Raw genomic sequence first — 57,671 nt, 5'->3', positions numbered from 1 at the left:
ACCTCCGCCTGGCCGGTGCCGAACTTACGGGCGCCGAGCTGCTCGCTCATGCCGTACTCGGTCACCATGCGGCGGGCGACGGCCGTGGCCTTCTCGATGTCGTTGGAGGCGCCGGTGGTGGGCTCGTGGAAGACGAGCTCCTCCGCCGCGCGGCCGCCCAGCAGCATCGCGAGCTGGTCCATCATCTCCGACCTGGTGGCCAGGAACTTGTCCTCCATCGGCAGCGTCATCGTGTAACCGAGCGCCCGGCCGCGGGACAGGATCGTGATCTTGTGCACCGGGTCGGAGTTGGGCAGCGCGTGCGCCACCAGCGCGTGACCGCCCTCGTGGTAGGCGATCATCTTCTTTTCCTTGTCGGACATGACCCGGCTCTTACGCTCGGGCCCTGCCATGACGCGGTCGATCGACTCCTCGAGGACGTCCATCGTGATCAGCTTCTGGTCGGCCCGTGCGGTGAGCAGGGCCGCCTCGTTGATCACGTTGGCCAGGTCGGCGCCGGTGAACCCGGGCGTGCGGCGCGCGATGACGTCGAGGTCGACGTCGGGCGCGAACGGCTTGCCGCGGCCGTGGACCTTGAGGATGCCCTTGCGGCCCTCCAGGTCGGGGCGGTCGACCGTGACCTGCCGGTCGAAACGGCCGGGACGCAGCAGCGCGGGGTCGAGGATGTCGGGCCTGTTGGTCGCGGCGATGAGGATCACGCCGCCCTTGACGTCGAAGCCGTCCATCTCGACGAGGAGCTGGTTGAGCGTCTGCTCGCGCTCGTCGTGACCGCCGCCCAGGCCGGCGCCGCGGTGGCGGCCGACGGCGTCGATCTCGTCGATGAAGATGATCGCGGGGGCGTTGGCCTTCGCCTGCTCGAACAGGTCGCGCACGCGGGAGGCGCCGACACCGACGAACATCTCGACGAAGTCGGAACCCGAGATCGAGTAGAACGGCACCCCGGCCTCACCGGCGACCGCGCGGGCCAGCAGGGTCTTACCGGTGCCGGGCGGGCCGTAGAGCAGCACGCCCTTGGGGATCTTGGCGCCGATCGCCTGGAACTTCGCCGGGGCCTGCAGGAACTCCTTGATCTCCTGCAGCTCCTCGATGGCCTCATCCGCACCCGCGACATCGGCGAACGTGGTCTTGGGGGTGTCTTTCGTGATGAGCTTCGCCTTCGACTTGCCGAAGTTCATCACCCGCGAGCCGCCGCCCTGCATCTGGTTCATGATGAACAGGAAGATCAGCACGATGATGACGATCGGCAGGAAGCTGACCAGCAGGCTCAGCAGGACGTTCTCCTGCGGCACCTCGGTCGTGAAGCTCTTGGTCTTGCCGGCGTCGACCTGGGCCTGCAGCTCGTCGGTCAGCTTGCTGCCGTAGCCGGTGACCCAGTCGGACTGGATGAGGTTGGTCGGAGTGCCGCCCGGCTCAACCGCGACCGGGTTGATGAGCTTCACCTCGATCCGGTTGTCCTTGTCGACGATCTTGGCGTTGCTGACGTTTCCGGCGCGAATCTGCTGAAGAACCAAGGACGTGTCGGCCGACTTGTAATTTCCACCGCCACTCCAGAGCTGGGTGACGAGGAGGAGCAGCACGACGATGCCCAGGATCCACAGCAGTGGCCCACGTGTAAATCGCTTGAGATCCATCCGATGCGGAACCCCTTGCGGGCCCGTCCCTTCCTGACCATGGCCTGGAACCCCGGGCACGCCCGGGGCCGCGGCATCCGACACCGCGACTTCTGACTACCCGAAGGGGACACGGGGTCACCCTCCCGGAGTCTGAAGGTACACCGGCGAAGCGCACGGAGGGACCCCGCCCGCTACACCGGCCTTGCCCTATCAACGTACGTCAGGTTGCGCCATGTTCCCGGCCATTGCCGGAACGGAGGGCCCTATCCGTTATCGATATACGTGCGGAGCGAGGGTGCCGATGAACGGCAGGTTGCGGTATCGCTCCGCGTAGTCGAGCCCATAACCGATGACGAACTCGCTGGGAATGTCGAAGCCGACGTATTTGACGTCGATCGGCACCTTGACCGCGTCGGGTTTCCGCAGCGCGGCGCAGATCTCCAGCGACGCCGGATTGCGCGACTTCAGGTTTTCCAGCAGCCAGTGCAGGGTCAGGCCCGAGTCGATGATGTCCTCGACGATCAGCACATGGCGGTTCATGATGTCAGTGTCAAGGTCTTTCAGCACGCGTACGACGCCGGACGACTTGGTGCCCGCCCCGTACGACGACACCGCCATCCAGTCCATCTGCACCGGCACGTGCAACGCTCTGGCCAGGTCGGCCATGACCATGACCGCGCCCTTGAGCACGCCAACGAGCAGCACTTCCTTGCCCGCGTAATCCTCATCTATGCGGGCCGCGAGTTCTTTGATCTTCGCCTGGAGCTCGTCCTCGGGAATGAGTACCTTTTCCAGGTCATTGCCCATGTCGGCAGCGTCCACCTGTGGTTCCTTACGGGATGGGACTGATGGCGAATATCAGGGTGCCATACCGCCGCACGGCCGACAGACCCCCGGGCAGGTCCACCGCTTTCTGCCCGCGCCAGTGCGTGATGAGCCGGTCCACGGCCAGCACGTGGGTGGCCGAAAGCGCGCCGGACGGCGCTCCCGCCGCGATCGCCGCCCTGCGCACCACCCGCCGCCTGACGGCGTCGGGCAGCTTCTCCAGCTCCGCCACCTCCAGCCGTACCGACCCGCCGATATCGCTAAGAGCGCAATTTCCGTACGCCGTGTCCGCCCACGCGTCGAGCGCGTCCGCGTCCTCCCGGGCCAGCGCGGCCGTCCGCGCGAGCGCCTCCGCCACCCCCGGGCCCAGCTCCTCCTCCAGGACCGGCAGCACCCTCCTGCGGACCCGCACCCTCGTGAACCTGGGATCCTCGTTGTGCGGGTCGTCCCAGGGGGTCAGGCCGAGCGCCTCGCAGGCAGCTCTCGTCGTTTTCCGCGGGATGCCCAGGAACGGGCGGCGGTAGCGTCCCGTCACGGCCGCCATCCCCGACAGGCTGCGCGTACCGCTGCCCCTGGCCAGGCCCAGCAGCACCGTCTCCGCCTGGTCGTCGCGGGTGTGGCCGAGCAGCACCGCCTCCGCCGCCAGCCGGTCGGCCGCCTCCGCCAGCGCCGCGTACCTCGCCTCCCTGGCCGCCGCCTCCGGGCCGCCGTTCGTACCGACCGTCACGGCGATCGCCTCCGCCGGCTCCAGCCCCAGCTTCGCGCCGAGCGCCACCACCTCCGCGGCCCGCTCTCCCGAGCCTTCCTGGAGCTGATGATCAACGGTCACCAGCCCGGCTCTCAGCTTCATGCGCGGCGCCACGAACCCCGTCGCCGCCGCCAGCGCCAGCGAGTCGGCCCCGCCGCTACAGGCCACGAGAACCAGCGCGCCGTGCGGCACATCGGCCAACGCCTCCCGCACGGCCCTGCGAACGTCGGCAACAGCCGGATGCGGACCCACGCCCCCATTCTCCCGCCCCGCGCACGGCGCTCGGATGGGTCAGCCCTGACGGAGCAGAGCGAGCCCAAAGCGTGCGTGCCCGACGGCGACTCAGCTGCCGAAGCCGTCGCCGCTCCAGCCCGAAGGCGTCACCTCGGAAGCCCGCGTACCGCCTCCCCTGTGCGGGTCACCGCCCGCAAGCCGCAGGCGTTTTCCTCCACTGAGGCGGGCGAGCCCCGGGTCAGGCGGGAAGGGCCGGAGTGTCGGTGCCTATCACGCGGTTGATCCAGGCCGTGGGGTCGGCGATCTCCGGGGTGGTCGGAAGGGTTTCGGGGGACGTCCAGACCTTGTTGAAGCCGTCCATCCCCACCCGGTCCACCACAGTACGGACGAAGGCGGAGCCCTCCGCGTACTGCTTCATTTTGACCTCGATCCCCAGCAGCCGCCGGACCGTGCGGTCGAGGCGGGAGCCGCCCTCGCGGCGCTGCGCGAACTTCGAGCGGATCTCGGCCACCGACGGCACCACGGACGGCCCGACCGCGTCCATGACGTAGTCGCCGTGCCCCTCCACGAGGGTCATCACGGCCGTGAGCCGGTCGAGGATCTCCTTCTGCCCCGGCGACTGGATGGCGTCGATGAGGTTGCCCTCGCCGCCGCGTACGACGTCGGCCACGGTGTCGGCGGCGTTGCGGAGGCGTTCGAGCAGCGTGGGCAGGTCGAGGTCGGAGGCGAGCAGGAACTCCGTCATCTGCGAGCGCACGTATTCGCGCAACCAGGGCACGCCGGTGAACTGCACGCGGTGGGTCTCTTCGTGCAGGCACACCCACAGGCGGAAGTCGTGGGGGTTGACGCCCATCTCGCGCTCGGCGTGGACGATGTTGGGCGCGACGAGCGTGAGCCGCCCCGCGGGCTCCTGCCCGGTGGGGTCGGGCGGCAGGAACAGCTCGTACTGCCCGAGCACGCGGGAGGCGAGGAAGGCGAGGACCGCCCCGACCTCGACGCCCGTGATGCGGGAGCCGACGGCGCTGACGATGGCCGGCGGCTGGTTCTCGGAGTTGCCCATGCGCTGGGTCAGCGGCTCGAGCACCACACGGAAGCCTTCGACGTTGGCCCTGATCCAGCCGGGCCGGTCGACGATGGTCGCCGGTCGTGGCGCGGTCTCCGTGTGGATCTTGGTGAACTGCCGGACGTGGCCTTCGGCCTCGCGCGACAGGGTGCGGAGCTCGGTGACGGCCTGCCTGGCCTCCTCCCGGCTCACTTGAGGGCCGGGGCGCACGAGGCGCGTGCCGGTCGTGACGGCCAGATCCCAGTCGATCACCTGCATAACGTCCACGGTACGTGTTTCTCGTCCGCCCCGCGAAGGACCGGCTCAGGAACGTGCGACGATGGCCGCCAGCCGGTCGAGCACGGGCTCGGCGTTGACCGGCACCTGGTCGGCCATGAAGGCGTAGGTGACCAGCCGCCCGTCCTTGGTGGTGGCGAGCCCGGCCAGGGTGTTGACGTGGTTGAGCGTGCCGGTCTTGGCGCGTACGAGCCCGACCTGGTCCTTGCTGCGGCTGTCGACGAAGCGCCGGCCGTTGCCGAGCGTGCCGGAGAAGCCGGCGATGGGCATGCCGGTGGTGACGGCGCGCAGCTCGGGGTGCTGGGCGAGCCGGCCAGGGCGATGGCCTTGGCGAGGGCGTTGGGGCTGATGCGGTTGCGGATGGACAGGCCGCTGCCGTCGGAGAGCGAGACGTTCTGGGCGATCCCGAGGCGCTGGAGCACGGCGAGCACGGCCTTGGCGCCGCCGGCGAACGACGCCTCCTGGCCCTCCTTGATGGCGACGTGCCGCATGAGGGCCTCTGCGAGGTCGTTGTCGCTGCGGGTGAGCGTGTGCTCGACGAGCGCGTAGAGGGGCGCGGAGTCGACGCGGCCCAGCTCGGCGGCGCCCGCGGGGGCTTTCGCCGGGCGTACGGACTTGGCGACCGAGATGCCGTGCCTGGCGAGGAGCCCGCGGAAGGCGTCGGCGGCGTACTGGGGCGGGTTCTGTACCCGGGGGGCGCGCATGCCCGGGTTCTGGCGGCCCTCGTCGATCATGAGGGCGTGTACGGGGGCGACCTCGCCGTCGGGGATGTAGTTGGGCTTCCAGCCGGGCGCCTTGGGGGTGCCGGTGAACAGGGTGCTGTCGTAGAAGAGCGTGACCTTGCGCACACCCTGCGCCTTGAGCGTGGCGGCGGTACGGGCGGCGAGGGTGTTCAGGCTGGCCTGCTTGGGGTAGCCGGATTGCTTGGCGCGGGGACCGGCAAGCAGGGGGTCGCCGCCGCCGACCAGGACGATGGCGCCGGGCTTCGACCCCTGGACGACGCGGGTGGACAGCCGGGCGTCGGGCCCGAGTGAGGCCAGGGCCGCCGTAGTGGTGATGACCTTGGTGGTGGACGCGGGGGTGATGGGAGTGTCGGCGCCGGAGGCGAAAAGCTGCTCGCCCGTGGCGGTGTCGATGACGGCCGCACCCACGCGTTCGCCGAGCGCATCGTCACCCAGCGCGCTGGCCAACTGCTTCGTCAAAGTACCCTTAGTCGGGAGAGGTCCGTCTCCTGACTTCGCCGAAAGCTGGGCCAGCACAGGCCCCGCGGTGACCACGGGGACGGGTGGAGAGCCTTCCGCCGGCGACGCCGTCGGATCGGTCGAAGCGGACCCGCTCGTCAGCGCGCTCAGGTTGAAGTCGGTCGCTATCGCGTAGACGCCGATGACGATCGTCAGGACCTGGAGCACGGCGAGGGTGGTCAGCATCACCAACCGGTCACGCCGCGCCACGTCGCCTGCCCTCTCTCCTGTGTTCGCTTACGAGACATTAACGCCCAGCCGGGGGTGCCCGGGGGCCTGAGCGGAGGAACCGCGGTGGAGTTCGACGTTGTCGTTGAGATTCCCAAGGGACAACGGAACAAGTACGAAGTGGACCACGAGACCGGCAAGATCAGGCTTGACCGGCTGCTGTTCACCTCCACGCAGTACCCCGCCGACTACGGCTTCATCGAGAACACCCTCGGCGAGGACGGCGACCCGCTCGACGCGCTGGTGCTGCTCCAGGAGCCGACGTTCCCGGGGTGCTACATCACGTGCCGGGCGGTGGGGATGTTCCGGATGACCGACGAGAAGGGCGGTGACGACAAGGTGCTGTGCGTGCCGTCCACCGACCCCCGCATGCATCACATCCAGGACATCCACCACGTCTCGGAGTTCGACCGGCTGGAGATCCAGCACTTCTTCGAGGTCTATAAGGACCTGGAGCCGGGCAAGTCGGTCGAAGGCGCCAACTGGGTGGGCCGCATCGAGGCCGAGGCCGAGATCGAGCGCTCGTTCCGCCGGGCCAAGGAGCAAGGCCACCACTGACCCTCATCAGCGGGGCCTGGTGGCGCCCACCAGGTCCCCGCGCCAGATCGAGGCCACCCGCACGACGTCGCCGGTCTGCGGCGCGTGCACCATCTGGCCGCGGCCGACGTAGATGCCGACGTGGTGGATGGTCGAGGGGTCGCCGCTGACGTGGGCGAAGAACAGCAGGTCGCCGCGGCGCAGCTGGTCGAGCGGCACGTGCGGGCCCGAGGTCCACTGGGTGCCCGTCCAGTGGTCGAGCCGCACGCCCGCCTTCTCCCAGGCCCGCATCGTCAGCCCCGAGCAGTCATAGGTGTCGGGGCCCGCGGCGGCCCACACGTACGGTTTGCCGAGCTGGGTGAGCGCCCAGTTCGCGGCCACGTCCCCCAGCCTCGAACCACCTCTGACGAGCCCTGACAGCGCCGCGTTCCGCCGCCTGGCCAGCAGCCGGGCGCGGGCGCGGGCGGCGTTCACCTTGCGCTGCAGGGTCGTCTTGCGGGCCATCAGCTCTTTGGTCTCGCGCCGTTGCCGCGCCACCGCCTTCTCGGCGGCGATCTTCGCTTTCCGTACGCTCTCCGCCGCCGCCAGCCGCTCGGCGTGGGCGCGGGCGGCCTGCGTCCTGAGGATCGTGGCCACCTCCTGGGCGTCGCGCAGCCGCCGCATGACGGCCGCCTGCTCCTCCTCCAGGTAGCCGAGGACGCTCGCCCGGTGCAGGAACCCCTCCGTGCCGCCCCGGTCGGCCAGCATGGCCATGTACGGCTTGACCGTCCCCAGACCGCCGTAGCTCTCGGCGGCGAGCAGCGCGACGTCCTGGCGGGCCCGCTCCACCTCCGCGTCAGCGGCCGCCAGCCGGGCCGTGGCCTGCTGGTGCGCCTGCTCGGCCCGGTGCAGCCGGACCATCTCCCCGTTGTACGCCTCCACCAGGCGCTCCACCTCCGCCGCCAGCCGGTCCAGCCGCGACTGGGCGGTGACCAGGGCCGCCGTGGTCTTGCTGAGCTGGTGTGAGCGGTGGCGTACGAGCTGGCGGGCCTTCTTGACGTCCCGGGCGGACGGCCCTCTGGGTTCGGCCACGGCCGGCGGGCACGGCGGACAGGTGGCGAGCAGGCAGGCAACGAGGAGCCCGGCCCGGAATGCGCGCATAGGTCCCCCTGAAACCGTTGGTTACTCTATGCGCACGATTCCCCTGGGTTAACACACGTAACGTGACTCTACCGAGCCTCACCTGCCCCTTTCCGAACCACTGGCCAAACGGTGATCTGCCGGCGCGGGCCCGGGGTCGGCGAGAGGGGTCAAGCCGCCCCCGGACGCGCCGGCCGAGCTTCTTCGTGAGAGTGCGGACCTGCGGACGGCACGGGGCCGGCGTCGGCAGCGAAAGGGGTGGGCAGGCGAACCGCCACTCGGCCGCGCGCGACCGAGGTCCTTCGCGAAGGCGCGGGTCGTACGGGGCTGAGGTCCTTCGCGCGAAGGCGCGGGTCGTACGGAGCTGAGGTCGGAGAGGAGCGAACGGGCTCAGGCCGGTCGGGGAAACGCCAAGCGCCGAGCGACGCCCCGGGAGGCGACTGCGAAGCCTTCGAGGGGCGAGGCCGCACGGGCGGCGGGTGCACAGGCGCAGGCGCAGGGTCAGCTGCGGTTATCCGGTGTGGCGGTGATGGCCGGGGCCTCGGTGGGGGTGGTCGGAGGGGGTGTGGGGGTTTGCGTGGGCGTCTCCGTGACGGTCGCTGTGGGAGTCGGGGTGGGAGTACGGGTGTGAGGTGGCCATGGGTGAGGGCGGGGTGGGTGCTTGGTGTGCGGGCGTTCGGTGTGGGGGTGCTGCGTGTGGGGGTGCTGCGTGTGGGGGTGCTTTGTCCGGGGGTGCTGCGTGTGGGGGTGTCTCGTCGGCTGGTTCTGCGAAGGCTGCGTGGACGGAGAGCCCGCGGGTGGGGTGAGGTGGGTCGGTGGCTGGGGCGGGAGCGTTACGGGAGGTGAGGCGGGGCTGGTCGGCTGTGGGACCGGATGCTCCGACGGCGGTGCGGGCTCGCCATGGGGGGATGACGGCACCGGGTGCGTGGTCGGGGTGGTGGTCATCGGAACGGCGGGGGGCGGTTGGATGGGCGAGCCGGTGACGCCGAGGGGGTGCGTGGCGGTGCCGTCGAGGATGGGCATGACGGCCAGCGGTACGTCCTCGGGGTCGGCCTGCCAGGGCAGGCGGATGCCGGGCGGCTCGCCGGTGGCGGGGAAGGCGGCCGTGGCGACGCCGGTCACGCCGCCGTTCTCGCGTCCGATGTGCTGGAAGATGACCGCTATCGCCACCACGGTCGCGACCGACGCCAGCGCGCCCGCCACCGCCTGAGGCCACCGCCGAACGTGGTGCGCGGCGGGAAGGGGAAACCCGGCGGCGCCGAGCACGGCGGTGCGGCGGGCGACGTAGCGGCGGTAGGGCAGCAGTTCGGGGTCGGCGAAGCAGCTCATCACCCGAACGCGCAATGTCTCGGGCAGCGCGGGCTCGGGCAGCAGCTCGTAGACCTTGGCGACGGAGACCTCGCGGCCCCGGTGCGGCGAGCAGACCTCGCAGCGCGGCAGGTGGCGGACCAGGTGCTCGCGCATTTCGGCGGTCAGTTCGCCGGAGAAGCCGGACAGGATGCGGGCCCGGCGGGGGCAGTCGTAGGGCCCCTTCCTCGCCAGCACCTCGGCGGTGATCGCGTCGCCCAGGCTCTCGCGGGCCCGCTCGTGCAGCAGCTCGACCTGGCGTATGGGCAGCGAGAGCACCTGCGCGAGCTCGGGCCCGGGCAGCCGATGGCGGTGGACGAGCTCCAGCACCTCGCGTTCGGGCGCGGGCAGGCCGCGTACGGCGTGCCACGCCATGACGCGCAGGTCGGCGTCGGCGGGGTCGTCGAGCTGCGGCGCCTCGGCGAGGCTCTCGCCGGCGTCGGGCGATTCGGCGGCCCTGCGGCGCAGGCACTCGGCCCTGGCCAGCGCGAGCAGCCAGGTACGGAGCCTGTCGGGGTCGGCCAGGGCGCCGGCGTGCGCCTCGGCGGCGATCAGCGTGTCGCGGAGAGCCACCTGAGCGCTCTCGGCGCTCAGCAGCAGGGACCAGCAGTAGCGGTAGACGCTCTCCGCGTACGCGTCGTAGAGCGCGGCGATCGCCCCTGGATCGCGGGCGCGGAGTGCTTCCACCAGGACGCGGTCAGTCATGTGACCGAAGGTAATGGATCCGTAACTAGTAGTTCCACCACTTCCGGGCTTATCGCCGGTTCTTGTCGGAGAGCGGGCGGAATCCCGTACGGAAATTTCCCGCTGTAAGCCATTTCCGCCCGAAATTTGCGGAAATCACTGCTTGAGTTCGGACACGACCGCAGTGCTCCTGTCCACCGCGAACGGCTCGGTCGTCGGCTTGACGGTGTGCATCGGCCGCGCCCCGGCCAGCGCCAGCTCCTCGTACGGACGCCCGGTGGACCCCCAGGTCCTGGCGGTGACCTCGGTCGTGGCGACCTTGGCGTTCTTGGGCAGCCCGAGCACCGACAGCACGAAACGCGGCGGGCTGCCCGGTTTCACGTCGTCCACGAACGTGTCACCGCCGCCGAGCAGCTTGCCGGATTTGTCGCGCAACATCGCGGTCACCACCAGGCTGCTCACCGGCATTTGATATGGATTATCGACATATCCGGTAATGAGGTAAGAGCCGTCTTTTTGCGGCAATGTCTGCACCCGGCTGATCGGGAAGCGCTGGAACGCCGAAGGAATCCGCGCCGCCTGCCGCCACTGCGCCGGGCGGTACTGGATCGTCACCTTCGCCGGCTTCACCGAGGTGGGCGCCTGCCCGGTGAACGCCAGCGAGCCGCCCGGCGGCACCGCGTCGAGCGGCTGGTCCAGCTTCAGCACCTCGGCGCCCTTGGCGTCGTGGCCGACGATGGTGGCCACCACGTGCTCGCCGAAGTGCCACGGGTTGGCGTTGGTCAGCACGCCCGCCCAGTTGACGGCGTAGCCGTCGGCGGACTTGACGATGTTCGAGACCTGCTCTTTGAGCGCGAGCGGCTTGAGCTGCGGCTTGACGGTACGTTCCTCGCTCGCGCACCCGGCGAGGCAGATCGCCCCGAGTGCGAGGAGGCTGACGGTTCGGCTACGCGGGATCACTTTGCCGTGATAACCCGGTCATGGGCACGCCCGTCACCGGACACGCGCCAGCCGTACCAACTCTTTGCCGCCCCCTGGTCCAGCGCGGTCAGCGCGGGCGCACCACCCTGGTCTCGTCCCAGACCGGCTCGGGCGACTCGTAGACCGTGCCGTCGGAGCCGAAGACGAGGTAGCGGTCGAAGTCGGCGGCGAACCAGCGGTCGTGGGTGACCGCGAGCACCGTGCCCTCGAACGCGTCGAGTCCCGCCTGCAGCGCCTCGGCGCTGGCCAGGTCGAGATTGTCGGTCGGCTCGTCGAGCAGCAGCAGCGTGGCGCCCGACAGCTCCAGGAGCAGGATCTGCAGCCGGGCCTGCTGGCCGCCCGACAGCGTCTCGAAGCGCTGCTCGGCGACGCGGCCTGCCAGCTCGTAGCGGGCCAGCGCCTTCATCGCCTCGTTCTTGAGCTTGCCGTGCTCGGTCATGACGATCTCGACCGGCGTACGGCCGAGCAGGTCAGGACGGGCGTGGGTCTGGGCGAAGTGGCCGGGCACCACGCGCGCGCCCAGCCTGGCCACGCCCTTGTGCGCGACCGGCTCGCCGGCCAGCAGGCGCAGGAAGTGGGACTTGCCGGAGCCGTTGGAGCCGAGCACGGCGACCCGCTCGGAGTACCAGACCTCCAGGTCGAACGGGCGCATCAGGCCGGTCAGCTCGAGCTGCTCGCAGATCACCGCGCGCTTGCCGGTACGCCCGCCGCGCAGCCGCATCGAGATGCGCTGCTCGCTCGGCGCGACCTCGGGCGGCCCCGCCTCCTCGAACTTGCGCAGCCTGGTCTGGGCGGCGTGGTACGCGGGCGCCATGCCGTCGTTGTAGCGCGCCTTGTTCTTGAGCATGTTGACCAGGGCCTTGAGCTTGGCGTGCTCTTCGTCCCAGCGCCTGCGCAGCTCGTCGAGGCGCTCGTTGCGGGCCTTGCGCGCCTCGGCGTACGTGGCGAAGCCGCCGCCGTGGATCCAGATGTTGCCCGACTCGACGGTGATGATGCGCTCGGCCGCGTTGGCGAGGAGCTGCCGGTCGTGGCTGACCAGCAGGACGGTCTTGGGCGTCTCCTTGAGCTGCCGCTCCAGCCACTCCTTGCCGGGCACGTCGAGGTAGTTGTCGGGCTCGTCGAGCAGCAGGGTCTGGTCGGGGCCGCGCAGCAGCGCCTCCAGGACCAGGCGCTTTTGCTCGCCGCCCGACAGCGTGGCCACGTCGCGGTATTTGACCCGCTCGTACGGCAGGCCGAGCGCGGCGACCGTGCAGGTGTCCCAGAGCACCTCGATGTCGTAGCCGCCCGCGTCGGTGTAGTCGCCGATGGCCTGGGCGTAGCGGAGCTGGGTCTTCTCGTCGTCGCGCTCCATCATGGCCAGCTCGGCCTCGTCGAGCCGCTCCGCCGCCTCCCGCACGGCCGGCGGCGCGACGCCGAGCAGCAGGTCGCGTACGGTGCTGCCGTCGCGCACGCTGCCGATGAACTGCCGCATCACGCCCAGGCCACCGGAGCTCGCCACGCCGCCCTCGACCGGCTGCAGGTCGCCGGCGATGAGGCGCATGAGCGTGGTCTTGCCGGCGCCGTTGGGGCCGACGAGCGCCGCCTTGACGCCCTCGCCGATGCGGAAGGAGACGTCGTTGAGCAGCGGCCGCCCGTCCGGCAGCACGTACGTCAGATGCGCTACTTCCACGTGACCCACCCGGGCAGGGTAGCGGCCGGGCAGCCAGGCGGTCATTCGGTTTTCCGGCCCGCAAACCCGCATGAAACCGCAAGAGCAGGCCGCCCGAAGACCTCACTTCACCCCTGGACACCAAGTGATCTAATGACTAGAACTGTAGGGAGCTCCCCTCCCCCTAGGACCGGTCATGACGCGATTCCGCTCAGCCCTCGCCCCCCTCGCCATCGCGTTGCTCGGCTTCACCGCCGTACCCCAGCCCGCCTGGGCCGCCCCGCCGAAACCCGTACCCACCGCACAGCAGCAGGCCCCCGCACAGACCGCGAAGGCGAGCGCCGCCTGCGCGCCCACGGTCGCGGGCGCCACCCCCAACCTCCGCCTGACCAGCCTGTTCACCAAGTACGGCAACGACAACAACCGCCTGGACGACTGGACGGGCGCCGACGGCACCTACTCGCTGAAGCTGCCCGGCGGCCGCGAGCTGTGGATCTTCTCCGACACGTTCCTCGGCAAGGTCAACCCGGACGGCACCCGGCCGCCGGTGGTCGAGGAGGGCGGCACGACCGTGTTCCTCAACAACACGTTCGCCGTCGAGCGCGACGGCCGCCTGTCCACCATCCACGGCGGCACGCCGGACGCGCCCAAGGCCGTGATGCCGCCGCGCGACGAGGACCACTGGTACTGGGCCGGCGACGCGACGCTGGCCGGCGGCGTCGTGGAGGTCACCTACCAGGAGTACGAGCGCTTCGGCCCCGGCGCCTGGGACTGGCGCTGGCACCGCAACGTGGTCGCGCGCTTCTCCCCTGGGCGGCTCGATCGCCCGCTGAGCGTGCACGACCTGCCCAGCGGCAACGGCGTGTCCTGGGCGTCGGGCATCCTCAGGGACGGCGGCTACACCTACGTCTACGGGGTCGAGGACCACGGCTCGCCTAAGTACATGCACATCGCCAGGGTCAAGGGGAACAGCCTGCTCGGGCCGTGGGAGTACCGCACGGCCGACGGCGGCTGGTCGCCCGACGAGGCCGACTCCGCGCGGATCATGGAGGGTGTGGCGAACGAGTACAGCGTCAGCAAGGTCGGATCGGGATATGTCCTGATCACGCATGACACGACCGAGCCGCTCAACCCCACCATCGTCGCGTACTCCGCCTGCTCCCCCGCCGGTCCCTTCACCGGCAAGCAGCACGTCTACACGACCCCCGAGACCGGCGGGAACATCTTCACCTACAACGCCCACGCCCACCCGGAGATCGACGGGCCAGGGCTCGTGGTGTCGTACAACGTCAACAGCTTCGTCAACACCGACCACTACGACGACGTCTCCATCTACCGCCCCCGATTCCTGGATGTGACGTTCACGTGAGGCGCAACTGGGCGGCCCGCCTGCGACAGGGCACGATCGAGGGAATGCGCGCGGTCACGCTGGAGAACGAGCGGCTGCGCGTGACCGTGCTGCCCGACAAGGGCGGCGACGTCATCGAGTTCCTGCACAAGCCCACCGACACCGACCTCGTCTGGCTCACCCCGCGCGGCCTGCGCGACCCGCGCGAGCACTTTCAGGGCGCGCCCGACGACGTCGCGCCGTTCGCCGACTACTACGAGGGCGGCTGGCAGGACGTCTTCCCCAACGGCGGCGCGCCCAGCGAGTACCGGGGCGCGCGGCTGGCCCAGCACGGCGAGGTGTTCGCGCTGCCCTGGGAGTGCGAGGTGGTCGCCGACTCCCCCGAGGAGGTCGCGGTACGGCTCGGCGTGCGGACGCGGCGGCTGCCGTACCGGATGGAGAAGGTGCTGCGGCTGCGGTACGGCGCGGCCGCGCTGGAGATCGAGGCGTCCGCCACCAACGAGTCGGGGCAGCGGTTGCACGCCATGTGGGGCCAGCACATCGTGTTCGGCCGGCCGTTCCTGCACCCGGGAGCGCGGATCCGGCTGCCCGACGGCGTCACCGTGATCCCGCACGACGTCCCGATCGCGCCCGGCGGCCGGCGGGTCAAGCCCGGCGGGCCGTGGCAGTGGCCGGTCGTGCCCGCCGAGGGCGGCGGCGACCTGGACCTGAGCGTGGTGCCCGAGCCCGGCACGCCGAGCGACATCGTCTACCTGACCGGCTTCTCCGAAGGCTGGTACGAGATCACCGGTGAGATCGGCTTCCGGGTGGAGTGGGACGCCGCGCTCCTGCCGTACTTGTGGATGTGGCAGGAGTTCGGGGCCACCACCGGGTACCCCTGGTGGGGTGAGGCGTACACGGTCGGCCTCGAGCCGTTCGCCGGCATGCCAACCAACGGCCTGGCCACCGCCGTGGAGAACGGCACGGCCCTGGTGCTGGAGCCGTACGAGACGAAGGTGCTGAGGTTGCGCGCGGAGGTCGTGGCATGAGCGAGTTCGACGGCAAGGTGGCGCTGGTCACCGGCGGTTCGATGGGCATCGGGCGGGCGGTGGTCGAGCGGCTCGCGGCCGGCGGCGCGTCGGTGGTGTACTGCGGCGTGGACAAGGAGGCCGAGCGGGACGGCGAGCGCGTCACCGGCCGGGTCGCCGACGTGCGCAGCGCCGATGACATGCGCGGCCTGGTGGACCTCGCGGTCTCCAGGTACGGCGGTCTCGACATCGTGGTCACCTGCGCGGGCGTGCAGCGCTACGGCACGGTCGAGGACACCCCAGAGGAGGTCTGGGACGAGGTCCTCGACATCAACCTCAAGGGCGTCTACCTGACCTGCAAGGCCGCGATGCCGCAGCTCCGCGCGAGGGGCGGCGGGTCGATCGTGGTGGTGTCGTCGGTGCAGGCGTTCGCCTCGCAGGCGCAGGTGGCGGCGTACACGGCGAGCAAGGCCGCGCTGAACGGGCTGGTCAAGGCCATGGCGCTGGACCACGCCCGCGACGGCGTCCGGGTGAACGCGGTCTGCCCCGGCTCGGTGGACACGCCGATGCTGCGCTGGGCGGCCGACCTGTGGCGGGGCGAGCTGTCGCAGGAGGAGCAGGTCGCGCAGTGGGGCAAGAGCCACCCGCTGGGCCGGGTGGGCCGTCCTGAGGAGGTGGCCGAGGTGGTGGCGTTCCTGGCGGGGCCGCGCTCGTCGTTCGTGACCGGCGCGGAGCACCGGGTGGACGGCGGGCTGCTCGCGCAGAACCCGGCAGCGCTCCCCGAGTAGCCGGCCTCCCCGAGTAGCCGGCCCGAGTAGCCTCCCCGAGTAGCCGGCCCGAGTAGCCGACGCTTCCCGAATAGGTCGAGCGCAGGCCACGGGTTCCTCCACGAGGGCCAAGTCTTCTGCCAACGCCGTGAAAGCGTTGTGCGGGGCCTTGATAGCAGTGAGTGCGGCGGGCCGGGCCCGCGACCCTGCACGGGCGCGGAGCCTTCAAGCGATCGCGCGGGGGTCAACGCGGCTCGCGGGCGATTCGCCGCCTGTCGGGTTCCAGGCCGAAAACGACTCACTGATCGGAGAGAAACCTGTGAGGCTCACCAAGAAGGCCGCCGGTCTCATCGCCGCGGCCACGCTGTTCACCGTGGTCGCCCCGGCCGCCGCGGCGGCGGCCAGCCCCCGCTCGACCTGCTACGGCGGTCGCGTCTGCCTGTACGCGGGCTACGACTACAACCGCGGCCAGGTCGACCACTGGCGGGACTTCGTCTCTGACGACTCCAACTTCGCCGACAACAACTGGCTCAACTGGGACTTCAGCAACTCCTGGACGAGCATGGACAACGACACCAGCTCGATTCGCAACCGCATCGGCTGCAGCGCCACGCTGTGGCAGCACCCCGGCTACACCGGCGCGCACAGCACGTTCACCCACAACTCGAACGACGGTTACCTGGCGAACAACGCCATCGGCAACGACCGCGCCAGCGCGATCGACATCTGGTGCCGCTGAGTAAGACAGGGAGTGCCGGTTTCCGGGCTTGGCCCTCGGAAACCGGCTGCCGCGGACTCCTCGCGAGCACGCTGGTGCTGGCGACGGCCGCCGCGGCCTGCGGCGTCGAGAAGCCGGCGGCACCGCCCGCGCCCGCCAAGGGCGTCACCTCGGTGTCGCACCTGGTGCTCCCGTTCGACGCGTACAAGACCACTCCCGAGCAGCGGGCCACGCTGGGCAACGCCCACAACCGTCTCGTCGTCAGGTGCATGCGCAAGCAGGGCATCACCATCGACCCACCCGCCGAGAGCGCGGCGCAGATCGCCGCGATCGATCCCGGCAACTCCCGCCGCTACGGCGTCGCCGACCCGGACGCGGCCAAGACGCACGGCTATCACCTGGCCAGGCCGCCGTCTCCCGACACGACCGGCGCCTGGGCCGGCAAGCTGCCCAAACGCGCCCGGCACCGCCTGTACGGCACCGCGGCCGACCGCGGCTGCCTCGACCGCGCCACGCTCGCCCTGGAGGAGGGCGCGCGCAAGGCGGACTGGCCGTGGCTCGCGCTGCAGGACTCGCTCACGCTCGAACAGGCCGCCAAGCACCCGTCGGTGACGGCGGCGGTCAAGCGCTGGCAGTCGTGCATGAAGCAGGCAGGCCACTCCTATCCGTCGCCCGAGGCGGCCATCGGCGACAGCCGCTGGAACCTCGACGAGCCCACGGCGGTGACGGACGAGGAGCGCCGCACCGCGACCGCCGACACCCGGTGCAAGTGGGCGTCGGGCCTGGTCGCGGCCTGGTACGCGGCCGATGCCGAGCTGCAGCGGGCCCTCATCCGCGACAACCCCGACAGGTTCGCCGCCCTCCGCCAGAACCTGGAGCAGCGCCTGGCGAAGGCCTCACGCCTGCTCGCCGAGGACGAACGCCGCGAGGTCGGCTGACTGGGCGAGCCTGCTGGGCTCGTGCACGTACATCATGTGGCCGGCCTCGTAGTACTTGAACTCGATGTTGCCGGTCAGCTCGGGCGGCACGGGCAGGTGGGCGAAGGTGTGCTCGGCGGCGTAGTACGGGGTGGCGCCGTCGTGGTAGCCGCAGGCCACGTGGACGCGCAGGTGCGGGTTGGCCCGCATGGCCGCCCCGAGCCGGGAGACCACCTGCACGTGCGCGTTTTCGAACTCCTTGTACGACCACGGCCGCACCCGCGAGGTGAGCACCTCGTACGGCAGGTCGCTGGCGTAGCCCAGCTCGGTGCGCAGGTAGTGGTTGAGCGCCGCGCTGTAAGGACCCATGATCGCGTCCATGCTGGGGTCGGCGGCGAAGTGCTCGCGGCCGGCGTCGGGGTCCCAGCCGGTGAAGCGGCCGTCGAGCCTGCCGACGACCTGCCGCCGGTGGCGCAGCACCTCGGTGAAGAACCTGATGTGCTCGATGCGCAGGTTCACCCGGTCGACGTAGTCCTCGCTCAGCCCGGTCAGCCGGGCGATCTTGGCGACCGCGGCGGCGCGCTCCTCCGGGGTGAGCCGGTTGCCGCGGGCCAGCACCCACAGGTAGTCGCGGTCGGCGTACTCCTCGGCCTCGCGCAGCACGTCGGCGAGCGGCCGGTCGCCGTGCAGGCCGTGGTAGTGGGCGATGGCCGCGTACGTCGGCAGGTAGAGCGCGTAGGCCAGGTCGTTGCCGTCGTTGAACTCGCCGGTGATGAAGTCGAGCACCGAGGAGATCAGGATGACGCCGTTGAGGTACATGCCGTAGCGCGACTGCAGGTGCTCGGCGAGACCGGCGGCCCGCACGGTGCCGTACGACTCGCCGGCCAGGAACTTCGGCGACATCCACCGCGCGTTCCTGGTGGTCCAGAGCCTGATCACCTCGCCGACCGACTCCAGGTCTCCGGTGAAGCCGTGGTACGGCTCCGCCTTCTCCCCCTGGGCGGCCCGCGAGTAGCCGGTGGAGACCGGGTCGATGAAGACCAGGTCGCTCACCCGCAGCAGGCTCTCCTCGTTGTCCACCAGCCCGTACGGGGGCGGCAGCAGCGCACCGGCGTCGCCCATGACGACCCTGCGCGGCCCGAGCACGCCCAGGTGCAGCCACACGCTGGACGAGCCGGGCCCGCCGTTGAAGGCGAAGGTCACCGGCCTGCTGCCGGGGTCGGCGCCGTCGAGGGTGTAGGCGGTGACGAACACCTCGGCCTTGGGGCGCAGGCCCTCGAACGTGCCGTCGGTGGTCACCTCCTCGCGCAGCACCAGCGTGCCGGCGGTGGCGGTGTACGACTCGCCGGTCGGCAGCGTGTGGGAGGAGGTGACGAGGTTGTCGGCGGGGGCGGCAGGCTTCGACTCTTCAGACATATCGCCCCATTATGGTGCGATTTCCACCGTCGGGTCCGCGAACCTCTCGTTGGGGACCGTGGCGTACCAGCCGGGACGCCCGGGGTCGCGGTCGTAGGGGTAGCCGCCCAGCTCGCGGTAGAGCTCGGCGTACCGCTCCACCTTGTCGCGGTCGAGCCGCACCCCCAGACCCGGGCCGTCCGGCACGGCGATGGCGCCCTCCGAGTACGCCATCCTCCCACCCTCGATCACGTCGTCCCTGAGCTGGTGGTAGTGGGCGTCGGCCGCGTACGTGAGGTTCGGCAGCACCGCGCCCAGGTGCAGCATCGTCGCGAGCTGGATGCCCAGCTCACCCGAGGAGTGCACGGCCACCCCGATCTGGAACGTCTCGCACACCCCCGCCGCCTTCACGCACGGCCTGATGCCGCCCCAGAACGTCGTGTCCAGCAGCACCACGTCGGCGCTCCTGCGCAGCACGTTGGAGGCGAGCTGCTCGAAGTTCACCACGACCGTGTTCGTCGCCAGCGGCACGCTCACCCGCTCGCGCACGGCCCGCAGCCCTTCGAGCCCCCAGACCGGGTCCTCCAGGTAGTCGTTGTTCAGGCCCTCGATGGCCTTGCCGAAGCGCAGGCCCTCGGCCACCGACAGCACCGCGTTGGGGTCGTACCTGAGCCGGTCGCCGGGGAAGGTCTCGGCCAGCGCGCGGTAGCACTCCAGCTCGTAGTCCGGCGGGAACACGCCGCCCTTGAGCTTGTGCACGGTGAACCCGTGCCGCTCCTTCAGCCGCCTCGTGTGCTCCACGAGCTGGTCAGGGGTGCGGATCTCGGCGTGGGCGTCGGAGGCGTACCGGAAGAACAGGTACGACGCGAACGGCACCCGGTCTCTGATACGCCCGCCGAGCAGGTCGCAGACCGGCACCCCGAGCCGCTGCCCGACCAGGTCGAGGCAGGCGAACTCGATCGCGGCGAGGAGCTGCGTGCGGTTGTTGTAGAGCGAGGCCGTCGGGTTTGCGACCTTGAAGCGCAGCGCTTCGAGCTGGAACGGGTCGTGCCCCTTCAGGTACGGCACCAGCGCGCGGAACGCCGACTCCGCGCTCTCCCCGCCGCCGCCCATCTCGCCCAGCCCGACCAGCCCGTTGTCGGCCTCGACCTCGACGATCGTCCGGACGAAGCGCCCCCAGTGCGCGCCGTTGCTGTGCCGCAGCGGCGCCTCCAGAGGCACGGCCACCGTCGTGGCCCGGATGTCGACGATCTTCACTGACGCGTCCCCCTGACCACGGCCACCCCGCAGGCGGGCAGCCGCACCTCGACCGGCTCCTGTCCCGGCATCGTCACCTTCGTCTCGACCGGCTCGGCGGCCAGCGACTGCAGCCGCACGCCGTCCCAGCCCACCGACGTGACCAGCACGTCGGGATGGTCAACTGTCACGTACGTCTCCGACGCCCGCGGGCCGCCGGTGATCAGCGCGCCCACGAAGGGCTCGCACAGGCCCGCGGCCGCCGCCGCGCCGAGCCGCCGCCCGTTCGCGCCGCTCTCGGACGTGACCGCGTACCGGAACGTCGTCTCGCCCTGCTGCTGCGCGGGGAAGTTGGTGTCCCAGATGTTGTTGAGCGCCCACGAGTAGACCGTGCCGTCCTCCTGCTCCAGCGTCGGCGGGAACGGCGCGTACGGCATGTGGATGGTGCCGAGCTGCACCAGCGGCGCCTCCAGCGTGGCCCAGGCGATGGTCAGCCCGGGGTCTTCGAAGGCGATCCAGTGCCTGATCGGCAGCATGTACTCGGCCGAGCCCGGCACCCGCGGCACGTCGGGGCCGCCGACGCCGCCGGTCAGCTCCCAGGCCGTGGCCTTGCCCGCGGCGAACGGGAACGCGAGGAACACCGCCTCCTTGGCCGCGGTGCCCTGCTTGGCGAGCTGATAGGTCAGATCCAGCCTGGGCACGCCGTTGTGCAGCTCGATCGTGGTGCGGATCCAGTCCACGCCCTTGCCGCGCAGCTCCACGACCAGCCGCTCGCCCACCGCCGTGCGCTTCGCCTCGGTGATCCGCGCGTGCTCGCCGATCGACCGGTTGCCGAGCAGCGTGCGGTCGTGCGCGCCGACGTGGCCCGACAGGTGGTTGAAGTGCGGTGCGGTGGCGTACTGGTCGTAGACGTACTGGCCGAAGCCGGCCGCCGCGTCGCCGTTGACCAGCTCGCGGCCGGCCCGCTTGTCGAAGATCGAGCCGATGTAGCCCTCGCGCACGTCGTACGCCACGCGGTAGAACTCGTTCTCGATCACGCCGCTCTCGTCCAGCTCGACCGGCTCGGGGGCCTGCGTCTCGCCGGGGACGACGTCGAGCCGTACGTAGCCGTAGCCCGGCACGTCCTTCACCACCGCGTGCACGTGCCGCCCGATCGGCCGGGTCGGCCAGTCCGCCGGGTCCACCGGCTCCTCGTGGTGCGGCAGCCGCTCACCCGTCCTGGCGTCCACGATCGCGATCGGCACCTCCGTGCCCACCACGTCCCTCGGCAGGAACGCGCGCACGACGTCGGTCCGCGCCCACGTGGCCGGGTTGAAGACGGCGAACGAGGCCAGCGCGCCGCGTGTGTCATCCACCGCGCCCGCGTCCGAGAGCGCCGCGCCGAACCGCCTGGTCGCCGCGTGCAGCAGGTCGGAGGCGTCGTCCTGGGCGTCGTACGCGCCGGACGACTTGCGCGTCCACTGCAGGCCGCCCGAGTCGCCGCCCTCCTCGGCGTCCTCCCACGGGTTCGCCGCGCCCCAGGTGTGCTCGTTGAACAGCGCGACCTTGTCGTACGCCGCGTCGATGCGCTCCGTCGCGTCCACCCCGGCCAGCGTGTGCAGCGTCTCGGCCACCCGCAGCGCCGACTGCGCCCTGCGCACGTAGCCCAGCGGGCGCGCCCCCGAGCCGAGCCCGTCGGCCCACCAGTCGGTCCAGTCGCCCTCGTGCACCGCCAGCCGGTCGTGGTAGCGCTCCTCGACGAACTCGAAGAAGTCGCTGTTGACCGCGCTGCGCAGCCGCGGGTAGGCCCACTGCTCGTTCCACCGCCGCGCGATCGTGGCCGGCACGATCGACGGGCCCGCGTTGTCGGCGTGCGCGCCCTGCACCCGCAGGTGCAGCACGTCCAGCTCGTACGGCTCCTTCGGCGCGTCGGGCCCCTGCCAGCCGAACGTGCCGGGCCCGTACGGGTAGCCGCGCGTCGCCAGCGCCGACAGGTAGCGCGGCAGCAGGTCGTCGGCCAGCTCGTAGGAGTCGGTCAGCCCGACCGTGTTGCCCTCCATGTACGCCATGCCGTGCGGCGTGTCGGTGAACCACACGAGGATCTCGTTGCCGCTCGGCGCCCGCCAGCGGAACGGCCTGGTCAGCTTGTCACCGCCGTGCAGGTACGGCACCGACCGCCCGGCCCAGTTGTGCGCGGCGGCGAGGTAGCGCACCCCGGCCTGGCTGAGCGCGTCCACCAGGCCCACGACCGCGCCCGGCACGTCGGTGTGCATGGCCGACTTCGTGGCGAAGCCGTAGCGGCGCTCCAACTGGGCGGTGAAGCGGAGCTGCCGGTGCAGCTCCTCGGTCGAGCACGCCTCGGTGTGCAGCTGGAACGGCAGCGCCGTCACCTCGATCTGCCCCGACCTGGCCAGCTCGGCGAAGGCGTCCACCATCTCCTTCGGCCTGGCCTCCAGCCAGCGCAGCGCCGGCATCGACGACTCGACCGTCCAGCGGAAGCGCGCGTCGTCCGGCCAGGACGCGCTCTCCTGCGCCAGCCGTACGGCCGCGTCCAGGTAGTCGAGGTGGTGGCGCAGCACCGTGCCCTGCGGGTCGGTGTAGCCGATGTCGAGGTGCGAGTGATGCACCACGAACACGTTCCACTTGCGCTGCGGCGTCACCGTGATCCGCGCGCTGCCCACGACGCCCGCGTCGTCGCGGCACTCCAGCGTGAACTCGCGCGGCGCGTCCACCTCCGGCACCAGCAGCGTCACATCGCGGCCCGTCGCGCTGTCCACGCCCACCAGCACGTGGGTCAGCGGCTCGGTGCTGGAGACCCGGACCGCCTGGCGTCCGTCGTGGGTGAACAGCGGCAGCACCGCGACCCGGACCTCCAGCCCGCGCACGCTGATCACGGGCGTCGAGGTGTCGTCTCGCAGCGCCTGCCTGATCCCGTCGTAGTCGGGACTCCCCAGGCTGCGCTGGAGCAACCGGCTGGTCATTGCACACTCCCTAGAGACAGGCCCCTGGCGAAGAGGCGCTGGGTTGCCAGGAACAACACCACGGTCGGCAGCGAGACCACGAGCCCGGCGGCCAGGCCGACCGGGACCGGGGTGCCGGCGTACACGTCGGTCATGAGACCCGCGATGGCGGTCATGACCGGCCTGACCTCTTCGGTCTGGGTCAGGGTCAGGCCGAAGATGAGGTCGTTCCAGATGAAGGTGAATTCGAGGATGAACACCGCCGTCAGCGCCGTGAACGAGATCGGCAGGTAGATGCGCCAGAAGATGCGCCACGTCGAGGCGCCGTCCATGCGGGCCGCCTCGAAGATCGAGAACGCCACCCCGCTGTAGAAGTTGCGCAGCACGAACGCGGCCAGCGGCACGTTGATCGCGGTGTAGATGAGGAGCATGCCGAGGCGGCTGTCGTACAGGCCGGCGTCGCTGTAGCCGACGAAGAGCGGCACCAGCAGCATCTGCGAGGGGAACACGGTGCCGCCGAAGATCAGCAGGAACCACCAGAACCCGTGCCGCAGCCGCAGCACCACGATCGTGTAGCCCGCCAGCGCGCCGATCAGCACGCCGAGCAGCGGCGAGAGCACGCTGTAGAGCGCGGTGCTGGCCAGGCTCGGCGTCAGGTTCGCGCTCTCCAGCGCCGTCGCGACGTTGTCGAACAGGGCGAAGTCGCCCGAGGGCAGCCACGCGCCGGCCGGGTCGTACGCATCGGACGGCCGCGCGGCGTTGACGAGCAGCAGGTACGTCGGCCCGAGCCAGATCAGCCCGAGCGCGACGAGCACGGCACGGCGGATCACGTGGCCGTCACCTGCCTGCGCAGATACAGGTAGGAGGCCAGCCCCGTCACGACGGTCAGCATCACCGCCACCGCCGAGCCGTAGCCGTAGTCGCTGGCCACGAACGTCTCCTTGTACATGGTCACCGCGAGCGTCTCGGAGTTGCGTCCAGGACCGCCCTGCGTCAGCACCCAGACGATGTCGAACGTCTTCAGGCTCGCCACCAGCGCGAGACCCACCACGACCGCCGTCAGCGGCCGCATGAGCGGCCAGATCACGTGCCGGAACAGCCGCCAGCCGGACGCGCCGTCCAGCCGCGCCGCCTCGATCGGCTCCTTCGGGATCGACTGCAGGCCCACGACGAACAGCAGCGTGTTCACGCCGAGCTGCTGCCAGGTCCAGACCGCGAGCATCGCGAGCGTGTTCACCGGCGCGTCCTGCAAAAACGCCGTGTCCACGCCGAGCAGCACGTTCGCGATGCCGCCGTGGGACAGGATCGGGCTCCACACCATGGCCAGGCCGGCGCCGCTGAGCGCGTACGGCAGCATGAACGGCGCCCGGAACCACGCGCCGCCCTTGATGTCGTACGACAGCACCGCGACCAGCAGCCCGAGCCCGACCGGCAGCACCATCGTGCCGATCACCCAGATCAGCGTGTTGCGGGTCGAGGTCAGCAGCGCGGTGTCCGCGAAGAGCTTGCCGAAGTTGGCCAGGCCGGTCCAGGCGGGCGGCTCAAGGCCGTCGTAGCGGGTCAGGCTCAGGTACGCGGTCCACAGGAACGGCGCGTACAGCAGCACCGCGACCAGGAGGGCGGCGGGCGCCACGTACCCATGCCTGAACCGGCCGAGCAGCGGGGCTTTCACCTGAGTTGGGGCCGCACTCACTGGTGCGTGCTCCAGTACTCGTCGGCGGCCTTCTGGATGGTCTGCAGGACCTCCATGTACGAGTCCGGCTCGGTGACGAACTTGCCGAACCCGTCGAGCGCGGCGTTCAGAATGGGCGGCGGCGTCGCCTCGAAGTAGCGGTTGACCAGGCGGTACTTGCCGCTGCCCGCGTCCTTGGTGACCGTGCCGAGCGCCTTGTCGTCGATCGTCACCTTCGGGTTGGCGCTGACGTCACCGCGGCTCTTGGCCCATTTCTCCTGCGCCTCGGCGGTGGTCCACCACTTGAGGTACTTCATGCTGGCCTCGGGGTCGGCCGCCTTGGCGAGCGAGCACAGCGGGCCGCTCTCGAAGATCATCGACGTCTTCGGCAGCGACGGGTTGACGTTCGGGATGACGAAGAAGTCGTAGTCCGTGCCGGCCTTCATGTCGCGGCTGGTCATGCTGGTGTTGAACCAGGTGCCGAACGTGACCATCGCGGCCTTGCCGTTCTTCAGGACGTCGCCCGGGTCCGTCTTATCCCCCGGATTAATGAAATATCCGGCGTCGATGAGCTGCTTCCACCGCTCCATCACCTGCACCACGCCCGGGTCGGTGTACTTCGCCTTGCCGGTGGAGAGCCGGTCGTACAGGTCGGGGTCGGTGCCGGCCAGGAGCTGCTCGAACCAGACGAACGAGAACAGCACGCTGGTGTGGTAGAACGCCTTGACCCCGTTCTTCTTCAAGGTCTCGGCGATCTGGACCAGCTCGTCCCACGTCTGCGGCGGCTTCAGGTCGTACTTGTCGAAGATCTTCTTGTTGTAGAACATCCCCCAGTAGGCGACGTTCATCGGCACGCAGTACTGCTTGCCGCCGACCGTGTAGTACGGCAGCAGGTCCTCCGACAGGTCACCCGCCTTGATCGCCTCCTGCCAGATGGCCGAGGTGTCGGCCACCTGCTTCTGCTTGACGATCTCCTCCAGCATCCCCCCGGTCTGCCAGGTGAACAGGTCGGGCTTGACGTTCGTGCGGAACGACGCCTTGATGAACGCCTGGTACTGCGCCGAGTCCGTGTAGCCCGTCGGCTTCATGCCCAGGCCGATCTTCTGCTTGGACAGCGCGCCCATCTCGTCGAAGTACTTCGACCACGCGCCCTTGTCGTTGTAGAGGGTCAGCTCCGTCTTCTTCTGCTGCTCGCCGGCGCCGTTGCCACCGCAGGCGGCCAGGACGAGCGCCGCCACGCCGAGCGTGGCCACACGTGACCGGAACATGGGCCGGCCTCCTTGGTTCTCATCGGGGGGATTGCAACCTGTGCTCGATAACGGTCTTCACATCGACCAGGTGGGCCCGCATCCGCTCCTCGGCCTGCGCCGCGTCGCGAGCTTCGATGGCCCCCAGGATCGCCAGGTGCTCCTCATAGTCGCGGCGCCGGTCGTCGAAGAGATGCAGGATCTCGCGCTGCTCCGGGCCGTGCACGGTCAGCAGCGAGTCGACCACCTCATGCAGGACGCTGTTGCCCGCCATCCGGGCGGTCGCCCGGTGGAAGGTCATGTTCGCCTCGTGCAACTCGGCGTCCTCGCCCCGCAGATGCCTGCCCGCCTCGTCGAGCACCTGCCTGAGCGCCGCGATCTCCTCCTCGCCGGCGTGCTCGGCGGCCATCGCCGCCAGCGGCGGCTCGATGACGATCCGCGCGCCGAGCAGGTCCAGGAGCTGAGGGGCGTGCATCTCACGCATGTTCGGATTGGGCAGCACCAGCCGCTCTATGGCGGCTCCGACGTAGATGCCGGAACCGTGCCGCATCTCGATGGCCCCGGTGGCCTCGAGCCTGCGCAGCGCCTCGCGCAACGTCGGAGTCGTGACGGCGAAGCGCTGGGAGAGCTCCCTGGTCGAGGGCAGCCTGTCGCCGGGCCGGTGCCCGCCCGTACGGATGAGCTCCAGCATGCGCTCGGTGAGAGCGTCGGAAAGCGAGGGCCGCGTTACCTCGGACATATCAAGTGATCTAATCACTTTTCGGGTGTGGCGTCTATGAGGGATATCGATTCGTCACAGATCGCCATGTGAGGCCCGTACCGCTCCGAGCAGGTTCTCCCCGGACCACCCCGCACACGACGACCCGCCGAACCCCCGGTCCGCAGGCGAGCCGGGGACGCGCGAGAGCCCGGAAGAGCAACCGCGGCGCCCAGCGAGCAGCGGGGCGGCCTAACTCTTGAGCAGCTTGAGCATCAGATCGATCTGCCCCTTACGGGAGCTCTGCACCTGGGCCGCCCACTTCTGCACCTCGGGGTGGGCCCCGCCCGCCACCTCGGCCGAGGCCATCTGCACGGCGTCGTCCTGGTGGGCGATGAGCAGGTTGAGCAGGTCGTACTCGAAGTTCTTCGACACCTTCAGCGCCTGGATGCGCTTGGCGTCGGTCTCCGGCATGCCGCCGTGGTGGTCGTGGGCGCTGCTCGGCGGCGTGACCGGCTGGTCCCAGTCGCGCAGCCAGCGTTTCAGCATCTCGACCTCGTCCCGCTGTGTGGCCACGATGGCCGAGGTCAGCGTCTTGATCTCGGGGTCGGTCGCCTGCGCCGCGCCGATCTGGGCGATCTCGATGCCCTGCCGATGGTGCTGCACCATCATCTGGACGAACATCACGTCGTCGGCGTTCACCGGCGGCTCGTCCTTCCGCTGGCCGCAGGCCGTGATGAGCAGGAGCCCGAGGACCGCTAAGACCGTACGCAACCGCCTCAACTCCCGCTTATCAGCCAGGAAACCTTCCTATTGGAGGATTGCCCACCTGCGCAAGGTCTGTCACCCACCCCGTACGAAGCCGAGCGCCTGCCCGATGTGGTGCCGGACGATCGCCATCATCGCCTCCCGATCCGGGAAGTCCCCATCGAGCAGCCGCAACGGCCCGGCCACCAGCGCCAGGCTCTGGGCCAGCCGGTAGAAGCGCATTCTGGCCTCGTCCAGCCCTTCGATCCGCAGCCGCGGGTAGTGCTCCCCGAACCTGAGCCGCAGGAAGACGTGCTCCCACTCGACGTCGAAGAACTTCGCCCCGTCGATGTCGATGAGCACCGGCTCGCCGCCGTCGTCCATCAGCACGTGGTCGGGCCCCAGCTCGCCGTGGATCAGCGCGTGTTCCGTACGCGGCTCGATGCCGGCCGCCATCTCCCGCAGCAGCTCCTCGAACGCGTCCCGCTCCCGCCTGATGGCCTCGACCCGTCCCGCCGCCTCCGCCAGATCCTTGACCGCCCACCCCAGCACGACATCCGGGCACACCCCCGCCTCGACCTGCCCGACCCTGCCGAGCCCCGCCGACCGCCGCCCCGCCATCGTTTCGAGGTAAGCCGCCAGCGGGCTCAGACCTCTGAGGTCGTTCCTTCGAAGCCGCTCCTCAAGCGTGCCACCGCGCACATCCTCAACGACCGCCACCTCACCCGGGTAGTGCCGCCCGCTCCCGTCGGCGAACAGCAGCCGCGGCACCCGCACGCCCAGCGCACTGAACTCCTGATGAGCCGCGAGAAAGGTCTGCAGCCCCGAAGGCCCCCCTTCATCACCCCAGAAGTTCTCTTCAACCGCCCAGGAGTAAAGAACAGCACTGGGCCCCCGACCGAACGTCAGCCGATAGACCCCTTTCCTGGTCCCACCCCGCAACCGCTCCACCCCGTCGAGCCGGGTTCCGGGGCCGAACACCTCACGTACCAGCCCGGCCAGCCGGTCCCGCCCCGCAAACCGCCGCCCACCGGCAACCCCCGCGCTACTCACAGAACCCCCGCCACCACCGACCGGACCAGCCCCGCTCGAAGCCTCCGCCTCACTCACACCGGCCGCCTTTGCCCGCATGACCCGCTCCAGCCACCCGCCCGCCAGCCTCGGCCGACGCGACGGGACGCATCCCGATTCGCGCCGCCACCGGCACATCGTCCCGCCCCACGATCCCCACCGCCACCGGCTTTCCTGGGCAGCCGTCGCCGGCCGGATCACCGGACTACTGGCGACCGAATCACCGGAATAAGCGCAGCAGGCGCCTCAAGCAGAGAACAAAGGCCCAGAAGATCCCTGACACGGACGCATGCCCCCTTCCCCATGACACCGACCCATTTGGTACGAGAACGATCCAGCATCCCCGATCGTTCACCCCTGCCGCACCCCCTTTCCCGCCATCATGCTCGCCTCACCCGCCCCCGCCAACCGCGTATCCACAAGCCCGGCTCCAACCGGCGAAGCCATGCGAAAGACTCAGCCTGCACCGGAACCCCGGAAAGCTCCCGCTCTAACGTCACCACAATCCCGTCCCGCTCACGCACACCAGGATCAGCGGCGTAGCGAACGGCAAAGACTGCCGAGCGATCTGGGCGAACACCCGCCGACTCACCTCAACCTGCGGCCCCACACCCCAAACCTTCGCGACCACCCATGCTCGGCGAACAATCGACCTCTCATCCGGAGCGCGTGTCGCCGCCATGGTGTCTACCTCAGCAGAAACGCCGCGGTCGAGGTGACGGCTCAGCTAGCACCCCCGGCATTGTCCTCCAACTGCGCCCCCAGCCAGGCCCGAACTGCTGCTTCTTCTTCGTACGTGAAGGCCAATCCCACCTGATCGGCCCGGCTGAGCATGCTCTTCACAAACGCCATGCCGATCTCCACTTCAGTTGGCGAAGGTTGGCGATACAGAGGGCAACCACCATTTGCCGTGCCATGCAGGACGACTTCGATGACCTTGCGGCTTACAGCAAGTCCTTGAGTCTGAAGCTGGTCGCGCGACCAGCTAATACAATGAGCGAGATTGAACTGATGGGAATGGGCGTAGGCGGAAAGCGTTTGATATATGGCCGGCCACCACCCAGATGGCAGCCGAGGCAGGCTGAATAGTTCGGTCAAGCGCTCGACAGGCTCCGGCAGAGCGACAACCTGCCCTACGGCATCAGGGGGCGTGTGACGGATCTTGTCCCACAAATAGTGCTGCGACATACATAGGTTGGGCAGATTGAGACTTTCCACCGCTCGAGCGAACCCGCCATGACCAAACCAGTCGGTGTGAGCGATCACGTCACCCAGCTCGCTGCGCAGCTGCCCCGCTAGAGTAGCCATATTTATCGGCGCGGGCGCCTCGTTATACTCCCTGAGGACCTTCGAGCGGAACGACATGTACGCCTCATCGTGGTCGACCGACACGCCATCGGAATGCGTGACCCCACCGTCGCAGTCCTCACCCTCGGTGTCCGCGGTCATGTCCGCATCGTCATCGAAGTCAACATGTTCACCCGAAACCAGCGCCAGCAGCTGCCGACTGCCCAGGACTTGATCGGCGATTGAGGTGAACGCCTCGGCGGCATCTGCCGGTGACACGATCACTGTGCGCCGGTCTGCGCGACGCAGTCGTTGCAGTAGAGGCGCCATATCGGAGTCACCGGAGGCGATGACGAACTCCTCATATAAAGTGTCGGCCGACAGTGCATCAACGGCATCGATGACAATCCTGATATCGGCGCCGTTCTTCGTAGCGCTGTAACGCGGACAGTCGATCACCTCGAAGCCGGCGCGAACGAACGACGGCCTGAACCGAGAGAAGTACAGCCGCTCCGCCTTCCCATCCGGGTCGCGATGGTTCACCCATCCGGATGGATTCAGGTAACAACGCAGAATCAGCCAGCGTCGTGAAGCATCCGTAGTGGATGTCGTAGACAGACGGCGAAGCCAAGCGCCCGGATCGCTCGCGAACTGGATAGCCACCTCTGGATCCAAGTTGAACATGCCGGTGAAGACATTGTCAAAGTCGAGATAGAGCGCAGTCCGGACATACTCCACACCAGTAACCTACCACCGTCAACCCATCCGCAAGAGAGGAATTACGGTTCGGCATTGCCAATCGCGTACAAGAACGACAGCAAGCGGAACTACGACCCAAGGAACACGAACGAAGCGCGAAGGAGCCTCGAACTTGTCAGCCGTTGCCGGCCGAGATCAAACCGACATTAGACGACATCAAGCACACTGGCATCGGCGCATGCGTCTAGCTGTACTTGGCCAAGGTCTTGGTGACACGCGGTCGCAGGTAGTTGATCACGCAGAAGACCTCCGGGCGTAGTGGAGTTTGCCGCTTCACCACCACCCGGAGGTCTTGATGGGTCACGCTAACGCGCGGCTGACGTTTCATGGCAGATGCCTGCTGATTCGCCGTGTCGTGTTCGACGGCCGGCCGGTAGCGCATGTCGCCGCCGAACTCGGTATCTCCCGGCAATGCGGACACCGATGGGTGCGCCGGTTCCGGACCGAGGGCTGGGACGGGCTGCACGAGCGGCGCAGCGGCCCCCGCTTTTGCCCCCGCCGCACCCCCGCCGCCACCGAACAGCGGGTGCTCACCGCCCGTGCCCAGCTGCGCTCCGGCCCCGACCACATCGCCCGGGTCACCGGCGTACCGGCCAGAACCGTCACCCGCATCCTGCGCCGCCACGGCGTGCCGCTCCGGCCGCCTGCGCCCCCTCACCGGCACCCCCATCCGCGCCCACCGCAAAAGCGCCAACCGCTACGAGCACGCCGCGCCCGGCGACATGATTCACCTGGACGTCAAGAAACTCGGCCGCATCCCCGACGGCGGCGGCTGGCGCGCGCATGGCCGTAGCGAGCAGGTCCGCGGCCGCGGCATCGGCTACGACTACCTGCACACCGCCGTCGACGACCACAGTCGCCTGGCCTACGCCGAAGTCCTCACCGACGAAAAGGGCACCACCTGCGCCGCCTTTCTGACCCGCGCCGCCGCCTTCTTCGCCGCCCACGGCATCGACCGCATCCGCCAGATCCTGACCGACAACGCCAAGAACTACCGCAGCAGCCGCGCCTTCCAGCAAGCCTGCGCCGAACTGGGCGCCCGCCAGAAGTTCACACGCCCGCACTGCCCCTGGACCAACGGCAAAGCCGAACGCTTCAACCGCACGCTGGCCACCGAATGGGCCTACCGCCGGCCCTACACCAGCAACCAGCACCGCACACACGCTCTTGATCCCTGGCTCGAGTACTACAACACCACCCGGCCACACTCCGCCCTCGGCGGCCAGCCACCCATCAGCCGACTGACACCAAGTTCATGACCAAGTACATCTAGCACGGGACCTTCGGCACCGGGGCGGACGATGACGCCCTATTACCCCCGGTCATGCTCGCCCTCAATGCCGCGAAGATCGGCGTGGCCAAGGCCGGCAGTAGACGCACCGCCCTGCACGAGAGCGCAAGCTGACGCTGCTTACGACGATCTAGACGTCAAGTCGGCGTGCCTGGCCCGTGGAACACCTTGTCCTTAGCACCTGGTCGCCACTCGGCCTGTCCCACGCGTCAACCTTCGGCCATGCCGTACGCAGGATGCACAGAGACCGTCCGCCTGGATACCAAAGGCTTGATGACAGCAAGTGAGCCGTTCATCAAGCCAGACGCGAACCCGCCCTCCCGAATGAGCCACCAGAGCCGATCAGTTCGGCTCGCGTGAGGTCATGCAGGAACATGCAGCGACCTGCGGTGAGCGAGGGCGTTAGCAAAGGGCCTCCCGCGACGATCGCGAGAGGCCCTTTCAACTGGGAGCCGCCTTGGGGATTCGAACCCCAGACCCCTTCATTACGAGTGAAGTGCTCTGGCCGACTGAGCTAAGGCGGCATCTGCCGTGCAGCGTGAAAGAGTCTACAGGAGCCTGAGGGGTTCTCGCTCCCATCGGTCCCCGATCCCCGCAGAGCACCCTAGTTCACGCCGCCTGCACCCCTGGTCGCACTGCTCCCCCAGAGGGCCGTCCGCACCCCGGCGCACGCCACCCACACCCTGGTCCGCGCACGTCGTGCGGCTGCGCCCAGGGCCGCACGCCCCCGAGGTGCGCCGCACGCCCTAGTTCGCAGCCCTGCACCAGATTCCGCCCCGCCTAGAGGCACACCGCACCGCGCCCGAATCCGCCAGCGCCCTCGTTCGCGCCGCACGCTCCCCAAGGCCGCGCGCCCCGCCCAAGGCGCGCCCCCGTCCAAGGCGCGCCCCCGCCCAACGAACGCCCCTGCGGCCTAGTTCGCGCCTCCCGGCTCCCCGCCGCCCCCGTACGTCGAGTCGTACGCCTTCCGGGGCCCGCACACGCTCGCACGGGAGCACGAGCACCGCCTCCCGCCGTCGTTGAGGCGGACCACGACCGAGTCGGAGGGCACGTTGTGCCCCACCACCGTGCCGGGCCCCTCGGGCGTCTCCACACTCGTGCCCGTGCGTGGGGCTGTGGCGCGGAACTCCTGGTAGAGGGGGTGTTCGTACTTGAGGCAGCACATGAGGCGCCCGCACGCGCCGGCGATCCGCAGCGGGTTGACCGGGAGGTCCTGGTCTTTGGCCATGCGTACGGAGACCGGCTCGAAGTCCTTGAGGAAGGTCGCGCAGCACAGGTCGCGGCCGCAGGGGCCGATGCCGCCCTGGAGACGGGCCTCGTCACGGGGGCCGATCTGGCGCAGCTCGACCCGGGCCCGGAGGTTGCGGGCCAGGTCGCGAACGAGGGCGCGGAAGTCGACCCGGTGCGGCGCCGAGAAGTAGACCGTGTAGACGTTGTCCTTGTCGAGGTAGTCGACGCCGACGACCTTCATCGGCAGCGAGTGCCGTTTGATCAGCCGCTTGGACACGCTACGGGCCTCGGCTCGGCGCCGCTTGTTCGACTCGTCACGTGACAGGTGCTCTTCGCCGGCCGGTCCGGCGCACACCGGCAGGCCCTCGATGTCCTCGCTCGTGTACTGCGGCGCCCAGACGCACTCCGCCACCTCGGGCCCCGCGTTGGTCGGTACGAGGACTTTGTCGCCCACCTTGTACGTGCGATCGCCGGGATCGAGGTAGTAGAGCCTCCCGTAGCGGGTGAAGCTCACGGCCATGATCATTCCCATGGGCTCGAGCTCGCCTCCTGACGGCCTCGGGGTCGGTCACTTACGGCCTTCCCCGCCACACTACGTGCGCATGCCTGGAAGGCCACCCCCACCGAGCTCCTTATTCCGCCGCCTTGCCCAAGGCCGCCGTCCCGCCGGCCCACCGTCTCGGCCGCCTCAGGAGCACACCCTCCCCGCAGGGAGCTCCAGGCCGAAGTCGACGTACAGCGCCCGCCGCTCCGCCACACACCGCTGGTACACCACCTCCGCCACCCCGGGCTGCCGCTCCAGCTTCTCGATCACCTCGGCCCCCTTCCTCTCATCCTTCAGCGCGATCCTGAACGACTCCGGCATGTCCTCCACCGCCGTGTGGCGCATGAGGGCCGCATCGTCGGCGAACGTCTTCTTGAACTTCGCGTACGCCGCCTCCTTGCTCTCATAGACGTACTCCGCCACCTGCGGCATCCGGCGGATCAGCCGCTCGATCGCCTGCCTCTGCGCGGCCGTCACGGCCTTGGCGGGTCCCGAGCCGCATGCGGACTCGCGCGAACCCCGCTGGCACAGGAAGGCGGTGATCTGCCACCTGGTCTCTTCAGCGGTCGGCTGCCGGGTGACCTCCGGCGAAGCGCGGTTCACGATCCCGGCGAGCCCCGCCAGCGAGATGACGGCGTCCTCCACCTGCTTCCGGTCCCCGCCCTTCTTGATCTTCAGCCGGTACGCCGCCGGCAGGTCCTCGGCCTTGACCGCGCCGAGCATCGCGGTGTCGCCCGCGAAGCTCTTCTTGAACCGCTCATAGGCCGCCGCCTGGTCCTCGAAGGACAGCTCGTTGACCTGAGGAAGCCTCCGCAACGCGGTCTCGATGGCCTCGACCTGCGCCGGGGTGGCCTCCTGCCCGCGGCAGGGCGGCCTCTTCGCCGACTTCGTGCACAGGAAGACGACCATCTCGGCCGCCTCGCTCTGCGCGGGCTCCACCGCCGCCACGTGCTCGTCGCCGCCGGTGCCCAGCGCCACGGCGGTCGCCGCGCCCGCGATCGCCACCGCGGCCGCCGCCACGCCCACCAGCCGCAGATCCACCCGCACCCGCCGCCGCTCGGGAGTGCGCAGGGGCCGAAGGGTGTGGGGGTCGAGCGCCGCCCCGGCCTCTTCCAGGGCCTCGCGCAACCGTTGTTCGATAGGGCTGTTCATGAGTCCTCCCCGAGAGCCCGGCCGAGAGCCGCCAACCCTCGCGCGACCGTGGACCGCACGGTGCTCGCACTGATCTTCATCGTCTCGGCGATCTCCTGGTCTGTGAGATCGAAGTAGTAGCGCAGCGTGAGCGCCTCGCGCTGCCTGCCGGGCAGCCCGCGCAGCGCGAGCAGGACCTCCCGGCGCTCCTCCCCCAGCAGCGCGGCGCTCTCCGCCGACCAGACGGGCGGATCGTACGGCGGCGTCTTCCTGAACACCGTGGCCCGCCGCCGCAGGACCGATCGGCACCCGTTGAGCACCGCGGACCGCACGTAGGCGAGCAGCTTGCCGTCGTCGCGCAGCCGGCCGCGGCGGGCGCACGTGCGCTCGAACGCCTCCTGCACGACGTCTTCGGCGCTCGCCTGGTCGCCGACCATGATGAGGGCCAGCCGGACGAGGCCGACGTGGTGCTCGGCGAAGATCGAGGCGACGTCGGCCCGGCGCCGCGACAGGTCTTCCTGCCGGGTGAGCAGTTCGGTTTCCACGCAACAGAGACGCCTGACCGGCTCATCTGCTGCTCCGGTCACGCGAGTATTTTCAGCGCAGGGCGAGCATCATCGCCTCGACGGCCATCTGCGGGTTGACGCTGGCCGCCAGCCGTTCACGGCACTGCATGATCGCGTCGATGCGCCGCAGCGTCTCCTCCGGCGTGGACGACTTGGCGAGCTGGTCGAGGTCGAAGCGCAGATCGTCGTTGGCCAGCTCGACCTCCGTCGCCCCGAGCTGCATGGCCAGCACGTCCCGGTAGAACGACACGAGCTCCAGCAGGGCGGCGTCGAGCGAGTCGCGCTTGATGCGGGTGGCGCGCGACTTCTGCCGGTCCTCCAGCTCCTTCAGCGCCCCGGCCCCGCCGCGGACCAGCCCGCGGTTGAGCCCCTTGCCTGATGATCCCTCGCCGTACAGCTTGCGCAGCTCGGCCGTCTCGCTCTCGTTGAGCGCGGCCGTGGCGGCGGCGGCCTCCTCCTCGGCGGTCTTCACGAGGCGTTCGGCCGCGGCGATGCACTCGCCGACGCCGGTGAGCGTGCGCGGGATGCCGAGTACGGCCTCACGCCGCTTCCTGACGCCCTCGTCGAGCGCCAGCGCACGGGCGCGGCTGATGTGGCCCTGTGCGGCCCTGGCGGCGAATCTGGCGGTCTCCCAGGGCACGTTGTCGCGGGTGGCCAGTACGTGGGCGACGGCCTCGGTGGTGGGCGTGACGAGGTTCACCAGGCGGCAGCGGGACCTGATGGTGATCATCAGGTCGTCGGGTGCGGGCGCGCAGAGCAGCCACACCGTACGCGGCGGCGGCTCCTCGATGGCCTTGAGCAGCGCGTTCGCGGCCGACTCCGTGGCCCGGTCGGCGTCCTCGAACAGGATGACCCGCCACCGCCCCTGCGTGGGCGCGCCGGCCGCGCGCAGGATCAGCTCGCGGGTCTGCTTGACGCTGTACGACAGCCCTTCGGGACGTACGGACTCCAGGTCGGGATGCGAGCCGATGAGCACCTGGTGGCACTGCTCGCAGTGGCCGCAGCCGCCGTCGGGGCAGAGCAGGGCGGCGGCGAAGGCGCGCGCGGCGTCCTCGCGTCCGGCGCCCGGCGGGCCGGTGAACAGCCAGGCGTGCGTCATGCCCGCGCCGCGCCCGCCCGCGACGACCTCTCCGGCCGCGGCCGCGGCCCGCGACAGCACGGCGATCGCCTGGTCCTGCCCCACGAGGTCATCGAAAACCGTCACGGCCCAAGGCTAGTCGCCGCCGCCGCCCGCCACGTGCGTACGCTCGACCCGATCTTGACCTCCGGCCGGCGGTTGCCGACCATCGGAACAGTGCGCTTCCCTCGCGTCAAACCCGAGCACGCCCCGAGCCGCTCATCCGACGGCACCATCCGCCTCGGCGGCGTCATGTACGGCATCGCCTCGGAGATCGAGGACCCCGACGGCTGGGCCTGGGCCGCGCTGACGCTCATGGACGGCACGCGCCCCACCGACGAGATCACCGCCGAGCTCGCCAAGCGCTTCACCGAGCTGACCCCCGAGGAGGCCGGCGACATCGTCGCCACGCTGCTGTCCTCCGGCCATGTGGAGGAGGCCGACCCGGGCCCCTGCGCGGAGCTGAGCGAACGGGAGAAGGAACGCTACAGCCGGAGCAGGGACTTCTATCGCTGGATCGACCTCACCCCGCGCGACCACGGCTGGGAGCCGCAGCTGCGGATCAAGGCCGCGCGGGTGCTGGTCATCGGCCTCGGCGGTACGGGCGGCCATGTGGCCTGGTCGCTGGCCGCCTCCGGCGTGGGCCGGCTGCACCTGGTCGATCCGGACGTCGTGGAGCTGTCCAACCTCAACCGGCAGTTGCTCTACACCGAGGCGGACATCGGGCGTCCCAAGGTCGAGGTGGCGCTGGACAGGCTGCGCCGGCTCAACTCCGACATCGAGATCACCGGGGAGAGCGCCACGGTGGCCGGCCCGATGATCTGGATCGGCTGGTCGACGGGTTCGACGTCCTCGCGCTGTGCGCGGATCACCCGCGCGAGCCGGGCGGCATCCAGACCTGGGCGAACCGGGTCTGCGCGCGCAAGGGCATCCCCTGGGTCAGCGGCGGATACAACGGCCCCCTCGTCAGCGTGGGGGTCTTCGGTCCCGGCGGCCCCTGTTACGAATGCGTCCGCGCCGGCATCCCGCCGCAGCCCGGCGCGGACTACGCCTGGCCGGGTGTGATGGCCGCGTCGGCCGGGCTTTCCGGGCAACTGGTCGCCCATGACGTGCTGGCGCTCATCACCGGGATCTTGCCCGCACCACCCGGCTATTTCCACGGTGTGGCGCTATTGGATCCGAACGGGCATGTGTACGCACACAATCCGTCATTACCCGGCTGCGAATTCTGTTCTTGATCGATAGCGAAAAAGAGGGGAATCTAAAACTGCCCTTCTTCACTGCGATTCGACAAGGAGTGTCATGAGCAACACATCCGCGCAGGAACCGCAGCACGAGCAGAAGCCGCGCAAGAAGAAGATCGTCGTCCGCCGGCTGGAGAAGATCGAGCCGACCACGTGGACGCCGAGTCACGGCAACTCCAACTGATCCACCTGCGGGCAGGGCGACCTGCCCGCACTTTCGGAGGCTTTGATGAGTGATGTGCTGAGCCGCGTACGAACCGCACCCGCGACCACCATGGACGCGGCCGAGTACGGGACCGACTTCGGCAAGGAGTTCGAGGCCGCCGCCGGAATCGTGTGGAAGCTCGAACGCGCCCAGCATTTCGACGAGGGGGATCTCCCCAGCTATGAGGCGATGCTGGAGGGCGACTGGGAACGCTCGATGAAACTGGCGGACCAGATGCGCCCCGGTTTCCGCGCCGACAATCCCGACCGAATGGACTTCCGGCGTATCAGAGTGGTGGAGGAGCCGCTCAGCCGATACCTCCGCTGGGAGCTGGAGGTGCTGGCGATACGCGCCGAGGAAGGCGAGAACAACCGGGTGGTGCCGGTCTCCGCGGTGCGCCCGTACGAGGCCGCCGGCCCGGTCCCCGAGCTCGTGCTGTTCAACCCGACCGTGCTGTACGAAGTGCTGTACGACGAGAAGGGACGGCACACCGGCGCCCGCAAGATCACCGACCCTGAGGTCATCGAGCCCTGCATTCCGGTCCTTGCGTCCCTGTTCGACGAGGGCGAGGACCTGCGTGCCTATTGCGCCAGGACGAGGCGCGCTTGATCGTCGCCTTCCACCCCCTCGGCGTCCGCCAGGACGGCGCGGAGTGGATCGTCGGGCGCGTCGACTCCGGCGACTTCGTCGTCGTGCCCGAGGAGGGCATGCGGGCGATCCGGCTGCTGCAGGACGGGCTGAGCGTCGATCAGGTACGGGCCCGCCTGCTGACGGAAGCGGGCGCCGATCTCGACGTGGCGGACTTCGTGGCCGATCTGTCGGAGGCGGGCCTGGTCGCGGAGATCGACGGACGCCCGGTCGCGAGCCCGCCGCCGCTCCGGCCGACCTTTCCCCGGCTCAAGCCCCGGCACCTGCGCTGGGCCCTGCACCCCGCACTCCACCTGGCCCTGCTCGCACCGATCTGCGCGGGCATCGCCTGCCTCATCGCCCGGCCCGCCGTCTTCCCCGACCTGCAGACGGCGCTCTGGACCGGCCACGGCGCCTTAGTGCTGCTGTCGTGGACGGTCCTCGCGTGGCTGACGACCGGGCTGCACGAGCTGGCGCACCTGGTCACCGCGCGCGCGGCGGGCGTGCCCGCGCAGATGAGCCTCGGGACGCGCCTGCAGTTCCTGGTCGCCCAGACCGACGTCTCCGGCGTGTGGGCGGCCCCTACCCGGGTCCGCGTCACCGTCTACCTCTCCGGCATCGCCCTCGACCTCGCCATCTGCGGCGCGGCTCTGACCTGGACGTACGTCGCCGGACCGCATCCGCTCGCCGCGTGGATCATCCTCATCCAGCTCGCCCGCGTGGCCTACCAGCTCCTGGTGTTCACGCGTACCGACCTGTACTTCCTGCTGCAGGACCTCACCGGCTGCCGGAACCTGTACGGCGACGGCCGCGCGTACATGCTCGCCCTGACGCGCGGCAGGCGCGGCACGCTGAACGGGCTGCCGCCCCGCGAACGGGCCGCCGTGCGCTGCTACGCGCTGCTCCAGGCCGCCGGAACCCTCGCCTGCCTGGCGCTGGCCGCGCTGGTGATGCTGCCCTTGCTGGGCACGCTGATCGCGCAGGCGGCGCAACACCTGCTGCACGCGGACGATCCCCTGGCCATGGCCGAGGCGCTCGTCGTGCTGGTCCTCGTCGTAGCGCCCGAACTGCTGTGGCTGCGCACCTGGTGGCGAGGCCACGGGCGGCGGGTCAGAGCGTGGCTCACCAGTCGCGGATGGCGGGCATGGTGCCCGTGGCGTCCTCGGACTCGCGAGGAACCGGGTCGGGCAGGATCTCCCTGATGCGGTCCTGGATCTGCCGGGTGATCGTCTCCTGCGGCAGCGTGCCGTCGACCACGAGGTAGCGGTCGGGGGACGCCGCCGCCAGCGCGCGGAACTCCTTGCGTACGCGCTCGTGGAACTCCAGCGGCTCGGACTCGATGCGATCGGCGGCACCGCCCAGCCGGGCCAGGCCCACCTCGGGCGGGGTGTCGATGAGGACGGTCAGGTGGGGCACCAGCCCGCCGGTCGCCCAGGCGTTGAGCTTGGAGACGTCTTCGGGGTCGAGGGTGCGCCCCGCCCCCTGGTACGCCAGCGAGGAGTCGACGTAGCGGTCGGTCACCACGAGCGAGCCCCGGTAGAGCGCCGGCCTGATCACCTTCTCGACGTGCTCGGCCCGGTCGGCGGCGTACAGCAGCGCCTCGGCCCGCGCCGACAGGCCGCGCTCGGCGGCGTCGAGCAGGATGGCCCGCAGCCGCATGCCGATCTTGGTAGCGCCGGGCTCGCGCGTCTGCACGACGTCGTAGCCCTGGTCGCGCAGCCAGATGGCGATCACCCGCGCCTGGGTGGTCTTGCCCGAGCCCTCGCCGCCCTCGAACGCGATGAACAGCCCCGGCACCTGCTCGGCCGCCTGGGCCGGGTAGCGCTGGCCGCGCACCGCCGCGATCAGGTCGGCGGCGAGCGGGACGCCCTTCCTGTCGTCCATGTGACGCAGCGCCAGCACCCCGACCACCATCGCCAGCGCACCGGCGATCACCAGCACGAGGTTGGTGCCGTCGAAGCGGTAGCTGAACTGCCCCATGCCGATGACGTGGACTCCGAACAGCGCCGCCAGCGGGTTGGCCACGGCCACCACGAACAGCAGCGTCACCCGGGCCGTGGACTGCAGGAACGCGAACGTGCGCCCGCGCAGCGCGTCTTCGACCTCGAGCCCGATCAGCGTGTAGCCGATGATCCAGGCGATGCCCGCGCACGCCCCGAGCAGCACGGTCAGCATGACCACGATGACGAGGTTGTGCACCAGCGCGATCGCGACCAGCACCAGGCCCGCGACCGTGATGGCCAGCCCGAACAGCCGCCGCCGCGACAGCTCGCGCAGCAGCCTGAGCCCGAAGAACATGCCCAGCGCCATGCCGGTGAAGACGGCGCCGAACACCACGCCGTAAGCGGCGTCGCCGCCGCCCAGCGCCTCGACGTAGATCTTGGCCACGCCGACCACGGCGCCGCCCGCCGCGAACGCGCCCAGCATGCCGATGATCAGCCCGCGCACCACGCGGTTACCGCCCACGAACCGCCAGCCCTCGACGATCTGCTTGAGCACCGACGGCGTGGAGATCGCCCCGTCACGCTTGGGGATGTCGCGCAGCGTGAAGATGAGGACGGCCGAGACGAGGTAGGCGCAGGCGTTGGCGATGAGCGCCATGCTGGTCGCGCCGTGGCCCGGCAGGAACGGCAGCAGGCCGCCGATGAGGTCGCCCGCCACCGACAGCGCCGCGAAGAGCATGGCGGCGACCGGTGCGGTGCCGTACGTGACCAGCAGGTTGAGCCGGTTGGCCGACTCGAGCTGCGCCTTGGGCACGAGGTTGGGCACCGTGGCGTCCTTGGCCGGCACCCAGAACAGGTTGATGCACTCGACCAGGACGGTCGCGACGATGACCCACTGGTAGGCGTTGACGAACGGGATCGACAGCACGACCGCGAACCTGAGCAGGTCGGCCGCGAACATCGTCAGCCGCCGGTCGAACCGGTCGGCGAAGACCCCGGCGAGCGGCCCGAGCAGCACCGCGGGCAGCATCTTGGCGACGAAGACGCCGCCGACGGCCAGCGACTGCACGCGGTAGTCACCCTGGGTGAGGTTGCCCGCGAGGGCGGTCAGTGCCAGCAGGTTGAGCCAGTCGCCCAGGCTGCACACCGACATGGCCGTCCAGAGCCGTCGGAACGGCGCATTGGCCAGCACGTGGGCCGGGCGGCTCCGGCCAGGGGCAATCATGATTTCAGCGTATCCAGGTGTCGACCGGAAGGGTGTGGTCAAAAGACGGCCCGGATCTCCCCGGTCGTCCGTGGCTGAGGGTAATACGTCGGCATAGCCGGGCGCAGGGGACACACCCCGAATAGGCCCCAGAAAGCGTCATTGGTGCGCCACTCCGGCCTCGTGCCGCGCCGCTTCCACCACCGGCCGCCAGGCCGCGGCGATCTCCTCGGGCAAAACCAGCTCGTCCCACAGATCGATCAGCAGCACCGCGTCGATATGGCCGAGCAGCTCATCGGGCCCGCCCTCGCACAGCAGCGCGGTGTAGGCGGCCCGCCGCTCGTCACGGTCGGCCAGATCGTAGGCCCGCCCGCCGACGCGCACGACGCCCAGCGCCGCCGCCACGGGCAGCCGCCGCAAGCGGGTGGGCACGTGGAACGTGCGCCCGTCACTCGTCGTGCGGGCCGAGCACTCGACCTTCGCCTGCAGCACCAGCTCGAACCCGGCGGCGTCGAGAATGCGCCCCGCGGTCTCCAGCGTCGGCGACTTCCTGCCGTGCTCATAGGCCGACAACGTGGTGCGCGAGGTGCCGCTCACGCTGGCCAGCGCCGCCTGGTTGAGGCTCGCGGCCCGCCTGGCCTGCTTGAACAGCTGCCCGCCGCGCCTGGCCCAGGAGGCGACCTCCTGCCGGAACGCCCGCTCCACCGGGGAAGATGCCATGACCGCCCTCCGTGAGTATCCGCGCGGATACTCTACGCCATCAAAGCGTCACGTGACCACTTCATTACCCGAAGTCAGCTCCGCAATTCCACCAGACTGATCTCCGGCGGCGCGCCCACGCGTACCGGCGGGCCCCAGAACCCGGCGCCGCGCGTGACGTACACCTGTACGCCGTCCACCGTGGCAAGGCCCGAGACCACCGGCTGCTGCAGCCCCACGACCAGGTTGAACGGCGCGATCTGCCCGCCGTGGGTGTGGCCGGAGAGCTGCAGGTCGACCCCGTGGCGGGCGGCCTGCGCCACCTGGATCGGCTGGTGCGCGAGCAGCACCGTGGAGCGCCCCTCCTCGCGCCCGCCGAGCGCCTTGGCGAAGTCGGGGCCGTCGCCGCTGGAGGCGCCGCCGACGTCGTTGACGCCGGCCAGGTCGAGCACGGCCCCCTGATGCCTGATCTCCACCCGCTCGTTACGCAGCGAGCGAACGCCCAGCTCGCCCAGCTCCTCGATCCACTCCTCCGGCCCCTCGGGCGCGAAGTACTCGTGGTTGCCGGTCACGAAAAAGGCCCCGTATCGGGACTCCAGGTCCTTCAAGGGCCGCGCCAGCCGGCCGAGCCGGGCCACCGAGCCGTCCACCAGGTCGCCCACGATCGCCACCACGTCGGCCTCAAGTCCGTTGATCATGCGGACGATGCGCTCGGTGTGCCCGATCCCGGTCAGCGGCCCGAGGTGGATGTCGCTGACCACGGCGAACCGCAGGCCGTTCAGCCGCGGGTCGAGCTTCGGCAGAGTGATCTTGACCGGTTCGATCACGGGGTCGCCGAGCGCGCTCGTCATGCCGTACGCGACCGTGCCGACCGCGCTGACCCCGGCGATCGCGGCGGTGGCCCGCCCGAGGAAGAGCCGCCTGCTCATGTCGCCGGACGCCGGACGCTCGGCCTCCTCCTGCGGAGCCTCCACGGCTCCCGCGGCGGGCGCCGCCCCGACCAGCTCGGGCACGGCGGCCGGCTCGGGCTCGGGCGCGGGGGCGCGCGAGGCGGCCCTCCTGCGCAGCACCGTCCCCACGATGGCCCGCGGGATCTCCAGGACCGCCAGGATGATCACGAGGTAGAACATCACCGCGAGCCAGACATATCCGGCCCAGGCGATCCAGCTCTCAATCCCCAGGCGGGTGCCCAGGAACGTCCCTACGAGGACCGCGAGCAGCAGCGCCAGCGTCAACGTCAGCGCCTTGCGCAGCCGGCCGGGCCCGGTGGTGCCCCGGACGAGCCGGTGCCATAGGTAGAAGTGCGCGAGCAGCACGCCGCCCACGAAGATCAGGACGAACACACTGACGATGCTACGTCCGGCGGCCACCGCGCGATGACCGCCGGGAATCTGACGTTATGACTTGGTCGCCGTCTTCTTCGCCGTGGTCTTCTTCGCGGTCGTCTTGCGCGTGGTCTTCTTCGGCGCGGGCGCCCGCTCACGCCGCTCGGCCAGCAGCTCGGCGGCACGCTCGATGGTGATGTCCTCGACCGTGTCACCCTTGCGCAGGGACGCGTTGGTCTCGCCGTCGGTCACGTAAGGGCCGAAACGCCCCTCCTTGACCACCACGGGCTTCTTCGAGTTGGGGTCGTCGCCCAGCTCGCGCAGCGGCGCCGCCGCCGCGGCCCGCCCCCTGCCGCGCTGCTTGGGCTGCGCGAACAGCTCCTTGGCCTGCTCGATCGTGACCGTCAGCAGCTCCTCTTCCGAGGCGAGCGAGCGGGAGTCGGTGCCCTTCTTCAGGTACGGGCCGAACTTCCCGTTGTGCGCCACGACCTCCTCGCCCTCCAGCTCGCCGACGACCCGCGGGATCGACAGCAGCTTGAGCGCGTCCTCCAGGGTGATCGTGTCCAGGGACATCGACTTGAACAGCGACGACGTACGGGGCTTGGGCGCGTCGGCCTTCTTCGTACGCCGCTTGGGCGCGTCCTCGTCGGCGGGCGGCTCCGGCAGGACCTCCGTCACGTAAGGCCCGTAACGCCCGTCCTTGGCCACGATCAGGTGACCGGTCACCGGGTCGTGCCCGAGCTCACGGTCGCCGGTCGGCCGCGAGAACAGCTCCTCGGCCTTCTCCGCCGTCAACTCGTCGGGCGTCATGTCCTCGGGGACGTTGACCCTGGCGCCGTTGCGTTCGAGGTAGGGGCCGTAACGGCCGACCCGCAGCACGATGTCGGTGCCCTTGATCGGGAAGGAGCTGATCTCCTTGGCGTCGATCTCGCCGAGGTCGGTGACCATCTCCTTCAGGCCCTCGTCGCCGTCGGAGCCGTAATAGAAACGCCGCAGCTCGGGTACCCGCTCGGCCCGGTCGTTGGCGATGTCGTCGAGCACCTTCTCCATTTCGGCGGTGAAGTCGTAGTCGACCAGGTTGCCGAAATGCCGCTCCAGCAGATTGACCACGGCGAACGCCAGGAACGACGGCACCAGCGCCGTGCCCTTCTTGAAGACGTAGCCCCGGTCGAGAATCGTGCCGATGATCGAGGCGTACGTGGACGGCCGCCCGATCTCGCGGTCCTCCAGCTCCTTGACCAGCGACGCCTCGGTGTAGCGCGCGGGCGGCTTGGTGGAGTGGCCGGCCACGTCGAGGCGGGTCACGCTGAGCGGGTCGCCCTCCTCCAGGTTGGGCAGCCGCTTCTCGGAGTCGTCGCGGTCGGTCGACGGGTCGTCGGCGCCCTCGACGTACGCCTTCAGGAACCCGTAGAACGTGATGGTCCGGCCGGACGCGCTGAACTCAACGTCCTCCCCGGACGACGACCTGCCGCCCACCTTCACGCTGATCGACTCACCGACCGCGTCCTTCATCTGCGACGAGACCGTACGCTGCCAGATCAGCTCGTACAGCCGGAACATGTCGCCGGAAAGACCGGTCTCGCCCGGCGTGCGGAACTCCTCGCCGGCGGGCCTGATCGCCTCGTGCGCCTCCTGGGCGCTCTTGACCTTGCTGGAGTAGACGCGCGGCTTGGCGGGCACGTAGTCGGGGCCGTACAGCTTGAGCGCCTGCGACCGCGCGGCGGCCACCGCCGTCTCCGACAGCGTGATGCTGTCGGTACGCATGTAGGTGATGAAGCCGTTCTCGTACAGCCGCTGCGCCACCTGCATCGTGTACTTCGCGGAGAAGCCCAGTTTCCGGCTGGCCTCCTGCTGCAATGTGGTCGTCCGGAAAGGCGCGTACGGCTTACGCGTGTACGGCTTGCGCTCGACCGTTTTGACCGTGAACGAGGCTCCGGACAGCCGCCCGGCCAGCTCGCCCGCGGCCTGCTCCGACAGGTGCAGCACGTCGGCGCCGCCCTTGAGCTGCCCGGTGCTGGCGAAGTCGCGGCCCTGGGCCACCCGCCTGCCGTCGACGGTGGTCAGCGTGGCGGTGAAGTCGCGCGGCCGCTCCTCGGCCTTGCCGGTGTCGAACAGCGCCTGCAGGTCCCAGTAGTGGGCAGGGGTGAACGCGATGCGCTCGCGCTCGCGCTCCACGACCAGCCGCGTCGCCACCGACTGCACCCGGCCCGCCGACAGCTTCGGCTTGACCTTCTTCCACAGCACGGGGCTGACCTCGTAGCCGTAGAGCCGGTCGAGGATGCGGCGCGTCTCCTGGGCGTCGACCAGGCGGAGGTTGAGGTCGCGCGGGTTGGCCACGGCCTCCCGGATGGCCTGAGGGGTGATCTCGTGGAAGACCATGCGGTGGACGGGGACCTTCGGCTTGAGCACCTCGCGCAGGTGCCAGGCGATGGCCTCGCCCTCGCGGTCTTCGTCAGTGGCGAGGTAGAGCTCGTCGGCGTCCTTGAGCAGCTGCCGCAGCTTGGCCACCTGCGAACGCTTGTCGGGGTTGACGACGTACAGCGGCTCGAACCCCTGCTCGACGTTCACGCCGAGGCGTGCCCAGGGCGCCCTCTTGTACTTGTCGGGGATGTCATCGGCCTTCTCCGGCAGGTCGCGGATGTGACCGATGCTCGATTCGACGATGTAGCCGCGCCCCAGGTACCCGGCGATCGTCTTCGCCTTGGCGGGCGACTCGACGATCACCAGGCGTGTTCCACCGGCGCTGCCGTTCTTGGCTGGCACGCTGCTTCCTACCTCGCTGTTCGCTTGCAAAATCCCCCTGCCGGGAGTCGGCACAGACTGAAAGGTAACCCGACTCGCGGAATTTTCCTTCCCCGGGGCTACCCACTAGCTTCCGGGTCCACCCACAAGCACGCAGAATAAGGCCCATCGAGCGGCATGGCGCCCTGACTCACATGGAGACTAATCGTTGTGCTCGACTACTCCTACATGGATATCTTCATTCCGCGCGATCTCACTCGCGAAGCAGCACGTCAGCTGCTGACCGAACACGCCGAGTACGGGCAGTGGGAGCTCGCGCGCGTCCGAGTGCACCCTGACGGCAGCCGCCACGTACGTCTGCGCAGGAAGATCATGCGCGTCCGGAGCACGCTGCGGGCCTGACCCCGCCCGGCACGGGCGTCTTGTACGTGACGAACCCGTCGCTGCTCGTCACGGACGTTCTCGCCCGTCCGAGCAGCCCCTTTGCGGGCGACCTCGGGCGGCACGCCCCGGGCACCCCTGTGCCCACCTCGGCCGGCACCCCTTCGCCCACCTCGGCCGGCACCCCTTCGCCCACCTCGGCCGGCACCCCTTCGCCCACCTCGGCCGGGACCCCTTCGCCCCCCCTTGGCCGACACCCGCGAGCACGCCTTCCCCATCCTTGCCGACACCCGCGAACACGCCTTCGCCCGCGTCAGGCGGCACCTCGCGGGGGGGTGACTTTGCCCGCCCTGGCCGGCACCCTGCGGGCATGCCTTTGCCCGTCCCGGGCCGCGCCCCCGGAACGGGCAAAGTGCATCAAGGTAGTCGGTGAACCTCGAAGTACCTCAGATAAGAGCCTCCTTTCTGTTACTTACGGCTACTTACGGCCGAACCGGAACCGGCGGGCGGAAGCGAACAGCGTCGCGGCGGCGGCCAGCATGCCGCCGAACGCGAGGGCGAGCAGGGAACCGCTGTTCATTCCGGTGACGCCGCAGGCTGCTCGGCGCTCATGAGGCCGATGTCGCCGATCGGCAGGCTGCGGGTGGCCGAAGTGACGGCGCTGCCGGCCGGGTGGAGGCGACCAGGTCGGTCGCCGGAGAGAGTGCCGAGATCGGGCTCGACGAAGCGGTACGGCGCTTGCGGTCGGCGGACGAAGCGCGACTCTTGCTGTCGGCGGCGGCCGCGTGGTGGACCCTGCGCTTCGGCGGGGTGGCGGTCCGCTTCGGCGGCGTGGCCGGGGCCTGGGTCAGGCCGGGCAGCTCGGGGAGCGCGGGCAGGCCGAGGGTCTTGGAGATGTCGTCGACGACCGGGAGCTGCGTGGTGACGCCCTTGGCGGGCCCGGTGGCCTCCCTGACGTTGCCGACGCCCTCGACGTGCTGCGTGAACCCGCTCAGGTCGCCCGCGCCGGGAAGGTGCTTGGTGACGTCGGTGGCGGGCAGGTGCTTGGTCAGCCCGGCCGCCGCGGCTCCGACCTCCTGGCCGCCGCCCAGCACCGGCAGAGCGGGCGCGACGGGCAGCAGCCCGCCGCCCTTGGTGGCCGCGACTTTCGTGGTGGTACGCCCGAAGTGGCCGAACTTGCTGGGCCCGTGGTGAACGGGCTTGCCGACCCGCGAGCCGCCGAGGCACCCGGCAGCCGCGTCACCGAGGACCGCGGCCGCGTTGCCGCAGACGTTGACCGGAGCGGTGATCGGCGCGACCACCTGGTTGCCGCTCAGCACGCCGCCCGCGCCCGAGGTGCGGTTGCCGCCCGCCCCCTTGCCCGACTGGTGCACCGACGCGCCGCCCTGGCAGCCGGCCCGCGACAGGCCGACCACGGCGGCCGCGTTGCCGCAGGCGTTGATCGGGGCTGTGATCGGCGCCACGACCTGGTTGCCGGACAGCACGCCGCCCGCCCCGGACGTACGGTTGCCGCCCGCGCCCTTCAACGGGGTCTTCGCTGTCGCGCCGCCCTTGCACCCGGCGAACGCCTGCCCGATCAGCGCCACCGCGTTGCCGCAGACGTTGATGGGCGCGGTGACCGGCGCCACGACCTGGTTGCCGCTCAGCACGCCGCCCCTGCCGGACGTACGGTTGCCGCCGCCGGAGCCCGACTGGTGGACCGTGGCCCCGCCGCGGCACCCGGCCGCCGCGTTGCCCACGGCGTTGCCGCAGACGTCGATCGGCAGGGTGATCGGCGCGATGACCTGGTTGCCGCTGCCGACCCCGAAGCGCCCGTCGGTGTCGTTGCCCGTCGAGCCGGGCTTGTGGTGCCGCACGTGGTAGCGCTTGCCGGGCCCGCCGTTGTTGGTGACGGACGAGCCGCCCTGGCAGCCGGCGAACGCCCGGCCCACCGCCGCGACCGAGTTGCCGCAGATGGTGATCGGCACACTGATGGGCGCCACCACCTGGTTGCCGCCGAGGACGCTGCCGTTGCCCGACGTACGGTTGCCGCCCGCACCCTTGCCGGTGTTGTGTACGGTCGCGCCGCCCTTGCAGCCCGCGGTCGCGTCGCCGAAGATCGCCACCGCGTTGCCGCAGGCGTTGATCGGGGCCGAGATGGGCGCGGTGATCTGGTTGCCGCCGAGGACGCTGCCGTCACCCGACGTACGGTTGCCGCCGGCCCCGCCCTTGCCGGAGGTGCGGACCGAGGACCCGCCCTGGCAGCCGGCGTCGGACTTGCCGATCAGGGAGACGGCGTTGCCGCAGGCGTTGATGGGGACGCTGATCGGCGCGTTGACCTGGTTGCCGCCCAGCACGCTGCCGTTGCCCGACGTCTTGTTGGGAATGCCGCCGCGGCGGGTGTCGACGACCTCGGCGCCGCCCCGCGAGGTGGCCTCCGACTTGCCGATGGCCGCGATCGAGTTGCCGCTGATGTCGATCGGCAGGGAGATCGGCAGATCGACCTGGTTGCCGCCGCCGACGGACCCGTTGCCGGAGGTGTCGGCGAGCGCGGTGCCGCCGCCGAACGACATGACGGCCACGGCCAGCAGAGCCGCAGGGCTCGATGCCTTCGCCCACGTACGCATGAGAATGCTCCTAGTGATTTTGGGGGGATGTACTTGATCGGTCTCGCGGCCTCGCCCGGGGCCTGGCACAGCGTTCTGGTTTGTCCCTGTGCCGTACGTTTCACGCGTTGTGACCGCGTGCAGCGGGAGAGCCCATGGGCTCCGCGAACCGGTGTGAACTGACGTTGATGTCACCCGCGGGCGGCGTCCGGCATGTCAGGACGTGACGGACACGTCGTGGCCGTGCGTGATGGCGCTGTCGGATCGAGTCGCCACGCTTCGCCGCCGCGTTCGTACCTGGAAGCAGCGCCGGCTCCGGATCCGGAAAGCCGCGCGCCTCGCCGTCCGGGGGCGGCCGGGCTCGATGCCGGCCCGCGCCCCGGACCTACGCGGGATCAGTCAGGTGAGAAGAAGGGTCGTCCGCCGCTGTGCGGACGACGGGGGAAGCAGGCGCGCCAGAGGTGCGCGGCCGGCCTCGAGCCGCGGGTCGAAAACGGACCTCGCGACGTCCCCTGCAACCGGGCCGAACGGCCCGTTACCACCGCCGTTGGGCACCAGACCATCGGTGCTCAGGATCTTGTTGGCGTCGGACGGTGACGGCAGACCAGGATCCCGCTGGCTGTTGAGGCCGTCGACCGTGCGCCCCGCCATGGCCTCGGCGTTGTCGGACGCCGTCACGCCATCGGGGCTGATGAGCGAGTGATGAGCTTGGGACGCGGTCTCACCGAGAGAGCCGGCCTCCGAAGCTTGAGATGCCGCTTCTGTCGCCGCGGTGGAGTCCGCGGCCGCCGGAGCGGCGGTGAGCATGCCGAACAGAACGGCGAACAGCCACCCGACGGCCACGAGGGCCCCGGTGGCGGCTGCCCGAAGGGCGATACGCCGGGCGCCGGCCGCGAACCGCGCCATCCGGTCCGCCCGGTCGATGGTCACGCCCTGCGTCGGTACGGCGACACGCGGGCGGCGGGCAGCCGGGGCCGCAGCCCCCGCCGGCCATTCCGCCACGCGCATCATAGTGCCCTCCAAGCTCCAGAACCGGCCCCACATCGTGAGGCCGGTCCGTGGACTCACCCCTCAACGGTCCGTAACCGTAGCAGTACCCAAGGTTGCCGCAAGCACTTTTCAGCCGACGGCCAGAAAATCCTCAACTCCCCCGTACGCAGACCCACCCGAACCACCCCAACCCCCTCCTGCACGCCCCACGAAACCCCCATCCGGAGACCCCGTTCACCCCATGCCGGCGCGCCCGCGCTTTCTCGGTATGACGCAGTGCTCAGAGTTTGCTAACCTTACGGAGCCGACGCGAGATGACGGTCCCGCGTGCAGGCACCAAGTCCGGGTGGCGGAATAGGCAGACGCGCTAGCTTGAGGTGCTAGTGCCCAGTGATGGGCATGGGGGTTCAAGTCCCCCTCGGACACGCACTCTGACCCGATGGAGTCCTGGTTGCTGGTAACAGCAACCAGGACTTTTCGTTGTGACGGGTAGTAGGTCAGTTCCAGACCGAGTTCGGCGTATATCTTCGCCTTGCGGGACGGCCTCGCGTCACGGAGAACGTCCACCAGGTCGCCCAGCTTGCGCAGGGACGCCGCGAGAGCGTCCCGATCCATGCGGGCGCTCCGGGCCGCCTGGCAGGCGCCGTAGCCGACGCTCCAGCTCGCTCCGGTGCGACTGCTCCTCCCGCATCCACCCGGCGACGATCACCGGATCAGCACCCGCCTCCAGAGCCGCGCGGTGCTGCCCGAGCTTCCGATCACTCTCAGCGAGCTGCCGCTTGAGCAGTTCGCTCTCCTGAGCCGCCGGCGCCGGGCCTCCATGGGCCCCGACCATCTGGTCCAGCGTCCGTTCGATGTTCCACGGCGTGAACAGCCGCGCGAGCCACTGCTCAAGCTTCGGGGTGATGTCGCGCTCACGGACGTAGACGTTGCGCGGATGTGTGACGTGATTGGCCAGCGCGTATTCCTGCGGGAAGCGACACCGGTAGTACGGCATCTCGTTGTTCCACTCCCCCTGCATCCTGCGCCCGCAGATGCCGCAGCGCAGCAGACTGCGGAGCTGGTAGTAATGCCGAGACCGCCTGACTGTCTTGTCCGTGTAGCGGTGGCCCCGGCTCGCCAGCGCCTCCTGCACCGCCTCGAAGTCCTCGCGGCTCACGATGGGCGGGTGCGCAGGCGCATCGGACCAGATCCACTTGTCCTGGGGATTCCATCGAAGCTTGGTGGTGTGGCCGAGCCCGACGTCATCGATGTCGATCAGGACCTCGTCCTTTCGCTGCCGGTTCCAAACCTGGTAGCCCGTGTAGCGGGGGTTCGTCAGAATCGCGCGCACGGCCCCCTTGGACCAGGCCACGCCGGAGCGGTGGCGGTTCCGCGCCGGGTCGTGAGCGGAGGGGCAGAGGATCCCTTCACGCGTCAGCCTCTCGGCGATGGCGAACAGCCCATAGCCCGCCAGAAAGTCGGCGAAGATCCGGGCGACCACCGCCGAGGCGAAGGGATCGAGTTCGAGACGGTGCATCCGCCGGCCATCAGCCGCCTTGGCCGGATTGGGATGCGGGCCGGCGTCCACCAGACGGTAGCCGTACGGCGGACGCCCACCCAGAAAACGCCCTTCGACCTGAGCCTGAGCCGACATGGCGGTACGAACGCGGATCTTGATTCGGCTGCGCTCCCCCTTGCTCATCCCGCCGAACACACTCATCACCAGGTCGTGCGCTTCGTTGGACGAGTCGATCGGACCACCGACCTCGGGCACCCACAGTGGGACCCCGAAGTGCTCGAAGAGCGGGAAAGTCAGCCCGTACTGGTTGCCGTAGAACGCCCGATGCGGCTCGCCGATCACCACAGCCTGGAAGTCCCGATCCGGGTTGCGCAGCTCGGTCAACAGTGCCGAAGCCTGCGGACGGCGCTGCCAGGGAATCGAGCGTGACTTGTCCACATCGAAGAACTCGGCGACGATCACGCCCCCTCTGGGCTCGATGAGCGCCCGGGAACGAGTGAGCTGCCAGGCCCGCGAGGATTCCGGGTCCTGGTTGTCCTCAGTCGAGACTCGGCCGTAGAAGGCGAAGCGGGTAGCGCTCATGGTCCTCCTTCACGCCGCGTCGGCCAGAAGGCCGCTGAACGGCTCAGGACTCGCTTCCATCAGAATGGCAAGCAGCTCCATCGCCGCGCCGGGAGTCAGGTGAGGATCATGCGCGGGAAGGACGACTTCCAGCTCTCCCCCACCCCTCATGCCGCCACCTCCCCTCCCATTGCCGAAAGATCTTGCTCTAGCCGGTTCATGTGGGCTCGCCAGCGTTGGCGTTCGGCGACGGTGCGGAGGAGGCGTACGGCGAGGGGCGGTACGTTCGCGTCGCCGGCCGGGAGGGGCTTCCAGATGTAGCGGTGCGGGTCGGTGGGCTGGTCGGGGTGGCCGAGGGCTTCCAGGACCCAGGTGCGGCGGTCCTGCCTGTGCTCGGCGAGGGTCTTGTTGGACCACTTGCGCGAGACCAGGACGCGGCGTCCGGCGTAGCCGAGGTGTCCGGGCTTGTGGGCCTTGCCACGGCAGCGGCCGGGCTGCATGCCGGGCCTGGCGTTCTTAGGCTGGATGCCGTAGCGGAGCCAGTTGGCGCAGGTGGGTGAGCACGGCTCGAAGCGGAGGGCTTCGACGAGCCGGGCCGCGTGGTCGCGGCGGGCCTGGTCGTCGGTGGCGGCGTCGAGCGGGTCGGCGAGGCTCTTGGTCAGGTACTTGGTGAGGTAGCCGAGCCACTTGCCGGCGGCGGGTGTGCCGGCGAGCACGCTTTGGATGTTGTGCTGTTCGCCGAAGCCGACCACGTGGAGGGGTTGGGCATCATCGTCGGCGTCGAGCTGGTCGAGGGCCTGTTCCCAGGTGGGCAGGACTTCGCCGGTGTCGGGGTCGAGGTAGCCGGTCCCGTCCTGCCAGAGCGGCAGGTGGTCTCCCTCGAAGCGGATGGTGTCGGTGGGTGGCCACCAGACCTGGTGGTAGGTGGCGGCGATGATCTGCTTGAGTCCGGCGCGGGGCAGTGTGCCGCGGATGGCCATGTGCAGGTGCGGGGCGAGGCGTTGCTGTGGCTCGACGGTGGCGAAGTACTGCACGTCGTATCCGGCCACGCGGCGCAGGTTCTGCACGAAGCGGTCGATGAGCTTGGAGAAGTGCAGGGCGTCGCGGGCGGCGCGGCGGTAGTCGTAGGTGTCCGGGTCGAGGGGTACGCCGTCGCGGACCTTGCCGTAGGACGGGAGCGTCAGGGTGATGAACATCGAGGGCCGGTAGACCCGGCCGTCCGGTGCGGTGAAGGTGCGGCCCAGCGTGGTGGCGGCCATCTTGCGCTTGGGCAGGTCCGGGGCGTCCTGGCGTCGTCTGGTGGAGCGGACGCGGCGGCCGGTGGTCCGACCGGTGACGTGACCGCGCATCCCGGCCTTGGTGATCTCTTCGTCCAAGCCCTCGGCGAGGATGTCGAGGCCGGTGCTGTCCTGGCCTGCTCGTCCGGCGGCCTCTTGCTGGGCGTGGACGTCGGCGCGGAACTCGACCAGCCGACGCTGCTCCTCGTCCGGCTCGTTCGGGGTGCTGGCCGGTTCGTGGTCGAGGTGCCAGCCCTCGCGGCATTGGGCCATGCGGAGCTGACGGTTGCGCTTGGCCGGCAGTGATAAATAGTCGGGGGCGGGGCCAGCCATGACTGGCCCCGCCCCCGCGCGCGCAGCACTGTCAGATGTCGCCGCCGCGTAGGCGGTAGGCGCGTTCGTCTCCCGGGTTCAGCAGGATCGCCGGCAATTGCTCCAAGCCGAGGTCGAGGGCACGGTGAATGCTGTGCCAGCCGTCGATCACCAGGCGGTTGCCGGGCGGCTGTGCGCACGGCAGTGGCTCGAGCGTCCCGCGCCCATGGAGGATAGGCTCCTGCGCCTTCAGCCGTCATCATGACGTGGGGCCTGATCGTCCTGACCGTGACGGCAGCAGTGAACCGAGTCGTCACCGAGCGGAGATCGTCAAGACTTCTCCCAGACCGTTAGTCGTCCCCTGACCGTCTTGCCGACCTCTTCTACGAAGAAGGCACCGAAATGTGACTCCACCGTCTTGATGCAATACCACCGTCCAACGCTTACCGCTAGTTCCTTAGAGCCCTCGGCATAAGCGGCGTCGTAGCATTCCTCATAGCCCGGCTTGCCTGCCCCTCGCCAGAGAGCCACAAGACCGTTGTCGTACAGATCGAGTTCGTAGCGCTTTTCCACCCACCATATGTCGTTGACGTCGGGTCGTGATGCCGGCGGGCTGGCATCGAGATCTTTGCTGTCACCATCTAAGCGGAGCCCGCCTTCGTAGAGGACCGAAGGACCCGGGCTCGGAGTCGCCGAGGAAGCGGTGGTGGGCGACTCGTCTGGACCCCATATAGGGGGTATAACGGTCACAAGAGCCACTACGCCGGCGATGATGGTCCAGATCTCAGCCTGCGTTTTACGATTCCACCAACTCGCGAATCTGCGCTTATGACCGTCTTTCTTTTTATCAGTCAGCACCTCCGCCCCTTTCCCGATCACCGGCCTGACAAATGAAGGCGAGGCCACGCTTGGGAGAACAGGTGATCATTATTCATGGGCATGCGCCAATCGCGACGACGCATTCATGCCGCCGCATATCCCTCGGCCGTCATGCGCTCCGCACCGGCACACGTGCGGCCGGAGCAAACAGCCCTCGCCCGCCGCCGGCGTGCGATCCATACGGGGAATGATATTAGCAATGCATGCCACAATGTGTGCCTACTAGCGCTTCTGACCGAACACTTTGCGGCCAAAATTCGCATAGGACGACATAACGGTGCAATTGAGCGATTCTGCCGGCTGAAGGGCGAGGTGGGTGCCTGTGAGCAAGCGCGGCTACTTCCCCGTATCGGGATGAAGAGCCTAAGGTGGCCGGCCGCGCCCAAGGCTCGGGTGTGGTCACCGCAGTCCGGCCAGCTCCCTGAGCTGGCGGCGGGATGTGATGCCGAGCTTGTGGAAGATGTTGCGCAGGTGGGCGTCGACGGTGCGCGGGCTGATGAACAGCCGCCCCGCGACCTCCTTGGACGTGGCGCCGCCCGCGACCAGGCGGGCGATGTGCGTCTCCTGAGCGGTGAGATCGTCGATGTCGCCCGTCGTGCGGCCGCGGACGACCTCGCCCGCCGCGCGCAGTTCAGCGGTGGCGCGGTCGGCGAAGGCGGTCATGCCGATGTCCGCCAGCCGCTCGCGGGCGGTACGCAGCTGCGTGCGCGCGTCCCGTTTCCTGCCCTGGCGGCGCAGCCATTCCCCGTAGAGCAGGTGCGCCCTGGCCAGGTACGGGGCGAGCCTGGTCGCCCCGAGGTGGTCGAGCGCCGCGCGATGGTCGGACTCGTCACCGGTGACCAGCGCACGGGCATAGGCGCCGACCCCCAGCGCCCACGGTGTGGCGCTGCCTTCCGTGCGCTCGGTGAGCGAGGCCAGCGCCGCCCTGGCCGTCTCGTGATCGCCGCTGCGGGTCGCCGCCTCCACCAGTTCGGGCAGGGCGATCGCGGTGACGAACAGGTCGCCGTGGCGGGTGGCCGCCCTGGCGGCGGCGAGTGCCGCCGGGTAGTCGGCGAGGCCGTTGTCGAGGACCGCCGCCGCCCAGTTGGCGTTGGCGATCGTCTGCCCGGTGCCGCTCGCGGTGGCCTCGGCGGTGAACGCCTCGATCATGGGCCTGGCCTCGTCCACCCGGCCGCAGCCGTTGCGCGTCGTCGTCGGTGAGGCCGGTCAGCTCGACGCCGGGCAGGTCGTCGAGCCCGTGGCGGGTCGCCAGCACCATCGCCACCGGCTCGGCCGCCCTCGCAGGGCTGCTGGCAGAGGTGGACTTCCGCGCGCCGTCGTGGCTCTATGCGGTGTCCGTCGTCATCGTGCCGTTCGCGATGCTCGCCGTGCGCGAACAGCGCACCGCGCCCGCGCCCGCCCGCCGGGTGCGCGGGCGCGGGCCCGCCGCCGGCTGGGCGGCGCGGCCATCACCGCCGCGAGCGTCGCCCTGCTGGCCGCCGGTTGGCTGGTCATCGGCACCGCGGGCACGACCCCGTTGGTCGTCGCGGGCCTGCTCGTCGGCGGCACCGGGGTGGGGCTCGCCGTACCGAACCTGAACCTGCGGCTCACCGAGCCGGCGCCGCCCGAAGGCCGCGGCCGGGTTCTCAGCGGACTCGTCGCCTCCGTGTTCCTCGGGCAGTTCCTCTCGCCGCTCGCCGCACAACCCCTGATCGAGGTGTCCGGCATCGCGGGCGCCTTCACCTTGACCGGGCTCGTGGCCTTCGCGGGCGTCCTCGCCGCCGCGGTCACGATCCGTCGTTGCCACCGAGGAAAGGAAATCCGGTGATCTACCACACCATCCGCCTGACGCTGCGCCCCGACGCCCCCGCCGACAAGGTCGAGGCCGCGCTGGACAGCCTGCGCAACCAGGGGCGGGTCATCCCGGAGGTCGTCTCGTTCGTGGTCGGCCGCGACGTCGGCGGCGCGTACACGTGGGGCGCAACCTTCGTGCTCAAGGACCTGGACGGCTACTGGGCGTACCTGAAGCACCCCGCGCACCGCCACACCGACGAGATCGGTCTCCCGCTGGTCGAGAACTTCGTCTCGTTCGACGTCACCGACGACGAGGACCCGGAGATCGCGGAGAAGATCGCCGCGCTGCACCGGCGCCGCTACGAGGAGGACCCGCGCTCGCGCGGCTCGTGTCCGACCTCCCCGTCCTACACGGGCAGCAGCGCCCCCGGCCCGCACGGGAACTGACCGCGAGAACCGGCCTCGCGGCGGGCGCGGCCGGTCGGGCCGTGCCTGACCGACGGCCTGACAGGCGGGGTTTCTGTGCATGCGCGCCGCGACCGCAGCAGCCGTGAAATCGGGCGCGCATGGAAACGACCGGCGTGCGGGGAGGACGCACGCCGGTCGTTCCTGGTCAGCGGGCGGTGGATCGGTCGGCCACGGCGGCGTCCGGGGCGAGGGCCTCCGCGACCGTCACGCGCCGTCCCGCGCGCTGGCGCCAGACGCCGACGCCTACGACGATGACGGCCACGGCCACGCTGATCGCGAGCTGCGACCGGTTCCCTTCGTCGAAGAGCATGCCGAGCAGCAGGGCGATCATGCCCGCGATCGACGCCCAGGTCAGGTACGGATAGCCCCACATGCGCAGGGTCAGCTTGTCCGAGGTCTCACGCTCCAGCACCCGGCGCATCCGCAGCTGGGAGAACGCGATCACCAGCCAGACGAACACCGCGACGGCGCCGGAGGAGTTGGTGAGGAACAGGAACACCGTGTCGGGCGACACGTAGTTGAAGAACACCGTGACGAACCCCACGACGGTCGACGCGAGCACGGCCACGACCGGCACCTTCGCGTTCGACAGCCTGCCGAAGGCCTTGGGCGCGTCCCCGCGCACCGCCAGCGAGTAGGCCATCCGCGAGGCGGTGTAGAGCGCGGAGTTCAGGCACGACAGCACGGAGGTCAGCACGATCGCGTCCATCACCACGCCGGCCGCT

Annotated in this window: 47 protein-coding genes, 2 tRNA genes and 3 pseudogenes (2 of these 52 only partly in view); 16 read left to right on the top strand and 36 right to left on the bottom strand. The window is 69.8% G+C overall.

What is annotated here, in order from left to right; all coding sequences use genetic code 11:
- The 6 genes and pseudogenes from ftsH to WBK31_RS37135 form a co-directional block, all read right to left on the bottom strand.
- Window positions 1-1,631: the 5' portion of an ATP-dependent zinc metalloprotease FtsH gene (ftsH, locus tag WBK31_RS37160; protein ID WP_364064043.1), read on the bottom strand. Its footprint begins 370 nt before the window's first position; only the first 1,631 of its 2,001 coding nucleotides appear in the window; it begins with the start codon at window positions 1,629-1,631; its stop codon lies beyond the left edge, outside the window.
- Window positions 1,632-1,883: 252 nt separating this feature from the next.
- Window positions 1,884-2,435: a hypoxanthine phosphoribosyltransferase gene (gene hpt / locus WBK31_RS37155; RefSeq protein ID WP_364064046.1), complete on the bottom strand. Its 552-nt coding sequence runs from the start codon at window positions 2,433-2,435 to the stop codon at window positions 1,884-1,886.
- 10 nt (window positions 2,436-2,445) lie between these two features.
- Window positions 2,446-3,438, bottom strand: a complete 993-nt coding sequence (gene tilS / locus WBK31_RS37150) for a tRNA lysidine(34) synthetase TilS (RefSeq protein ID WP_378785738.1) — start codon at window positions 3,436-3,438, stop codon at window positions 2,446-2,448.
- A 220-nt stretch (window positions 3,439-3,658) separates the two neighbouring features.
- Window positions 3,659-4,741 (bottom strand): zinc-dependent metalloprotease, encoded by a 1,083-nt coding sequence (locus WBK31_RS37145; protein ID WP_364064050.1) that lies wholly within the window; start codon window positions 4,739-4,741, stop codon window positions 3,659-3,661.
- A 45-nt stretch (window positions 4,742-4,786) separates the two neighbouring features.
- Window positions 4,787-5,029 (bottom strand): D-alanyl-D-alanine carboxypeptidase, encoded by a 243-nt coding sequence (locus WBK31_RS37140; protein WP_406675559.1) that lies wholly within the window; start codon window positions 5,027-5,029, stop codon window positions 4,787-4,789.
- Between the two features lie 104 nt (window positions 5,030-5,133).
- Window positions 5,134-6,186: pseudogene (locus WBK31_RS37135) on the bottom strand (D-alanyl-D-alanine carboxypeptidase/D-alanyl-D-alanine-endopeptidase); the annotation flags it as partial.
- A 108-nt stretch (window positions 6,187-6,294) separates the two neighbouring features.
- Here WBK31_RS37135 and WBK31_RS37130 point away from each other — a divergent pair.
- Window positions 6,295-6,786, top strand: coding sequence for an inorganic diphosphatase (locus tag WBK31_RS37130; RefSeq protein ID WP_364064056.1), 492 nt, complete (start codon window positions 6,295-6,297; stop codon window positions 6,784-6,786).
- Window positions 6,787-6,792: 6 nt separating this feature from the next.
- Here the strand turns inward: WBK31_RS37130 and WBK31_RS37125 are convergent, their stop codons facing one another.
- The 4 genes from WBK31_RS37125 to WBK31_RS37110 form a co-directional block, all read right to left on the bottom strand.
- Entirely contained in the window at window positions 6,793-7,836 is a 1,044-nt protein-coding gene (locus tag WBK31_RS37125) for a C40 family peptidase (protein WP_364064059.1), read from the bottom strand.
- 549 nt (window positions 7,837-8,385) lie between these two features.
- Window positions 8,386-9,936 carry an RNA polymerase sigma factor gene (locus tag WBK31_RS37120; protein WP_406673920.1) on the bottom strand — a complete coding sequence of 517 codons (1,551 nt, stop codon included), beginning with the start codon at window positions 9,934-9,936 and terminating at the stop codon, window positions 8,386-8,388.
- 135 nt (window positions 9,937-10,071) lie between these two features.
- Window positions 10,072-10,875 carry a hypothetical protein gene (locus WBK31_RS37115; RefSeq protein WP_406673919.1) on the bottom strand — a complete coding sequence of 268 codons (804 nt, stop codon included), beginning with the start codon at window positions 10,873-10,875 and terminating at the stop codon, window positions 10,072-10,074.
- 88 nt (window positions 10,876-10,963) lie between these two features.
- Window positions 10,964-12,574 (bottom strand): ABC-F family ATP-binding cassette domain-containing protein, encoded by a 1,611-nt coding sequence (locus tag WBK31_RS37110; protein ID WP_378785740.1) that lies wholly within the window; start codon window positions 12,572-12,574, stop codon window positions 10,964-10,966.
- Between the two features lie 166 nt (window positions 12,575-12,740).
- On the opposite strand from WBK31_RS37110, the gene WBK31_RS37105 reads away from it, so the two are divergent.
- From WBK31_RS37105 to WBK31_RS37085, 5 genes are all read left to right on the top strand, one after another.
- Complete coding sequence (locus WBK31_RS37105) at window positions 12,741-13,913, top strand: DUF4185 domain-containing protein (RefSeq protein WP_406673918.1); 1,173 nt, start codon at window positions 12,741-12,743, stop codon at window positions 13,911-13,913.
- Window positions 13,914-13,957: 44 nt separating this feature from the next.
- Entirely contained in the window at window positions 13,958-14,920 is a 963-nt protein-coding gene (locus WBK31_RS37100; RefSeq protein ID WP_364064074.1) for a DUF4432 family protein, read from the top strand.
- Window positions 14,917-15,687: an SDR family oxidoreductase gene (locus WBK31_RS37095; RefSeq protein ID WP_364064077.1), complete on the top strand. Its 771-nt coding sequence runs from the start codon at window positions 14,917-14,919 to the stop codon at window positions 15,685-15,687. The genes WBK31_RS37100 and WBK31_RS37095 overlap by 4 nt, the downstream gene beginning before the upstream one ends.
- Before the next feature lie 298 nt (window positions 15,688-15,985).
- Window positions 15,986-16,405: a peptidase inhibitor family I36 protein gene (locus tag WBK31_RS37090; protein WP_364064079.1), complete on the top strand. Its 420-nt coding sequence runs from the start codon at window positions 15,986-15,988 to the stop codon at window positions 16,403-16,405.
- Window positions 16,406-16,479: 74 nt separating this feature from the next.
- On the top strand, window positions 16,480-17,322 hold the full coding sequence (locus WBK31_RS37085) for a hypothetical protein (RefSeq protein ID WP_364064081.1): 843 nt from the start codon (window positions 16,480-16,482) through the stop codon (window positions 17,320-17,322).
- On the opposite strand, the gene WBK31_RS37080 is transcribed toward WBK31_RS37085, so the two are convergent.
- The 10 genes from WBK31_RS37080 to WBK31_RS37035 all read right to left on the bottom strand — a co-directional run bounded on the left by WBK31_RS37080 (window position 17,281) and on the right by WBK31_RS37035 (window position 30,330).
- A complete protein-coding gene (locus WBK31_RS37080; RefSeq protein WP_364064084.1) occupies window positions 17,281-18,717 on the bottom strand; it encodes a S10 family serine carboxypeptidase-like protein in 1,437 nt (478 codons plus the stop codon). The genes WBK31_RS37085 and WBK31_RS37080 overlap by 42 nt on opposite strands.
- Before the next feature lie 9 nt (window positions 18,718-18,726).
- The gene (locus tag WBK31_RS37075; protein ID WP_364064086.1) at window positions 18,727-19,953 is read right to left on the bottom strand and encodes an enolase C-terminal domain-like protein; all 1,227 of its coding nucleotides are present in this window, start codon (window positions 19,951-19,953) and stop codon (window positions 18,727-18,729) included.
- Window positions 19,950-22,892 carry a glycoside hydrolase family 38 C-terminal domain-containing protein gene (locus WBK31_RS37070; RefSeq protein WP_406673917.1) on the bottom strand — a complete coding sequence of 981 codons (2,943 nt, stop codon included), beginning with the start codon at window positions 22,890-22,892 and terminating at the stop codon, window positions 19,950-19,952. The genes WBK31_RS37075 and WBK31_RS37070 overlap by 4 nt, the downstream gene beginning before the upstream one ends.
- Window positions 22,889-23,701: a carbohydrate ABC transporter permease gene (locus WBK31_RS37065; protein ID WP_364064091.1), complete on the bottom strand. Its 813-nt coding sequence runs from the start codon at window positions 23,699-23,701 to the stop codon at window positions 22,889-22,891. Before WBK31_RS37065 ends, WBK31_RS37070 begins: the two co-directional genes overlap by 4 nt.
- On the bottom strand, window positions 23,698-24,543 hold the full coding sequence (locus WBK31_RS37060) for a carbohydrate ABC transporter permease (RefSeq protein ID WP_378785743.1): 846 nt from the start codon (window positions 24,541-24,543) through the stop codon (window positions 23,698-23,700). Before WBK31_RS37060 ends, WBK31_RS37065 begins: the two co-directional genes overlap by 4 nt.
- 17 nt (window positions 24,544-24,560) lie before the next feature.
- Window positions 24,561-25,811 (bottom strand): ABC transporter substrate-binding protein, encoded by a 1,251-nt coding sequence (locus WBK31_RS37055; RefSeq protein WP_378785744.1) that lies wholly within the window; start codon window positions 25,809-25,811, stop codon window positions 24,561-24,563.
- Window positions 25,812-25,830: 19 nt separating this feature from the next.
- Window positions 25,831-26,529, bottom strand: coding sequence for a FadR/GntR family transcriptional regulator (locus tag WBK31_RS37050; RefSeq protein WP_364064100.1), 699 nt, complete (start codon window positions 26,527-26,529; stop codon window positions 25,831-25,833).
- 210 nt (window positions 26,530-26,739) lie between these two features.
- Window positions 26,740-27,261, bottom strand: a complete 522-nt coding sequence (locus WBK31_RS37045) for a DUF305 domain-containing protein (protein WP_364064103.1) — start codon at window positions 27,259-27,261, stop codon at window positions 26,740-26,742.
- Between the two features lie 69 nt (window positions 27,262-27,330).
- Window positions 27,331-28,365, bottom strand: coding sequence for a phosphotransferase family protein (locus WBK31_RS37040; RefSeq protein ID WP_406673916.1), 1,035 nt, complete (start codon window positions 28,363-28,365; stop codon window positions 27,331-27,333).
- Between the two features lie 663 nt (window positions 28,366-29,028).
- The gene (locus WBK31_RS37035) at window positions 29,029-30,330 is read right to left on the bottom strand and encodes an NYN domain-containing protein (protein WP_364064109.1); all 1,302 of its coding nucleotides are present in this window, start codon (window positions 30,328-30,330) and stop codon (window positions 29,029-29,031) included.
- A gap of 316 nt (window positions 30,331-30,646) precedes the next feature.
- On the opposite strand from WBK31_RS37035, the pseudogene WBK31_RS37030 reads away from it, so the two are divergent.
- Window positions 30,647-31,610, top strand: a pseudogene (locus tag WBK31_RS37030) (IS481 family transposase).
- A gap of 482 nt (window positions 31,611-32,092) precedes the next feature.
- Here WBK31_RS37030 and WBK31_RS37025 read toward each other — a convergent pair.
- From WBK31_RS37025 to WBK31_RS37005, 5 genes are all read right to left on the bottom strand, one after another.
- A tRNA-Thr gene (locus WBK31_RS37025) sits at window positions 32,093-32,166 on the bottom strand.
- 389 nt (window positions 32,167-32,555) lie between these two features.
- Window positions 32,556-33,404 (bottom strand): stage 0 sporulation family protein, encoded by an 849-nt coding sequence (locus WBK31_RS37020; RefSeq protein ID WP_406673915.1) that lies wholly within the window; start codon window positions 33,402-33,404, stop codon window positions 32,556-32,558.
- Between the two features lie 156 nt (window positions 33,405-33,560).
- Entirely contained in the window at window positions 33,561-34,568 is a 1,008-nt protein-coding gene (locus WBK31_RS37015) for a permease-like cell division protein FtsX (RefSeq protein WP_364064111.1), read from the bottom strand.
- Window positions 34,565-35,092, bottom strand: a complete 528-nt coding sequence (locus WBK31_RS37010; RefSeq protein WP_406673914.1) for a SigE family RNA polymerase sigma factor — start codon at window positions 35,090-35,092, stop codon at window positions 34,565-34,567. Before WBK31_RS37010 ends, WBK31_RS37015 begins: the two co-directional genes overlap by 4 nt.
- 52 nt (window positions 35,093-35,144) lie before the next feature.
- Entirely contained in the window at window positions 35,145-36,317 is a 1,173-nt protein-coding gene (locus tag WBK31_RS37005) for a DNA polymerase III subunit delta' (protein WP_364064115.1), read from the bottom strand.
- Between the two features lie 165 nt (window positions 36,318-36,482).
- On the opposite strand from WBK31_RS37005, the pseudogene WBK31_RS37000 reads away from it, so the two are divergent.
- The 5 genes and pseudogenes from WBK31_RS37000 to WBK31_RS36980 all read left to right on the top strand — a co-directional run.
- Window positions 36,483-37,016, top strand: a pseudogene (locus WBK31_RS37000) (HesA/MoeB/ThiF family protein); the annotation flags it as partial.
- Window positions 37,017-37,051: 35 nt separating this feature from the next.
- The gene (locus WBK31_RS36995; protein WP_406675558.1) at window positions 37,052-37,468 is read left to right on the top strand and encodes a ThiF family adenylyltransferase; all 417 of its coding nucleotides are present in this window, start codon (window positions 37,052-37,054) and stop codon (window positions 37,466-37,468) included.
- A gap of 64 nt (window positions 37,469-37,532) precedes the next feature.
- Window positions 37,533-37,658, top strand: a complete 126-nt coding sequence (locus tag WBK31_RS36990; RefSeq protein ID WP_364064120.1) for a hypothetical protein — start codon at window positions 37,533-37,535, stop codon at window positions 37,656-37,658.
- A 45-nt stretch (window positions 37,659-37,703) separates the two neighbouring features.
- The gene (locus tag WBK31_RS36985) at window positions 37,704-38,288 is read left to right on the top strand and encodes a DUF6879 family protein (RefSeq protein WP_406673913.1); all 585 of its coding nucleotides are present in this window, start codon (window positions 37,704-37,706) and stop codon (window positions 38,286-38,288) included.
- Window positions 38,285-39,508: a hypothetical protein gene (locus tag WBK31_RS36980; protein ID WP_406673912.1), complete on the top strand. Its 1,224-nt coding sequence runs from the start codon at window positions 38,285-38,287 to the stop codon at window positions 39,506-39,508. Before WBK31_RS36985 ends, WBK31_RS36980 begins: the two co-directional genes overlap by 4 nt.
- Here the strand turns inward: WBK31_RS36980 and tmk are convergent.
- The 4 genes from tmk to topA all read right to left on the bottom strand — a co-directional run bounded on the left by tmk (window position 39,429) and on the right by topA (window position 46,240).
- Window positions 39,429-41,474: a dTMP kinase gene (tmk, locus tag WBK31_RS36975; RefSeq protein ID WP_364064127.1), complete on the bottom strand. Its 2,046-nt coding sequence runs from the start codon at window positions 41,472-41,474 to the stop codon at window positions 39,429-39,431. The two genes, WBK31_RS36980 and tmk, sit on opposite strands and share 80 nt — an antisense overlap.
- 138 nt (window positions 41,475-41,612) lie before the next feature.
- Window positions 41,613-42,173, bottom strand: coding sequence for a helix-turn-helix domain-containing protein (locus WBK31_RS36970; protein ID WP_364064129.1), 561 nt, complete (start codon window positions 42,171-42,173; stop codon window positions 41,613-41,615).
- Between the two features lie 74 nt (window positions 42,174-42,247).
- Window positions 42,248-43,495, bottom strand: a complete 1,248-nt coding sequence (locus WBK31_RS36965; protein ID WP_364064131.1) for a metallophosphoesterase — start codon at window positions 43,493-43,495, stop codon at window positions 42,248-42,250.
- A 54-nt stretch (window positions 43,496-43,549) separates the two neighbouring features.
- Entirely contained in the window at window positions 43,550-46,240 is a 2,691-nt protein-coding gene (topA, locus tag WBK31_RS36960; protein ID WP_364064134.1) for a type I DNA topoisomerase, read from the bottom strand.
- 207 nt (window positions 46,241-46,447) lie between these two features.
- On the opposite strand from topA, the gene WBK31_RS36955 reads away from it, so the two are divergent.
- Entirely contained in the window at window positions 46,448-46,621 is a 174-nt protein-coding gene (locus WBK31_RS36955) for a DUF5703 family protein (RefSeq protein WP_378790156.1), read from the top strand.
- Between the two features lie 587 nt (window positions 46,622-47,208).
- Here the strand turns inward: WBK31_RS36955 and WBK31_RS36950 are convergent.
- Window positions 47,209-49,206 carry a chaplin family protein gene (locus WBK31_RS36950; RefSeq protein ID WP_406673911.1) on the bottom strand — a complete coding sequence of 666 codons (1,998 nt, stop codon included), beginning with the start codon at window positions 49,204-49,206 and terminating at the stop codon, window positions 47,209-47,211.
- A 378-nt stretch (window positions 49,207-49,584) separates the two neighbouring features.
- Window positions 49,585-50,115 carry a hypothetical protein gene (locus WBK31_RS36945; RefSeq protein WP_406673910.1) on the bottom strand — a complete coding sequence of 177 codons (531 nt, stop codon included), beginning with the start codon at window positions 50,113-50,115 and terminating at the stop codon, window positions 49,585-49,587.
- Between the two features lie 398 nt (window positions 50,116-50,513).
- Here WBK31_RS36945 and WBK31_RS36940 point away from each other — a divergent pair.
- Window positions 50,514-50,599, top strand: a tRNA-Leu gene (locus WBK31_RS36940).
- Window positions 50,600-50,725: 126 nt separating this feature from the next.
- Here the strand turns inward: WBK31_RS36940 and WBK31_RS36935 are convergent.
- The 4 genes from WBK31_RS36935 to WBK31_RS36920 all read right to left on the bottom strand — a co-directional run bounded on the left by WBK31_RS36935 (window position 50,726) and on the right by WBK31_RS36920 (window position 55,854).
- Window positions 50,726-52,258, bottom strand: coding sequence for a recombinase family protein (locus WBK31_RS36935; protein ID WP_406673909.1), 1,533 nt, complete (start codon window positions 52,256-52,258; stop codon window positions 50,726-50,728).
- A gap of 146 nt (window positions 52,259-52,404) precedes the next feature.
- Window positions 52,405-53,847, bottom strand: coding sequence for a replication initiator (locus WBK31_RS36930; RefSeq protein ID WP_406673908.1), 1,443 nt, complete (start codon window positions 53,845-53,847; stop codon window positions 52,405-52,407).
- Between the two features lie 309 nt (window positions 53,848-54,156).
- Entirely contained in the window at window positions 54,157-54,684 is a 528-nt protein-coding gene (locus WBK31_RS36925; protein WP_378785782.1) for a hypothetical protein, read from the bottom strand.
- Window positions 54,685-55,104: 420 nt separating this feature from the next.
- Entirely contained in the window at window positions 55,105-55,854 is a 750-nt protein-coding gene (locus WBK31_RS36920; protein ID WP_406673907.1) for a LuxR C-terminal-related transcriptional regulator, read from the bottom strand.
- 31 nt (window positions 55,855-55,885) lie between these two features.
- Between WBK31_RS36920 and WBK31_RS36915 the strand changes: the two genes are divergently transcribed.
- Together WBK31_RS36915 and WBK31_RS36910 are read left to right on the top strand one after the other, a co-directional pair.
- A complete protein-coding gene (locus WBK31_RS36915; RefSeq protein ID WP_406673906.1) occupies window positions 55,886-56,512 on the top strand; it encodes an MFS transporter in 627 nt (208 codons plus the stop codon).
- Window positions 56,509-56,925 carry a Dabb family protein gene (locus WBK31_RS36910; protein WP_364064163.1) on the top strand — a complete coding sequence of 139 codons (417 nt, stop codon included), beginning with the start codon at window positions 56,509-56,511 and terminating at the stop codon, window positions 56,923-56,925. Before WBK31_RS36915 ends, WBK31_RS36910 begins: the two co-directional genes overlap by 4 nt.
- Window positions 56,926-57,091: 166 nt before the next feature.
- Here the strand turns inward: WBK31_RS36910 and WBK31_RS36905 are convergent, their stop codons facing one another.
- Window positions 57,092-57,671 carry the final stretch of an amino acid permease gene (locus tag WBK31_RS36905; protein WP_364064166.1) on the bottom strand. It continues 860 nt past the right edge of the window, so only the last 580 of its 1,440 coding nucleotides appear in the window; its start codon lies off the right edge, out of view; the stop codon is at window positions 57,092-57,094.

The organism is Nonomuraea sp. N2-4H, from assembly GCF_045291505.1.
Taxonomy (GTDB): domain Bacteria; phylum Actinomycetota; class Actinomycetes; order Streptosporangiales; family Streptosporangiaceae; genus Nonomuraea; species Nonomuraea fastidiosa.
This window is presented reverse-complemented; position numbering and strand designations above follow the sequence as displayed.

What these genes read in the sequence shown, in the direction of transcription:
- WBK31_RS36955 (WP_378790156.1), top strand. Translation starts at nt 46,448, where the DNA reads ATGGATATCTTCATTCCGCGCGATCTCACTCGCGAAGCAGCACGTCAG.
- WBK31_RS37100 (WP_364064074.1), top strand. Translation starts at nt 13,958, where the DNA reads ATGCGCGCGGTCACGCTGGAGAACGAGCGGCTGCGCGTGACCGTGCTG.
- WBK31_RS36985 (WP_406673913.1), top strand. Translation starts at nt 37,704, where the DNA reads ATGAGTGATGTGCTGAGCCGCGTACGAACCGCACCCGCGACCACCATG.
- WBK31_RS37040 (WP_406673916.1), bottom strand. Translation starts at nt 28,365, where the DNA reads ATGCGGGCAAAGGCGGCCGGTGTGAGTGAGGCGGAGGCTTCGAGCGGG.
- WBK31_RS37120 (WP_406673920.1), bottom strand. Translation starts at nt 9,936, where the DNA reads ATGACTGACCGCGTCCTGGTGGAAGCACTCCGCGCCCGCGATCCAGGG.
- WBK31_RS37145 (WP_364064050.1), bottom strand. Translation starts at nt 4,741, where the DNA reads ATGCAGGTGATCGACTGGGATCTGGCCGTCACGACCGGCACGCGCCTC.
- WBK31_RS36930 (WP_406673908.1), bottom strand. Translation starts at nt 53,847, where the DNA reads ATGGCTGGCCCCGCCCCCGACTATTTATCACTGCCGGCCAAGCGCAAC.
- WBK31_RS37055 (WP_378785744.1), bottom strand. Translation starts at nt 25,811, where the DNA reads ATGTTCCGGTCACGTGTGGCCACGCTCGGCGTGGCGGCGCTCGTCCTG.
- WBK31_RS37105 (WP_406673918.1), top strand. Translation starts at nt 12,741, where the DNA reads ATGACGCGATTCCGCTCAGCCCTCGCCCCCCTCGCCATCGCGTTGCTC.
- WBK31_RS37020 (WP_406673915.1), bottom strand. Translation starts at nt 33,404, where the DNA reads ATGGGAATGATCATGGCCGTGAGCTTCACCCGCTACGGGAGGCTCTAC.
- WBK31_RS36935 (WP_406673909.1), bottom strand. Translation starts at nt 52,258, where the DNA reads ATGAGCGCTACCCGCTTCGCCTTCTACGGCCGAGTCTCGACTGAGGAC.
- WBK31_RS36920 (WP_406673907.1), bottom strand. Translation starts at nt 55,854, where the DNA reads ATGATCGAGGCGTTCACCGCCGAGGCCACCGCGAGCGGCACCGGGCAG.
- WBK31_RS37070 (WP_406673917.1), bottom strand. Translation starts at nt 22,892, where the DNA reads ATGACCAGCCGGTTGCTCCAGCGCAGCCTGGGGAGTCCCGACTACGAC.
- WBK31_RS36970 (WP_364064129.1), bottom strand. Translation starts at nt 42,173, where the DNA reads ATGGCATCTTCCCCGGTGGAGCGGGCGTTCCGGCAGGAGGTCGCCTCC.
- WBK31_RS37080 (WP_364064084.1), bottom strand. Translation starts at nt 18,717, where the DNA reads ATGTCTGAAGAGTCGAAGCCTGCCGCCCCCGCCGACAACCTCGTCACC.
- WBK31_RS37050 (WP_364064100.1), bottom strand. Translation starts at nt 26,529, where the DNA reads ATGTCCGAGGTAACGCGGCCCTCGCTTTCCGACGCTCTCACCGAGCGC.
- WBK31_RS37095 (WP_364064077.1), top strand. Translation starts at nt 14,917, where the DNA reads ATGAGCGAGTTCGACGGCAAGGTGGCGCTGGTCACCGGCGGTTCGATG.
- tmk (WP_364064127.1), bottom strand. Translation starts at nt 41,474, where the DNA reads ATGATTGCCCCTGGCCGGAGCCGCCCGGCCCACGTGCTGGCCAATGCG.
- WBK31_RS36990 (WP_364064120.1), top strand. Translation starts at nt 37,533, where the DNA reads ATGAGCAACACATCCGCGCAGGAACCGCAGCACGAGCAGAAGCCGCGC.
- WBK31_RS37140 (WP_406675559.1), bottom strand. Translation starts at nt 5,029, where the DNA reads ATGCCCATCGCCGGCTTCTCCGGCACGCTCGGCAACGGCCGGCGCTTC.
- WBK31_RS37015 (WP_364064111.1), bottom strand. Translation starts at nt 34,568, where the DNA reads ATGAACAGCCCTATCGAACAACGGTTGCGCGAGGCCCTGGAAGAGGCC.
- WBK31_RS36950 (WP_406673911.1), bottom strand. Translation starts at nt 49,206, where the DNA reads ATGCGTACGTGGGCGAAGGCATCGAGCCCTGCGGCTCTGCTGGCCGTG.